The organism is Nitrospira sp. (genome assembly GCA_029194675.1).
Taxonomy (GTDB): domain Bacteria; phylum Nitrospirota; class Nitrospiria; order Nitrospirales; family Nitrospiraceae; genus Nitrospira_D.
In genome coordinates, this window is the sequence record JARFXP010000002.1 from 634047 (window position 1) to 691717 (window position 57671).

The 57671-nt window shown below is 56.6% G+C and carries 53 protein-coding genes and 2 pseudogenes (1 of these 55 only partly in view); 46 read left to right on the forward strand and 9 right to left on the reverse strand.

What is annotated here, in order from left to right:
• Positions 1-334 precede the first annotated feature (334 nt).
• Positions 335-1095: pseudogene (locus tag P0120_11945) on the forward strand (IS5 family transposase).
• Between the two features lie 68 nt (positions 1096-1163).
• Here P0120_11945 and P0120_11950 read toward each other — a convergent pair.
• Positions 1164-1631 carry a CreA family protein gene (locus P0120_11950; GenBank protein MDF0675030.1) on the reverse strand — a complete coding sequence of 156 codons (468 nt, stop codon included), beginning with the start codon at positions 1629-1631 and terminating at the stop codon, positions 1164-1166.
• 326 nt (positions 1632-1957) lie between these two features.
• Entirely contained in the window at positions 1958-2566 is a 609-nt protein-coding gene (locus P0120_11955) for a hypothetical protein (GenBank protein MDF0675031.1), read from the reverse strand.
• A 145-nt stretch (positions 2567-2711) separates the two neighbouring features.
• Here P0120_11955 and P0120_11960 point away from each other — a divergent pair, with 145 nt between their 5' ends.
• The 19 genes from P0120_11960 to P0120_12050 all read left to right on the forward strand — a co-directional run bounded on the left by P0120_11960 (position 2712) and on the right by P0120_12050 (position 22265).
• Entirely contained in the window at positions 2712-3077 is a 366-nt protein-coding gene (locus P0120_11960; GenBank protein MDF0675032.1) for a hypothetical protein, read from the forward strand.
• 187 nt (positions 3078-3264) lie between these two features.
• The gene (locus P0120_11965; GenBank protein ID MDF0675033.1) at positions 3265-5901 is read left to right on the forward strand and encodes an SUMF1/EgtB/PvdO family nonheme iron enzyme; all 2637 of its coding nucleotides are present in this window, start codon (positions 3265-3267) and stop codon (positions 5899-5901) included.
• Positions 5902-6128: 227 nt separating this feature from the next.
• Entirely contained in the window at positions 6129-6524 is a 396-nt protein-coding gene (locus tag P0120_11970; GenBank protein ID MDF0675034.1) for a hypothetical protein, read from the forward strand.
• An 832-nt stretch (positions 6525-7356) separates the two neighbouring features.
• On the forward strand, positions 7357-8424 hold the full coding sequence (locus P0120_11975; GenBank protein MDF0675035.1) for a flagellar hook-length control protein FliK: 1068 nt from the start codon (positions 7357-7359) through the stop codon (positions 8422-8424).
• Between the two features lie 21 nt (positions 8425-8445).
• Entirely contained in the window at positions 8446-9099 is a 654-nt protein-coding gene (locus P0120_11980; protein ID MDF0675036.1) for a flagellar hook assembly protein FlgD, read from the forward strand.
• Positions 9100-9119: 20 nt separating this feature from the next.
• Positions 9120-10478, forward strand: a complete 1359-nt coding sequence (locus P0120_11985; protein ID MDF0675037.1) for a flagellar hook protein FlgE — start codon at positions 9120-9122, stop codon at positions 10476-10478.
• A 301-nt stretch (positions 10479-10779) separates the two neighbouring features.
• Positions 10780-11331: a flagellar basal body-associated FliL family protein gene (locus tag P0120_11990; GenBank protein MDF0675038.1), complete on the forward strand. Its 552-nt coding sequence runs from the start codon at positions 10780-10782 to the stop codon at positions 11329-11331.
• A gap of 10 nt (positions 11332-11341) precedes the next feature.
• On the forward strand, positions 11342-12316 hold the full coding sequence (gene fliM, locus P0120_11995; protein MDF0675039.1) for a flagellar motor switch protein FliM: 975 nt from the start codon (positions 11342-11344) through the stop codon (positions 12314-12316).
• 14 nt (positions 12317-12330) lie between these two features.
• On the forward strand, positions 12331-12699 hold the full coding sequence (gene fliN, locus P0120_12000) for a flagellar motor switch protein FliN (GenBank protein ID MDF0675040.1): 369 nt from the start codon (positions 12331-12333) through the stop codon (positions 12697-12699).
• A 19-nt stretch (positions 12700-12718) separates the two neighbouring features.
• The gene (locus P0120_12005) at positions 12719-13126 is read left to right on the forward strand and encodes a flagellar biosynthetic protein FliO (protein MDF0675041.1); all 408 of its coding nucleotides are present in this window, start codon (positions 12719-12721) and stop codon (positions 13124-13126) included.
• Positions 13116-13883 carry a flagellar type III secretion system pore protein FliP gene (gene fliP, locus P0120_12010; protein ID MDF0675042.1) on the forward strand — a complete coding sequence of 256 codons (768 nt, stop codon included), beginning with the start codon at positions 13116-13118 and terminating at the stop codon, positions 13881-13883. The genes P0120_12005 and fliP overlap by 11 nt, the downstream gene beginning before the upstream one ends.
• Positions 13884-13938: 55 nt before the next feature.
• Positions 13939-14208, forward strand: a complete 270-nt coding sequence (gene fliQ / locus P0120_12015; GenBank protein ID MDF0675043.1) for a flagellar biosynthesis protein FliQ — start codon at positions 13939-13941, stop codon at positions 14206-14208.
• Between the two features lie 9 nt (positions 14209-14217).
• Positions 14218-15006, forward strand: coding sequence for a flagellar biosynthetic protein FliR (fliR, locus tag P0120_12020; protein MDF0675044.1), 789 nt, complete (start codon positions 14218-14220; stop codon positions 15004-15006).
• A complete protein-coding gene (gene flhB / locus P0120_12025; protein ID MDF0675045.1) occupies positions 14999-16081 on the forward strand; it encodes a flagellar biosynthesis protein FlhB in 1083 nt (360 codons plus the stop codon). The genes fliR and flhB overlap by 8 nt, the downstream gene beginning before the upstream one ends.
• 6 nt (positions 16082-16087) lie before the next feature.
• A complete protein-coding gene (flhA, locus tag P0120_12030; protein ID MDF0675046.1) occupies positions 16088-18184 on the forward strand; it encodes a flagellar biosynthesis protein FlhA in 2097 nt (698 codons plus the stop codon).
• Between the two features lie 8 nt (positions 18185-18192).
• Positions 18193-19539 carry a hypothetical protein gene (locus P0120_12035; protein ID MDF0675047.1) on the forward strand — a complete coding sequence of 449 codons (1347 nt, stop codon included), beginning with the start codon at positions 18193-18195 and terminating at the stop codon, positions 19537-19539.
• A 49-nt stretch (positions 19540-19588) separates the two neighbouring features.
• Positions 19589-20428, forward strand: a complete 840-nt coding sequence (locus P0120_12040) for a MinD/ParA family protein (protein MDF0675048.1) — start codon at positions 19589-19591, stop codon at positions 20426-20428.
• A 24-nt stretch (positions 20429-20452) separates the two neighbouring features.
• Positions 20453-21202, forward strand: coding sequence for a FliA/WhiG family RNA polymerase sigma factor (locus P0120_12045; protein MDF0675049.1), 750 nt, complete (start codon positions 20453-20455; stop codon positions 21200-21202).
• Between the two features lie 331 nt (positions 21203-21533).
• On the forward strand, positions 21534-22265 hold the full coding sequence (locus tag P0120_12050; GenBank protein MDF0675050.1) for a GGDEF domain-containing protein: 732 nt from the start codon (positions 21534-21536) through the stop codon (positions 22263-22265).
• Positions 22266-22326: 61 nt separating this feature from the next.
• Here P0120_12050 and P0120_12055 read toward each other — a convergent pair whose 3' ends face one another.
• The 5 genes from P0120_12055 to P0120_12075 form a co-directional block, all read right to left on the reverse strand.
• A complete protein-coding gene (locus tag P0120_12055) occupies positions 22327-22551 on the reverse strand; it encodes a type II toxin-antitoxin system HicA family toxin (GenBank protein ID MDF0675051.1) in 225 nt (74 codons plus the stop codon).
• Positions 22551-22781 carry a DUF1902 domain-containing protein gene (locus tag P0120_12060; protein MDF0675052.1) on the reverse strand — a complete coding sequence of 77 codons (231 nt, stop codon included), beginning with the start codon at positions 22779-22781 and terminating at the stop codon, positions 22551-22553. Before P0120_12060 ends, P0120_12055 begins: the two co-directional genes overlap by 1 nt.
• A gap of 384 nt (positions 22782-23165) precedes the next feature.
• Complete coding sequence (locus P0120_12065; protein MDF0675053.1) at positions 23166-24617, reverse strand: SBBP repeat-containing protein; 1452 nt, start codon at positions 24615-24617, stop codon at positions 23166-23168.
• Between the two features lie 407 nt (positions 24618-25024).
• A complete protein-coding gene (locus P0120_12070; protein ID MDF0675054.1) occupies positions 25025-25408 on the reverse strand; it encodes an XRE family transcriptional regulator in 384 nt (127 codons plus the stop codon).
• Positions 25405-25851, reverse strand: a complete 447-nt coding sequence (locus tag P0120_12075) for a type II toxin-antitoxin system RelE/ParE family toxin (GenBank protein MDF0675055.1) — start codon at positions 25849-25851, stop codon at positions 25405-25407. Before P0120_12075 ends, P0120_12070 begins: the two co-directional genes overlap by 4 nt.
• A gap of 308 nt (positions 25852-26159) precedes the next feature.
• On the opposite strand from P0120_12075, the gene P0120_12080 reads away from it, so the two are divergent.
• The 17 genes and pseudogenes from P0120_12080 to P0120_12160 all read left to right on the forward strand — a co-directional run bounded on the left by P0120_12080 (position 26160) and on the right by P0120_12160 (position 41100).
• Positions 26160-26930 carry a flagellar hook-basal body protein gene (locus P0120_12080; GenBank protein ID MDF0675056.1) on the forward strand — a complete coding sequence of 257 codons (771 nt, stop codon included), beginning with the start codon at positions 26160-26162 and terminating at the stop codon, positions 26928-26930.
• Positions 26931-27045: 115 nt separating this feature from the next.
• Complete coding sequence (flgG, locus tag P0120_12085; GenBank protein MDF0675057.1) at positions 27046-27837, forward strand: flagellar basal-body rod protein FlgG; 792 nt, start codon at positions 27046-27048, stop codon at positions 27835-27837.
• 10 nt (positions 27838-27847) lie between these two features.
• Positions 27848-28648: a flagellar basal body P-ring formation chaperone FlgA gene (gene flgA / locus P0120_12090; GenBank protein MDF0675058.1), complete on the forward strand. Its 801-nt coding sequence runs from the start codon at positions 27848-27850 to the stop codon at positions 28646-28648.
• Positions 28649-28655: 7 nt separating this feature from the next.
• On the forward strand, positions 28656-29372 hold the full coding sequence (locus P0120_12095; GenBank protein MDF0675059.1) for a flagellar basal body L-ring protein FlgH: 717 nt from the start codon (positions 28656-28658) through the stop codon (positions 29370-29372).
• Between the two features lie 14 nt (positions 29373-29386).
• Entirely contained in the window at positions 29387-29653 is a 267-nt protein-coding gene (locus tag P0120_12100; GenBank protein ID MDF0675060.1) for a hypothetical protein, read from the forward strand.
• A gap of 19 nt (positions 29654-29672) precedes the next feature.
• On the forward strand, positions 29673-30812 hold the full coding sequence (locus tag P0120_12105; protein ID MDF0675061.1) for a flagellar basal body P-ring protein FlgI: 1140 nt from the start codon (positions 29673-29675) through the stop codon (positions 30810-30812).
• An 83-nt stretch (positions 30813-30895) separates the two neighbouring features.
• Positions 30896-31219 (forward strand): rod-binding protein, encoded by a 324-nt coding sequence (locus P0120_12110; GenBank protein ID MDF0675062.1) that lies wholly within the window; start codon positions 30896-30898, stop codon positions 31217-31219.
• 86 nt (positions 31220-31305) lie between these two features.
• On the forward strand, positions 31306-31626 hold the full coding sequence (flgM, locus tag P0120_12115; protein MDF0675063.1) for a flagellar biosynthesis anti-sigma factor FlgM: 321 nt from the start codon (positions 31306-31308) through the stop codon (positions 31624-31626).
• A 61-nt stretch (positions 31627-31687) separates the two neighbouring features.
• Positions 31688-32194 (forward strand): flagellar export chaperone FlgN, encoded by a 507-nt coding sequence (gene flgN / locus P0120_12120; GenBank protein MDF0675064.1) that lies wholly within the window; start codon positions 31688-31690, stop codon positions 32192-32194.
• A gap of 6 nt (positions 32195-32200) precedes the next feature.
• Complete coding sequence (flgK, locus tag P0120_12125) at positions 32201-34225, forward strand: flagellar hook-associated protein FlgK (GenBank protein MDF0675065.1); 2025 nt, start codon at positions 32201-32203, stop codon at positions 34223-34225.
• Positions 34226-34241: 16 nt separating this feature from the next.
• Positions 34242-36011, forward strand: a complete 1770-nt coding sequence (locus tag P0120_12130) for a flagellin (protein ID MDF0675066.1) — start codon at positions 34242-34244, stop codon at positions 36009-36011.
• Positions 36012-36083: 72 nt separating this feature from the next.
• Positions 36084-36245: pseudogene (gene csrA, locus P0120_12135) on the forward strand (carbon storage regulator CsrA).
• A gap of 94 nt (positions 36246-36339) precedes the next feature.
• Positions 36340-36822 carry a flagellar assembly protein FliW gene (locus P0120_12140; protein MDF0675067.1) on the forward strand — a complete coding sequence of 161 codons (483 nt, stop codon included), beginning with the start codon at positions 36340-36342 and terminating at the stop codon, positions 36820-36822.
• 195 nt (positions 36823-37017) lie between these two features.
• A complete protein-coding gene (locus tag P0120_12145; protein MDF0675068.1) occupies positions 37018-38310 on the forward strand; it encodes a DUF2130 domain-containing protein in 1293 nt (430 codons plus the stop codon).
• On the forward strand, positions 38307-40316 hold the full coding sequence (locus P0120_12150) for an ATP-dependent endonuclease (protein MDF0675069.1): 2010 nt from the start codon (positions 38307-38309) through the stop codon (positions 40314-40316). Before P0120_12145 ends, P0120_12150 begins: the two co-directional genes overlap by 4 nt.
• A gap of 248 nt (positions 40317-40564) precedes the next feature.
• A complete protein-coding gene (locus P0120_12155; GenBank protein MDF0675070.1) occupies positions 40565-40798 on the forward strand; it encodes an addiction module protein in 234 nt (77 codons plus the stop codon).
• Positions 40795-41100 carry a type II toxin-antitoxin system RelE/ParE family toxin gene (locus P0120_12160; protein MDF0675071.1) on the forward strand — a complete coding sequence of 102 codons (306 nt, stop codon included), beginning with the start codon at positions 40795-40797 and terminating at the stop codon, positions 41098-41100. Before P0120_12155 ends, P0120_12160 begins: the two co-directional genes overlap by 4 nt.
• Positions 41101-41313: 213 nt before the next feature.
• Here the strand turns inward: P0120_12160 and P0120_12165 are convergent, their stop codons facing one another.
• Both P0120_12165 and P0120_12170 read right to left on the reverse strand, forming a co-directional pair.
• A complete protein-coding gene (locus P0120_12165; protein ID MDF0675072.1) occupies positions 41314-44205 on the reverse strand; it encodes a response regulator in 2892 nt (963 codons plus the stop codon).
• Positions 44202-45461, reverse strand: coding sequence for a DUF3391 domain-containing protein (locus P0120_12170; protein ID MDF0675073.1), 1260 nt, complete (start codon positions 45459-45461; stop codon positions 44202-44204). Before P0120_12170 ends, P0120_12165 begins: the two co-directional genes overlap by 4 nt.
• A 244-nt stretch (positions 45462-45705) precedes the next feature.
• Between P0120_12170 and P0120_12175 the strand changes: the two genes are divergently transcribed.
• The 9 genes from P0120_12175 to fliD form a co-directional block, all read left to right on the forward strand.
• Positions 45706-46431, forward strand: coding sequence for a flagellar brake protein (locus P0120_12175; protein ID MDF0675074.1), 726 nt, complete (start codon positions 45706-45708; stop codon positions 46429-46431).
• 268 nt (positions 46432-46699) lie between these two features.
• Positions 46700-49822, forward strand: a complete 3123-nt coding sequence (locus P0120_12180; protein MDF0675075.1) for a glycosyltransferase — start codon at positions 46700-46702, stop codon at positions 49820-49822.
• A 90-nt stretch (positions 49823-49912) separates the two neighbouring features.
• Positions 49913-51064: a glycosyltransferase family 9 protein gene (locus P0120_12185; protein ID MDF0675076.1), complete on the forward strand. Its 1152-nt coding sequence runs from the start codon at positions 49913-49915 to the stop codon at positions 51062-51064.
• Entirely contained in the window at positions 51061-52878 is a 1818-nt protein-coding gene (locus P0120_12190; protein MDF0675077.1) for a glycosyltransferase, read from the forward strand. Before P0120_12185 ends, P0120_12190 begins: the two co-directional genes overlap by 4 nt.
• The gene (locus tag P0120_12195) at positions 52875-54542 is read left to right on the forward strand and encodes a glycosyltransferase family 9 protein (GenBank protein MDF0675078.1); all 1668 of its coding nucleotides are present in this window, start codon (positions 52875-52877) and stop codon (positions 54540-54542) included. The genes P0120_12190 and P0120_12195 overlap by 4 nt, the downstream gene beginning before the upstream one ends.
• Before the next feature lie 14 nt (positions 54543-54556).
• Positions 54557-55090, forward strand: coding sequence for a hypothetical protein (locus P0120_12200; protein ID MDF0675079.1), 534 nt, complete (start codon positions 54557-54559; stop codon positions 55088-55090).
• A 186-nt stretch (positions 55091-55276) separates the two neighbouring features.
• The gene (locus P0120_12205; protein MDF0675080.1) at positions 55277-56104 is read left to right on the forward strand and encodes a flagellin; all 828 of its coding nucleotides are present in this window, start codon (positions 55277-55279) and stop codon (positions 56102-56104) included.
• A 69-nt stretch (positions 56105-56173) separates the two neighbouring features.
• The gene (locus tag P0120_12210; GenBank protein MDF0675081.1) at positions 56174-56530 is read left to right on the forward strand and encodes a flagellar protein FlaG; all 357 of its coding nucleotides are present in this window, start codon (positions 56174-56176) and stop codon (positions 56528-56530) included.
• A 20-nt stretch (positions 56531-56550) separates the two neighbouring features.
• Positions 56551-57671: the 5' portion of a flagellar filament capping protein FliD gene (fliD, locus tag P0120_12215; protein MDF0675082.1), read on the forward strand. The gene runs 283 nt beyond the window's last position; only the first 1121 of its 1404 coding nucleotides appear in the window; the start codon lies at positions 56551-56553; its stop codon lies beyond the right edge, outside the window.

Genomic DNA, 57671 nt, shown 5'->3' on the forward strand with positions numbered 1-57671 from the left:
AGGTGGCTACGTTCACAGCTGATGGCAAAGTTAAGCAAGAGTTGCACCGAATAGTCCGATTTTGGCATGTCAATAATTTATGATTACGTAATTAACCTTGAGTACATTATGGTCAAATAGTTGACGGCGCAGAGTGGTTTGATTCGTCAATGTTTGGTCAACTTGTGCGAGAGAAAAGGGCGGAGTCTTTGTTCAAGGTTGTTTCTGGAACGAGAGATCGGCGTCAAGAAAAGACTCTTGAGCCTTTTAGGGCGTGTCATCAATTAATTTTCTAGGTTCACAAAGCCATCGTGGTGTGATTCACTCCGTCCCAGGCCGAAGGAGGGGCCTGCGGATGGTGAGACGGTACGGGTTGCGGGATGACCAGTGGGAGAAGATTGAAACCCTGTTGCCTGGGCGTGAAGGCACGGTGGGGGTGACCGCGCAGGACAACCGGCTATTTGTGGAAGCGGTGTTGTTCCGGTATCGCGCGGGAATCCCGTGGCGGGATCTGCCGGAGCGGTTCGGAGATTTCCGAGTGATCCACACGCGCCATACGCGCTGGAGTCGACGCGGCGTCTGGCAACGGGTGTTTGCGCGTCTGGCCGAGGATCTCGACAATGAATACGCGATGATCGATTCCACCATCGTCCGTGCCCACCAGCACAGCGCTGGGGCAAAAGGGGGCACCAAGTGCAGGAAGCCATCGGACGCAGCAAGGGGGGCCTGACCACGAAAATCCACGCCACCTGTGACGCGCTGGGTAATCCGACCGGGTTTCATCTCACCCCAGGACAGGCGCATGATCTGGAGGGCGCCGATGTCTTGCTACCCGGCATTGAGGCGGATACCGTCATCGCCGATAAAGCCTTCGATGCCGATGAACGGGTGATTGAACCGCTGCGAAAAGCAGGGAAGACCATCGTCATCCCACCCAAATCCAACAGAACAACCCCACGTGAATACGATCAAGACCTCTCCCGAGCCCGCCATCTGATCGAGAACTTTTTCGCGAGACTCAAGCAATTCCGTGCCATCGCCACCCGCTATGATAAACGCGCCGCCAATTTCCTCGGTGCCATCTATCTCGCTGCTTCGATGACATGGCTTAATTGATGACACGCCCTAATATCTCATGCCTGCCCTCCATCCAACCTTCGTTTGGTTAAATTGTCTTCTGGCCCTTATCGACTTGACCAGGATTGGATCGGCACGGTGGAGATGGCATTTTGTGGCGAGCCCTCGATCACTCGATCGCTATAGGCGAGATAAATGTAGGTCTGGCGTTTCTTGTCGAAAAATCGGACAACTTGTAGGGTCTTAAAAATCAGGGATCGACTCTCACTGAATACCTTTTCCCCTTCTTTCGGCGCACCCACAACGCGAATGGGACCGACTTGACGACAGGCCAGTGAGGCATCGGAGGTTTCCTCTGCCAATCCGACCATACCTTTAAAGCCACCTTTTTTTGATCGACTCAGATAACACGTGATGCCTTCAATCTTTGGGTCGTCAAACGCTTCAACCACAATTTTGTGATCCGGACCCAACCATTTGAATTCTGTATCGACACTCCCAACTTCCTCAGCATGACTTGCCGAAACGATCGTGGCGCAGCAGAGTAACGTGGTTACGAATATGGTTTTCTTCATCTGCTTATTCTCCTCTCATGGTTTAGCTTTATCTCCAGGTAACATATAGCTTGGGGTATGCTTGAACACAAGGGCTTCTGACGCGGGCCGCCCTGGCGACGTGAAAGAAATAGCAGTCGAGCGAAGCTAAAGCATTCCCGTCATTGTTCTACCGAACATAGCCTTGCAGAGCAGTTCGAGTGCGGGGAACTACGGCGGGAGCTATGGCATCTGCTGGGGGTGCCGGAGGGCAAGACCGGCCCTCGATTTCTCGACTAACAAGTCAATCCGCTTGTCTACCCCTATTACTGTGACACATAGTTCTCTCCTCACTCGCGGGTGTGGACCTAGCGATTCGGTGCGGGGGTGCTCTGGCCAGCTGTGCATGCCAGGTGTGAGGGAATCTCAAGCTGCCCGGATGAGCGGAAGCCCCACGCGGTGGCAAGGGCTTGGCAAGTCAGGTTCTGAACAGTCTGGTCGTTACGTTCGACGCAGTGCGGGTAATGGGCGTTGCCCCGCAGGACGCTCCCTCCGCGTTCCACCGAAAGGCCTCGCACATCGACAGTGATATTGAAGAGTGCGCCGCAGTTCGCCTGGATCAATGCCTCTTCCTTCAGTTCTTCCCGCTCCAGCATGAGCACGAACTCTGCCTTCGCCTCTGTCGCGACCGCAAGCGCCGCCTGGCGATCCGATGAGCGGTGGGGAATCTGAGGGAACATCAGAATGTGTGAATAGTGATGAGACCGGAGCCATTCGTCAGCCACGCGGGCGAGGAGAGGATCTCCCCAGATAAGGATGCGCTGTCGCTCACTGGGCAAAAGCGTATGGGAGCCGTTGGTGATTGGAAAGTGGACGCCGGAGGGAGGTGGTGTAGAGGAGCATCCTTCCAGAAGGAGCAGGATGGAGAGGAGGCACGCGACGGTGATGGCCGAGCCGATGCGATACTGTCGTCCCACAGCCTGAAATTATAACAAACGAGAAGGGCGGTGAAGGTGATCGAGAGGGTAAGGGAGACTCGGCTATGTGGATTCACGGAACCGGGCCAGCTCCGGCGACCCCTTTTCGTACTCGTGTTTCGCAGGGGAAACAGGACCAGAGGCCATGGCATCTTCGGGTGGCGCGGACGGCAAGATCCAAGCTGCATCCGGCTGCACGATTCAAGATCTGACCCCATTACTTTTGACCCCATTACTTTCTTACGAACTTCTTGAACGACTTCAGGAACAGAACGCTCGACAAAACGAGGGCAAGGAGTGGGTGCGGATGGAGTCGTTGATCTTCGTGGCTGAGCGACTCGAACAACTCGTAACGGCGATTAACCTCCAACTGTCCAACTACAACGCACTACCAGCATTTCCAGGCAAGCCGACCAGAACAACGGATCTGGCCTACACGGACACGCAGGCTCCGCCACCGAAGCACGCGGTGGTGGATCGGCCACCGGCTGGCGTGTCGAGTTTTCAGTAAGTGGGCGCTGTGCAGTCCCCAGGGAGCGGTGAACAAGGTGATGTGTCATAGATGTGTGGAGCTACTATTTCGTGCGCAGTTCCCGACATACGAATCCCACTCTTTGTCCTGCGAGTAGATCCTCTTAGCTCAAATCTGTAAAATCCCACCCTGACCGTACGGCGCCACCTCTGAGGCCTGGTGTTGCATGAGCAGCATCTTCATCAGCCATAGCAGCCGAGACAATTCTATTGCTGAGCAGGTTGCTGCTTGCCTGAAACAGCGGGGCCACCGATCCATCTTCCTCGATTTTGATCCCGAGGTAGGGATCCCGCCGGGACGGGAGTGGGAGAAGGAGCTGTATGCGAGGTTGCGCGAATGCCTTGCGGTGATTGTTCTCTGTAGCCATGCCTCCATGGCGTCCCGGTGGTGCTTTGCTGAGATCACACACGCCAAGGCACTGGGCAAGGAGGTCTTTCCGATCAAAATCGACGACTGCAAAGTCGATCCCATTCTTACAGCTAAACAGATTATTGATGCAACCGCTGAATGGGATACGGCCTACCGATGCTTGGAGAAGGGACTCCTCGCCGCAGGACTTGATCCCAATAACTTTTCTGACTGGGACGGCACCAGAGCGCCGTATCCGGGCCTAATGGCGTTTCAGGAGCAGGACGCCGCCATCTTTTTCGGGCGCGACAAGGAGATTCGAGAAGGACAGGCTCTACTCAATCGTCTCCAAGAGTTCGGTGGACCTCGGCTCGCCCTCGTGCTGGGTGCGTCGGGCAGTGGAAAGTCCTCCTTGATGCGTGCGAGTCTGCTTCCACGACTCAAGGGGGCCCAGCGGTGGGTGGTCATCGAGCCATTTCGACCGCTCAAAACACCGTTTGACGAGTTGGCTCTTGTCATCAGCAAAAGGTTCGACGAGTTCAAGGAGGCAAAGCAGGCAACGCGAACGGACCTGGCATCTGTGCGGGATCGAATACGATGGAATGAGCAGGAGTCAAAACAGTCCGTCGATGCGTTCCTAGAGCTGGTCAAGGAGGTGCGTGAGACCGCCGGGTCACGGGAGGCCACGGTGCTCCTGATGATCGATCAGTACGAGAAGCTCCTGACCCTCGGTGCGAATGACGAGGGCAATCGCTTTCTGGCATTTCTGCGTGCAGTGCTGGACCGTGAGGACAGCGGTCTTCTGGTGTCGGCCACGTTGCGCTCCGATTTTCTTGGCTCGTTTCAGGATCATCCGGCCATGCGGGGTCTGCGATTCGAACCGTTAGCGGTGCCGCAGATGCAGGTCGACGACTTCGCGTCGGTCATTGAAGGTCCGGCAAGGGTCGCGGGCCTTAAACTGGGACCGGGCCTTGTCCAGGCCCTGATCAGCGATACGAAGACAGCAGATGCCTTGCCCCTACTTGCCTTTACGCTCCGTGAACTCTATGAAGGCTATGGGCAGGATAGGCTTCTGACGCTTGAGGAGTATCGCGATAAACTGGGAAGGCTCGACGGCTGTATCGCACGAGCAGCGGGAGCAGTCCTGAGCGCCAAGCCGTTGGCAGAGAAAGAAGTTTTAGATCTGCGAACCGCGTTTCTGTCGATGGTACGGGTGGCCGACGACGAACGATACGCGAAGCAGCCGGTTCAGTGGAATGATCTGCCTGCTTCTATCCATCACGTGCTGGAACGGTTCGTCAGAGCTCGCCTGCTAATTTCAGATGGAGACGAGAATGTCCGGACGCTTGAGATGGCCCATGAAGCCCTCTTCCGCGCCTGGCCGAAGTTGGCTGGGTGGATCGAGGGAGATCGCGAGGATTCGCTCCTCCTTCGGCGGGCTGAGGTTGAGGCAGGCGAATGGATGCGACAGGGATATGATCCCAAGCATCTCTGGCATACAGACCAGATCCTGAAGCTAAAGGGGGTCGTCGCAAGGCGGGGTGAGAAGTCAGTCAAGGAAATTGTCCGGCTGTTTATGGCACCGCAAGACAAGCTCGTTGCACGTCTTCAGAACACTTCCCTCTCGCATCGCGATCGGCTCACGATTGGGCAGAATCTGGCAGCGCTCGGCGATCGGCGGCCCGGCGTTGGGCTTAAGGAGGATGGGTTGCCCGACATCGAGTGGATTGAGATCTCTGAAGGACATGTGAATTATGATGATTGGAAGAAAGGCCTGCGTGCGATTCTACGGGGGCTCCATGGGGCCTATCACGGCATGGTCCACTCCTTCCGTCTTGCCAAATATCCAGTCACCAACGAGCAGTTCACGGCCTTTCTCAATTCAGAGGACGGCTTTGGAAACGGGAAATGGTGGAAGGACATTGGACCAATCGATGAACGAACCGGTGAAGCTGTGGCGCCGGCTAAAGTTGTTGAGACGGCGTGGCAAGACGCCAATCTCCCGCGCGTGGAGGTCTCCTGGTATGAGGCCGTCGCCTTTTGTCGGTGGCTGAGCTCTCGGACGAATCAGAAGATTGGCCTCCCTACCGAATGGGAGTGGCAACTCGCCGCTACAGACGGCGATCCGGAGCGCGAGTATCCGTGGAAAGGCGGATGGGATGACTCCCGGTGTAATAGTGACCGGAGCCGATTGATTCGGACAACAGCAGTCGGCATGTATCCCCAAGGAGCGACAGAGCAGGGCGTGATGGATATGGCAGGCAATGTCTTGGAATGGTGTCTCAACACCGATCGACTAGGCACGAGAATAGAGAGAGGCGACGTGCGCATGCTCCGGGGCGGGTCCTGGTTCGACAATCCGGTGCTCCTTCGTGCGTCGGAACGGCACAGGAGCGACGCCGACCACCGGGACTTCTATATCGGTTTCCGTCTTGCCCAGGACATTGAGCCCTAACTTTTGCGCTTTGTTCTTTGACCTCTGCTCTTTATTCTTTGCTCTGGGGTCGGAGCTATCAATAGGGGCGGGAGTCCGTGTGCTACGAACGCAACCATCTTTGTAAGGATGGGAGCGATGCTTCACCTCACATAAAATTGGGGTCGGATCTTGAACTGTGCATGGCGGAGGCGGGGAGGTATTATGGGAGGCTTGACCATGTCATGCCCAAGGATTAGAGTGCTCCTATGGTACGAGCTTGGGTAACCGCGTTCTTTGTGATCTGCCTGGCTGCTCCGGTCTGGGCGGCTGAGGTGGAATCGTTCGACCCCGATGAACCCTTCAAGCAGGCGTTGACCACCACGATGCTCCGTTCGCTGCTGAATCAAGCGCTCGATGGTCTTGAGGACCACTTAGAAATTTCCGGGAGCCGTAACCCTGATGAAACGAAGGGTGATCGGGAGAAGCATCTGCGGTTCAAGTTCTATCCAGAGGGCAAGTCAAAGTCCGATCAGCATTTCACGGCCGAAGGGTGGTTCGGCTCATCTCCCGAATCCGGCCAATATGATTGGCATTTCCAATTCAGGCAGCCGGAAGATCGCTCCAAGAAACACCCCTCCCCACAGATTGAAGCGCCGCTGTAACAGGGCTGCCTGCTGTTCAAGGGCTACTTTTGCCTACCACAGTGTAAAGTTTTCCTCTTTCCTGACAAAGCTGTAAGGGTTCCCACCTCAAAGTCTAATTCTCTGCGGTGTTATAAGCCGTTCAATTGGCATGGGGTTTGTATTCGCCTGCCTTGGATCATAAGCAGGATCGACAACCATGGATTTCATTGCGACCGACACCTTCTCTCCTCCATCCAGACCCTCTATTGACGGGAGTTCTCGGTTGGTCCGGACAGCTTCTCCTTCCAGCTCCAGTGGTGTGCGGAAACATTTTTCGGCGGTTCTCCAGAGAGTTCGTGGCGAGGAGGGGAGAGCCGACCGTTGTGAGGCGGACGACATCCGATCATCGAGCAAATCTTATAACAAGCCTCAGGCGAACGAGGCGAGAGATCGGTATGGCTCCTCGGTCCGAACGGATCGTGCTGACGCGCCATCGTCAAAGATGTTGGAGAAGGATCGTTCTGGTCAGGACGCGAACAGGTCTGTTGAGGCTTCAAAGGAGGATGGTGAATCTTCCGCTGTAAAGGACGATGCCCGTTCCGATTCTCATGGCTCAGAGTCTCAGCCCGTATCTGCTCCGACTCCCCTTCCGATCGCGACACACACGATCAACCAAGAACAGATGGCCATGGAAGAGGGCCCTCGATCGTCCGAAGGTGAGCACCAGGCAACAACAGTGTCCTCCATGTCTACCCTGATACCACCCGAAACCCCCATGCCTTCGATGTTGGCTCCTGAGGCTCACAAAGGCGGATCGTCTTCAGATGGAGCCGCTACGCACTCGAAGGATCAACCAGAACAGGCGTCGGCCATGTCGCCGCTGCCTACGGAAGCCGATGCTCAAGCAGGTCCGATCGTGAAAGATGATCTGCAAGCCGTTGTCAGTGGCGCTGATACAAAGACCGTGGTTGCTAATGTGGAAACTCATGCTGCTTCCTCGGGACCGGAGATAGGACGATCTCGTCCACAGTCCGACGGTCTTTCTCGAGGAGCGTCCAATCTAAACTCAAGTCCGGTGCCGAACGATGGAGGGATTGACCGTCCGATGAATGATGCTGCTCGGATTGCGGAGGGAGTCGCGCTTGTACGTCCCGCTTCTTCACATTCCGAGGGCCATGCACCACCGCGCGGTGACAAGGAAAACTTAGAACCGAAGGCGGAGGCCATGTTGTTGGTTGAAGATCCTCCGCAATCCGTCAGCGGTGATGGAAACGGTGAATCGAAGGTCAGTGCGGCCTTACTGCGTGGCCATCAATCGAGCTTTGATGTGACGAAATACTTCGTCGAATTGAGGACCGGGCAAAACGGCTCTCCGCATGATCAAGCTCAGACTGAGTTATCGCAGCCAGCGGTTGGTGAGCACCAAGTGACGGGCGGACAATCTACAGCGGCGACCATGGTTGGAGCTCACGGAGGCGTCGGTTCCAATCCGCCACCGCCTCCCACTGCCTCGTTCGTGAGTCATGCGCAACCTGCCATGCCCAGCAACGATCCCGGAGATAAATCTGCACACGTAATGGCGCGGTCAGTCGTGTTTAATGTGGCACAGCCAGACCTGGGTCATCTGAGCATTCGTGTGGCAATGACGAACGATGTGGTGCATACACATTTATCAGCCGACAGGCCTGAAGTTGGGCAATTCCTCATCAACGGACAGGACCGTCTTCAGGCGGCGTTTCAAGCGAACGGATTGGACATGGGACAATTCCGCGTGGATATCGATCGTCAGAGTGCCGGTCGTTCCTTCCACCATGGCCCTTCTCAGGAACAAGGACAGACCTGGGATCAGGGCTCGCAAGGGATGAAATGGGGGCAGAGTCCGGACCGACAGGACGAACCGCGCGTACCGCTCCATGGCCTATTGAATTTGGTGGCGTAGACGGTAAAGGAGATATGGCAAATGGTTGATGTATCTCAACTCACCTCGACTGGAACTCCTCCGACGCCGGAAAAAACAGGACCCCGACAGTTGGGGCAGGACGATTTTCTCAAATTGCTCGTCACGCAATTAAAGAACCAGGATCCCTTGAAGCCCACCGACAATACCGAATTTATCTCGCAGCTCGCACAATTCAGCCAGTTGGAACAGACCGCGAAACAGGCGCAGCTGCTTCAGAAGAGCCTCGATGCGCAGACCGCCTCGTTGCAGTTCACGTTGCTGCCCATGATCGGCCGCACGATCACCATCGGGCAAACGATGGTGCAACTCGCCGATGGTCCCGCTCAATTCGGGTACACATTGGACAAGAATGCCGCAAAAGTTCTGGTCAGTATTCAGGATCAACAGGGGCAAATCGTGCGGAGTCTGGAATACCGCGATCGACCGGCAGGACCGCATACGGCCGAGTGGGATGGAATGAACCAGAATGGAAGTCTTATGCCCAAGGGGATGTACCGCTATGTTATCTCCGCCATGGATTCGGAAGGAAAGCCTGTGGGTGTGGAAGGGCGTGCAACGCTCACTGTTTCCGGCATACGTATGGAAGAGGGGCAAGCCAAACTCCTTGTCGGTGATTTGGCCATCGATCCGTCCGATATCGTCGAGATGCGATAACAAAGAGGAGGGTTGTACTCATGGGAATACTGTCGTCGCTTTTTACGGGCGTCAGCGGGCTCAACGCGAACGGGAACGCGCTATCGGTCATTGGGAACAACATTGCCAACCTGAGTACGGTCGGGTTCAAGTCCAGCCGTTCCGTATTTGCGGACCTGATCAGTTCCTCGCTGGGAGGAGCGGGTGGCGCGATCCAGACTGGTTTGGGGGTGGCGCTCAACGGAGTGCAAGGGAACTTCAGCCAAGGTTCGCTCAGCACCACCAGTAACGGACTGGATCTGGCGATTGATGGTAACGGCTTTTTCCTTCTCCGGGATGCAAACGGCGGGAGCTTTTACTCTCGGGCGGGGCAGTTTCACCTGGATTCCCAAAGCCGCATCGTCGACCCAAGCGGCTTCTTCCTCCAGGGGTACCAAGTCAACACCAGCGGGCTGATTACAGCCAGCATCGGAGGCATGACATTACCCTCGACAACCGCTCCGCCGAATCCGACGACGACCGTCGATATCGGTGCCAATCTCAATTCACAGTCATCGACGAGTGCCTTCTCCCTCACGGATCCGAACGGGACATCTCAGTTTTCAACATCGCTCACCGTCTACGATTCGCTTGGGAACCCTCATCTGCTCACCACGTATTTTTCCAAGACTGCGGCGAACACATGGGACTACAACATCGTCGGCAGTACTAACGAGGTCGTCACGGCGAATTATCATGCATCCAACATCAATGCGTCACTTGGTATCGTGCGCTTGGCTTCCGGTACTCTGACCTTTACGACCTCTGGTGCTCTTGACACCGAGAGCGTGGTCACAAGCTATGACAGCGGCACCGCCGCCGGAGTCGCCGGAGCCCTAGTGGGACAGGGGCAAATCGATTTTGTCGGTGCGACGGCCGATCAGTCGGTTGCATTTAATTTCGGCAGCAGTGTGACGACGGACGGAGGTGCGGGAGTCGATCTCAGCACGCAATTCGGAGCGGCATCCGGCCTGGTTCAGCAGACTCAGGATGGGTTCGGCGCCGGCGCGCTGCAATCCTTCTCTGTGGAAACCAATGGACTCATCAACGGACGATTCTCCAACGGGCAGGTTCGTCCGTTGGCTCAGCTGGCTCTTGCTCGATTCCCGGATCCTCTCGGACTCGTCCGGACCGGTAAGAATACCTTTGCCGAATCGGGTACCTCCGGACAACCGCTGGTCGGTCCTGCAACGTCTGCAGGCCTCGGACGAATTCTTTCCAGCACGCTTGAACTGTCGAACGTGGATCTCGGGGAAAGCTTTATCGACATGATTGCTGCGCAGAGAGGATTTCAGGCGAATTCGAGAGTGATCACGACATCCGATGAGGTCCTCCAGGAATTGGTGAATCTGAAACGGTAGTTCCTTGATGTGAAATCGGGCTGGGACTGTTGTCCTAGACCCAGCCCGACCTCCCTCTCTATCCCCAGGCCTACGTCCTTCCACTGTCAGAGTTTACCCAGCTCTCACGTCAGATTCTTGACTACAGTGTCAAGGCGCCGCCTGACAGCGAGCTATTCTTCCTGCATGTCAGGCACATTCCAAATAGGATACGCGCCAAGTGCATTGATTCACGATCTCTTTTGCCCATGGGTTTCAGCGACATAGTGGCATATGCATTGCAGTCTCCGCACCGGGCCACTGAGTCAATCGAGGAGGAGTTATGGCAGATGCAGCCGCGGCCGATGAAAAAACCTCAGTAGCGGCCCCCGCTCCGGTATTCCCCGTCAAACTGCTCATTATCGTATCGGTTGTGGCCTTGGTGTTCGGTGTCGGCGGAGCGTTTGTGGCGGTCAAGTTCCTGGGAGGATCAAGCAAAGGTGCTGAAAACTCAGAAGAGCATAAAGCCGACGCTGAGGCAAAGGCAGACTCCAAGAGCGAGGCCGGTGGAAAACATGGTCAGGCCTCTGCGCTGGGCGTCATGTTCGACTTGGACCCCTTCATCGTCAACCTCGCTGACACGTCCGACGTTCGGTATTTGAAGCTGAGCCTCAAACTTGAGGTGGACAGTGAAGCCGTCGCTGCCGAACTGTCCGCCCGCATCCCTCAGATGCGAGATGCCATCCTCGTTCTGCTCAGCAGCAAGGACGTCAATGCGATCAGAACGACCCAGGGGAAATTCCAGCTGCGCGATGAAATTACACAGCGCACCAACGGTCTCCTGAAGAAACCAGGCGTTCGATCCGTCTATTTCACGGAATTCGTCGTTCAGTAACAGCGGCACTATGGACAAGATTCTCTCACAGGACGAAATCGATGCGCTCTTGAAGGGCGTCGTCTCAGGCGAAGTGGAGACGGCCCCGAAGGAAGCTGTCCCGGACGCAAAAGGTGTCAAGGGATACGATCTGTTCAACCAGGAACGGATCATCCGCGGACGGATGCCGACCATGGAGATGATCAACGACCGATTCATTCGCCGCCAATCAGTCGTCTGGACCAGTATGTTTCGGGAGGCCATTGAGTTCGCCGTCGTTGGGACGCAGGTGATCAAGTTCGGCGAGTTTCTGAAGAAAGTTCCCATGCCCTCATCGTTGAACGTGTTCCATATGGCTCCGTTACGAGGCAGCGCCCTCTTCGTGATGGAGGCGTTCCTGGTGTACCTGGTCGTGGACTATTTTTTTGGGGGAAGAGGTCAGACCCAGGTGAAGCCCGAGGGGCGAGACTTTACGCCGGTCCAACTCAGGATCATCAAGAAGCTGTTGCTACACTCGCTTGTCGACCTGGAAAAAGCGTGGCAGGCCGTCGTGCCGGTTAAGGTGGAGTATGTGCGTTCTGAGAGCAATCCTCAGTTCGCGATGGTGGTGACCTCATCGGAAATTGTAGTCGTTGTCACGTTGCAGGTCGTCTTGGGAGAAAGGGACAGCGAACTGTACATCGTCTATCCCTACAGCATGCTCGAGCCGATCAAAGAGAAACTCTATTCCGGCCTCGTATCCGATCAGGTCGATCAAAACGGCGAGTGGAGTCATCGATTTCGAGAGCGATTACAAGACTGTCCGCTTCCGATTGCGGTACGGCTGGGAACCGCGACCGTCACGGTGAAGGATGTCATGAATTTTGCCCCAGGCGACGTGATTGTGCTCGACCAGCACCCAGGAGATCCTCTCGATTGCTATATCGAGGGGTATCACAAGTTTCAAGGTAGCCCAGGGATTTACAAGGGCAATCACGCGTGCCGCGTGACCAGAGTATTGACCTAGTCGAGAGAGTGATCATGGCCGAATCAGATTCCGCAACTCGTACCGAGCCTCAGACAGCCGGGAGCCAAACCCCGCAACCTGCCTCATTTCCGCCCGTCCAACAGGCGGAGCCGGGGGGAGCTCCGAAGAACATCGACTTTATCCTGGATATTCCAATGAGCGTCACCGTGTATGTCGGCTCCACGAAGATGGCCATTCGGGATCTGTTGCAACTGGCTCAAGGTTCCGTCATTGAGCTGGATAAACTGGCGGGTGAGCCGATGGAAGTGATGGTGAACAACAAACTGGTTGCGCGCGGTGAAGTGGTGGTCGTCAATGAGAAATTCGGGATTCGCTTGACCGATGTGGTCAGTGCGGCGGAACGCGTGCAGCAACTTCGCTGAATGATCCGAAGGAGAGGCCGTGATCGATCTGTGGGAAAGCCTATTTCGCACCGTCTCGGCCCTGGCCATCGTGCTGGTCTTGATGGGGATCGTCGCGGTGACGGTCCGTCGATTGATGGGGCAGCGGTTGGGGATCGCCGGCGGGCGCCCTCTTGTGCGGGTCTTGGCCAGCAGCTACATCGCCTCGCGCAAGACGATTGCCCTCGTGTCGGTTGCGGGTGAATATCTTATCGTGGGGACGACCGCGACCGATCTTGTCCCGTTAGGACGCATCAGCGATTCCCCCGAATTGCGCGAATTACTCGCTTTCACCAGTGAGAAGCCACCCACCGAGACGGGGCCGGTCCTGCGGGGCAGCTTTGCCGCCTGGTTTCGACGCCTACCGCTCGGCATTTTTCATCACGACAAGGGACTTCATGACCGATAAACACGAGTCTCGCTCTCGCCTACTATCGGTGATCATCGTCGGAGCGATGGTGCTGCTCGTCATGCCGTCTTCGGAAGCGACGGCTGTCGGCCCATCCATCAGCATCGACTTCGGCGCGGGTGGTCCGAAACAAACCGCCGTGGTGATCCAGATTTTGATCCTCCTCACGGTGCTCTCCTTGGCGCCGGCCTTGTTCATCATGGTGACGTCTTTTACTAGGATTGTGATCGTGTTGGCCTTTCTTCGGCAAGCGCTGGGAACGCAGGCGGTGCCTCCGAATCAAGTATTACTGTCTTTGGCGCTGTTCTTGACGATGTTCATCATGGCTCCGGTGGGCCAGGCGGTCTACAACAACGCGCTGCAACCGTTAATGGCCGAGCAGATCTCTTTTGAAGACGCATGGAAAAAGGGCATCGAGCCGGTGCGGAATTTTATGCTGCGCCAGGTGAGGGAGAAGGACCTCGAACTTTTTATCACGTTGAGCCGCGTGCCGAAACCTGACCGGGTCGAGGACGTACCGACCCAGGCGATCATTCCGGCCTTCATTCTGAGCGAACTGCGGATTGCCTTCCAAATCGGGTTCTTAATCTACATTCCGTTTTTGATCGTCGATATGGTCGTCGCCAGCATTCTCATGTCGATGGGCATGATGCTCCTTCCGCCTGTCGTGATCTCTCTGCCGTTCAAATTGATCTTATTCGTATTGGCCGATGGCTGGTACCTGGTCGTGGGGTCCATGGTGCGGAGTTTTCAGTAGCGGTGAACCGTCTGCAGACAGCCGATAGTTGTGCGTCGATAGTGAGGATGAGCGAGTGACGCCGGAAATCGTGACAGAACTGGGCAGGCAAGCGCTGGAAACGACGCTGTTGGTGTCGTCGCCGATTCTGGGACTGAGTTTGTTCATCGGTCTGGCGGTCAGTGCGCTCCAAGCGATGACCCAACTGAACGAAGCGACGCTCACATTTGTCCCGAAGGTGGTGGCCCTTTTTGTGGCTCTGTTGCTTTTTCTTCCCTGGATGCTGAACGTCATGACCACCTACATGGCAAATCTCTTGATGAACATTCCCAACTATATCCACTAGTACGAGACGATGGCGTTGACGCAGACCGTCCAGATTGCTCTTCCGGAATTCCAAGGGTTCTTGGTCCTCATTTCCCGTATCGGGGGGTTGCTGGCCGCATTGCCGGTCTTGAGCGGCCGAGCTGTTCCTTTGAAAGTCAAAGTGGCTCTTGTTCTGGCGTTGGGAGTCCTGTTGGCTCCCTTGGTCCCGCTTCCCGTCGTCCCCTATGATCCTGTCGCCTTGGCAGCCGGACTCGTCAATGAAATGGCCATCGGTTTGACGATCGGACTGGCCGTCCGATTATTTTTCAGCGCGCTGGAAGTTGCGGGAGAGATGATCGGTGTGCAGATGGGATTCGGCGTGGTTCAACTACTCGATCCGGCGACGTCCGATCACACACCCATCATCGGCCAATACTTCACTCTCCTGGCGACCCTCATTTTTCTTTCGCTGAACGGACATCTGCTTCTGGTGGCCACGATTCTCTCCAGCTATGAGTCCATTCCGGCGTTCGGCGCGTCCCTCCCCGGCAGCATGGGAGACGATATCCTTCGTCTCTTTCAGCACATGTTCATGGTGGGGTTGAAATTGGCGGCTCCCGTGCTGGTCGTCATTCTCCTGATCAATATTCTTCTCGCGCTTCTTGGACGGGCGGTCAGTCAGATCAACGTCTTTGTGTTGAGTTTTCCCGTCACCATCGCCGGAGGCTTGGCAGTGCTGGGATTGTCCATACCGTTTGTGGTGGAGCTTCTGGTTCAGGAAATCGAACGGCTGCAATTCACGATCCATGGGCTTATGAAAGCGCTGGGACATGGCTGAGGATCGGAGTAATAGGACAGAGCCAGCGACGCCGAAACGCAAGGAGGAGGCGCGCAAGAAAGGGCAGATCGCCGTCAGTCGAGATCTGTCTACCGCCGTCATCCTCTTGAGCGGCATTGGGCTGCTGGCGGCCATGCTGCCGGTCGGCCTTCAGAAAATGACCGAGATGACCCGCCAAGGGCTCACGCTCTCGTTCCCTCTAGCCTTCCGCGAAGGAATGTCGATCGAGCAGGTGTACTCGGTCGTGATTCACGCCGGCATCACAGTGGTGACGCTGAGTCTCCCGGTCGTGGTGGGCATTCTGGTGATGGGGAGCACTGCGTCGTTGCTGCAAACTGGCTTGTTGTGGCGTGCCAATGCCGTTCAACCGGACGTCGAGCGCATCAGCCCGATCAAGGGGATTTCCCGTTTGTTCTCGCTGCGTTCTGTGATGGAGCTTGTGAAGGGGCTGCTCAAGATCGCGATCGTGACGGGTATCGGCCTGTGGGTGGCACGGTATGACCTGCTCCAGATTCCAGGGTTGATCGAGTTCGATCTCGGTACCGTCCTCCAAGTTACTGGAGGTCTCTCCTTGAAAGTGAGTTTGACCGTCGCAGGGGCGATCGCGGTGCTGGCTGGGCTCGACTACTTCTACCAACGCTATGAGTGGGAACGAAGCCTGCGGATGTCGAAGGAGGAGGTCAAGGAGGAACACAAGGCCACGGAAGGCGATCCGCTGATCAAGAGTCGTGTGCGGACCATTCAGCGGGAGATGACGAAAAAACGCATGATGGCCGCCGTGAAGATGGCGGACGTGGTGATTACCAACCCGACACACTTGGCCGTCGCTCTGAAATATGACACCGCCACCATGGGAGCTCCTGTTGTGGTCGCCAAAGGAGCCGGCTTGGTCGCTGAACGTATTCGTGAGTTGGCTCGACATCACGGAGTACCGGTCGTCGAACATAAGTTCGTGGCCAGAACACTGTTCAAACTCGTCGATATCGGTAAAGAGATACCAAACGAGCTGTACCGCGCAGTTGCGGAGATTCTGGCGTTTGTGTATCGCGCGAGAGGCTTGGCTCCACAAGTATAAGGAATTATGGCAACGGCAATAGAGCCCGTGGAACGAAACCAATTGATCAAGCATCCGGACGTCGTCATATCCGTCGGGGTGGTGGCCATTCTCATGGTGATGCTGTTGCCGTTGCCTCGATTCCTGCTCGATTTGTTGCTGAGCTTCGATATCACCTTGTCGGTCGTGATCCTGCTCGTTGGACTCCAAGTACGGCGGCCGATCGAGTTTTCGGTGTTCCCGTCGGTCCTCCTCATGATCACCTTGTTCAGGCTGTCCCTCAACATTGCGTCCACGCGTCTCATTTTGCTGCATGGGAACGAAGGGGCAGGGGCGGCGGGAGAAGTCATTCGGGCCTTCGGGAACTTTATCGTCGGGGGCAATTACACGGTCGGCTTGGTGGTGTTCTCCATCCTCGTCATCATCAACTTTGTCGTGGTGACGAAGGGCGCCGGACGCGTGGCGGAGGTTGCTGCTCGCTTCACATTGGATGCCATGCCCGGAAAGCAGATGAGCATTGATGCGGATCTGAATGCCGGCCTGATCAATGAGGCGGACGCGCGGCGCCGACGACGGGAGATTGCGGAAGAGGCTGACTTTTACGGGGCGATGGACGGCGCCAGCAAGTTTGTTCGAGGGGATGCCATTGCAGCCGTCATCATCATACTCGTCAACATCGTCGGTGGTTTGGCGATCGGTATCCTGCAACAGGGCATGAGTCCGGCGCTCGCGGCTCAAACCTATACGATTCTGACGGTCGGTGAGGGGTTGGTGGCGCAGATTCCCGCCCTGATCGTTTCGACTGCCGCCGGTATCGTGGTGACTCGCGCCGCCTCGGAAACGGATTTGGGGAGCGAGATGACTCGCCAGCTGTTGATGTCCTCCAAACCGGTGGGCATTGCTGCGGGTATTCTTCTCGCGCTTGGATTGGTGCCAGGGCTTCCGCATGTGGCGTTCTTAGCGTTAGGGAGCGCCATCGCATGGATCGCCTACCAACTCCATCAGCAGGAACAGGTCCAAGCAGCTCCGATTCCCACTCCCGTCACTCCGAAGGCCGAGGAAGGCCCGACCCGAGTGATTCCGCTCGACCTCATGGAAGTCCAGGTGGGGTACGGCTTGATAGGACTCGTCGAGGGAACACAAGGCACCGCACTGCTCGATCGGATTAAAGCGCTCCGGCGACAATTTGCGGAATCGATGGGCTTTGTCGTGCCCCCTATCCATATACGTGACAATCTTCAGCTGCGCCCGAACGAATACGCCATCATGTTGAAGGGGGTGGAAGTGGCCAAGGCTGACGTCTTGCCTGGGAATCTGTTGGCGATTGATCCAGGTACCGGTCAACGGGGTTTGGTGCAGGGTATCCCGACGAAGGAGCCTGCCTTCGGGTTACCGGCGCTTTGGGTACCGGAAGCTGCCAGAGAGCAGGCTCAAATGGCCGGGTATACCGTGGTCGATGCGAGTTCAGCGATCGCGACACATCTTTCTGAATTGATCAAGCGCCATGGCCATGAATTGTTGGGACGGCAGGAAGTTCAAGCGCTGTTGGACGAAATTGGAAGGGCGCATCCGAAGCTGGTGGAAGAGCTTATTCCTACGCTGTTGCCGCTCGGAACGGTCGTCAGGGTTCTCGGGAACCTGCTCAAGGAGGGCATTCCCATTCGTGACCTACGGTCGATCCTCGAGGCCGTTTCTGATCAGGCCACCAACACCAAGGATGCGGAAGTCCTCACGGAGTATGCGAGGCAGGCGTTGGCCAGGACCATCACCAAACAGTATCAAGCGCCTGACGGCAGTCTGCAGGTCATTACTTTGGACCCCCGACTGGATCGGTCGTTGGCGGAACAAGCGGCGGCATTGCCGCCTGGGGCCACGTTGAACCTTGATCCCACCCTCTCGCACAAGCTGTTAACTGGGCTCAAACAAGCCGCTGAACGGGTTGCAGCTCGAGGGCAGCAGCCGATCGTGCTTTGCTCTCAGGTTGTGCGCCGCCATCTCCGGCGACACAGCGATCGTATGCTGCATGCCGTTCCTGTGATGGGACTCAATGAAGTGGATTCCTTCGTCCGTCTGCAGTCTCTGGATACGGTGCGGATCGACTTGGAGTTGGTGCAGCCGTCTTAGGGTAAGCCATGAAGGTCAAGACATTTCACGCGCTCACCATGCAGGATGCCATGCGCGACATCAAGGAAGAATTGGGACCGGACGCCATCATCTTGTCGGCGAAAGAAGTGCGTGAGGGAGGGCAAATCTTACGGGCATTCAATCGACCGGTTCTGGAAGTCATGGCCGCCTCCGATCATGTCGTACAACGGCTCACTCAGGGTGGGAAAAAAGGGCAGCAATGTCTTCCGCCTGTACCACCGTCTGATACGAGGTCGGATTCCGCGCTGTCCGCGCAGACCTTTCAACAGACACTGCAGGGGGTGCTGAAGCCGAATTGTGAGACGACGACACCGACTGTCGGTCAACAGTCTGCTTCGTTCAAGCCGTCTACAGTACATATGAAGCCGAATCGCCGGCGGCATCTGCATACTGTGATGGATGAACTGGGCCGCTTGTTGGAAGACCTGTCTCGGGCGAACAGCGGGACGATCGGAAGTCAGCCGTCGCCCATGCCGCGGTGGCTGCGCCGCTCGCTCATCGAACAGGGGATAAATCCCTCCACCGCGGACTTACTCTTGCACGAGGCGGGCATGACCGAACAATCCGTCGGTCCATGGGACGATGAGTCGATGCGGCGCGCATTACAGCGTGAAATCGCAAAGCGCGTGCGAACGAGCGGGCCGCTCCTGAAAGGGGAGGGCTATCCCTCTATCAGTCTTCTGATCGGGCCCAGTGGAGCCGGGAAGACCGCCGCCGTAGCCAAGCTGGCGTCACATTATCGTCTCGAGCAGCGGAGATCCGTCGCCCTCATCACATTTGATACCTGTCGGGAAACCGCGGTCGAACAGTTGCGTCGGTATGCCAAGGTCGTGGGCGTGCCGTTCGCTTGTGCCCTGTCGGCTCGACAAGTCCATGAAGGGCTCCGTCGCCATACACAGGTAGACCTCGCGCTGATCGACATGCCTGGGATCGGACCGCGTGACTTGGCATTGGCTCAAGAACTGCGGAAGATTCTACCGAAGGAGGCCGTCACGACGCATTTGGTTCTTCAGGCTTCCACGAGGGAGCAGGAGCTCTGTCGTATTACGAGGCGCCTGGGTGATCTGCCGCAGCTGCGTCTTCTGTTCACCAAGCTCGACGAGACAGAATCGTTCGGCACCATCTTTGAGGTGACGCATCAAACCGGAGTGCCTCTCTCCTATTGGAGTATCGGACGGCGAGTCCCGGGAGATATTGAGGTGGCCTCATCGGATCGGTTGGCGGCGCTTCTCACTGCGGAATGTTCCGCCCACTCTGAGGTGCTTGTCAATCGGTCGGTTCAATCTTCGGAAGCAACTCCCGCGGTAATGGAAGCAAGAATTCACCATGGATAACCTGGCTGGAGGTCGTCATATGCCGTTCGGAACAAGAAGGTCTGTCCTGATGTCGAAGGATTTGAGTTGGGAAGGTGGCTCGTCCACTCACGTCATCGCGGTCTCCAGCGGCAAGGGAGGCGTGGGGAAGTCCAATGTGGTCGCGAATCTTGCCGTTGCACTCACGAAGCTTGGAAAGCGCGTGCTGATTTTGGATGCCGACCTCGGCTTGGGGAATCTCGATGTCCTCCTGGGGCTGGTTCCACGGCATACCATCGAAGATGTATTGGTGGGCACCCATACGCTCGACGAGATCGTGCTCAAAGGTCCGGGGGGCATTCATGTCCTTCCGGCCAGTTCCGGTGTGCCGCGCCTCACGTCGCTGACGGAAGCCCAACAGTTGATGATCCAGGAGCAACTGGCGCAGCTTACCTCAGAGATGGACGTGCTGTTGATCGATACCGGTGCGGGCATCTCGCCGAACGTCACCTTCTTTGCCTCTGCGGCGGATGAGACGATGATCGTCGTCACGCCGGAGCCGACATCGCTCACGGATGCCTATGCACTGATCAAAGTCTTGGCTCGCCAGTATCGGGAACGCCGCTTCAAAGTGTTGGTGAATCAGGCCAAGAGTCCCCGCGAAGCGGCCGAGGTGTTCGGTAAGTTGGATGTGGCGGTGGATCATTTTCTTCATGTGACCGTCGAATTGGTCGGAGCGATCCCCTATGACGATTATGTGCATTTGGCGGTCATGCAACAGAAGGCGCTCTCTGAGTTATTCCCTGATGCACCGGCAGCCCAAGCCTTCAAGCGGTTAGCACAACAGATCATCCAGTGGCAGAGGGCGGGTCTCCCCAAGAGTTCCGTACAGCTCGTCTGGCAACGAGCGGCAACGCCCGCGGGCGACTGAAACAGGTTTGTGCATGGGAAGATCATGAGCAAGACAGCCTCGCCACAGGAGCGGCAATCCCTTTCGGCCCAGGGAGTCAGGCGCGAACAACTCATCAAGGAGTTCGCCCATGTCATTCGCGCGATGGCCCACCGGCTGGCCTTCCGACTTCCTGCATACTTGGACGCGGAGGATCTGATCTCGGTCGGCACCATCGGACTCATGGATGCCATGGACAGGTATGATCCGACAAGAGAAGCCAAGTTCAAGACGTATGCGGAGTTCAGAATCCGTGGAGCCATGCTGGATGAGATTCGTTCGATGGATTGGATTCCACGATCGGTTCATGAACGGATCGGCCTGCTCCAAAAGACTCACACAGCGCTCATCAGCCGACTGGGTCGACCGCCACAGGATGAGGAGGTGGCGGCAGAACTGAAGATGTCCCTGGAAGAGCTGGATGATTTCATTACGCGCGCGAGGGGAGCGGTGATGATCAGCGTGGACGATTTAAATCTTCATGAACCGGACGGGCACAAAGTGGTTAAGATGTTGGTCGATACCCACACGCCCGATCCTCTTTCCTCATTGGTCAACGAGCGGGAGCGTGCATCGCTCGCCGGGGCCATTCAATCGTTGCCGGAAAAAGAACGGCTCGTTCTGACGTTGTATTACTACGAGGAGCTCACGATGAAGGAAATCGGGGAGCTGCTGAAAGTCACTGAGTCACGGGTCTGTCAAATCCATACCAAAGCCATCATCAGGCTCAAGGCGCACTTACAAAAACCGAATTGATCGAATCGGCCGACCGACTGAGTCAGCTGCTCATCGGCATTCGTTGTGATGCCGATCGCGATGTCCTGCGATCGCTACCTTCAGTTCTGAGTCAAAGAAACCGATACCTTACTGGACGAGATTTCGACAAGGTCCTGGTCTATCGAGGGGGAATTCATCACAGCGGGCTGGAATGTTGATCGGGTCTCAGGTTTAATCCCAATTCAAGCCAGGTTCTCCATCAGTAATCACGACGATGCACTGGAAGGTATCACACCCTAGGTCCTCACGATCACGCTCTCTAGCATGGTGGTGTGTCTCAGCAACAGTTTGCGGAGTCAGCATCGCGTGGATGGAGGCGACACCGGTCGGTCTTGCGAACATGGCCGACGTTCCCTTCGTGCGGCTTGTCATCGGATGGTTGGGTCTTTTCATCGCTGCCGGAGTTGGGGTGGCCGGACTCTTGTGTTGGCCTTATAGTCAGGACCTTGCACGGCGCAAGCAGGATGGTGCGCCATCGGCGTACGATGGTCTGACCGGTCTTCCAACCAGACGGCTTTTTCTTGTACTTCTCAAACAGGCGCTGAGCAGGGCTGAGACGACTAAGCGGCACGTTGCTGTCTTGCTGTGTGCCTTGGAACAGTTCCGCCCGCTGTCCACCTCCTCAGCCGCCCCAAGTATGACGCTGGTCGTGCGAGTGCAAGCCGCCCGCATCAAAAGCGCTTTGCGACCTCACGACGTGGTGGCACGCTTGGACGAATACACCTTCGCCGTCATCGCCGACAATCTCGAATCGCCGGACGAGGCTCGATTGATCGCCGAGAAAATCCAGAAGGCCATAGCGCTTCCACTGTTGGTCGAGGGCCAGGAGTTGCTGATTTCCTGCCGAATAGGAGGAATCGTGGGACCGCAAAAGGGGACTGATGCCGAGTCATTCCTTGGTGCCGCGTCACGAGCCCTCTCGGAGAGTCAAGCAGCCGACGCCTCTATTGCATTTGCGTCGGATCTATCATCGCCTTTCCTCTCGCCGTCAAGCCATGTCCCCACAGGCCGAGTGCGTCACTACGCGGACGCGCGGCATTAGCTTCATTGCGAATAATAAACCGCTAGGCTGTACTCCTCATGCGACGAGCGGAGGTCTTCCGTCAGTCGTCTAGGAATTCGGCAGGGGACACACCGGCTTGCTTGAGGATAGCACGCAGAGTGCCCTCGGGCATGTTGCCTGGATGGTTAGGAATGGTCGTGTACCGAAGAGTGGACGGATTGAACCAAATCTCGTGACTGCCTGCAGCCTGACGATTGAACTGAAATCCAAGGGCTTTGAGCCGTTGAACGATTTCTCGATACGTAAAGCCAGCCAGTCGCCCCATTAGGCATTGACGATGAGGGGATAATCGAATTCATCACGGGCGGGTGGCAGAGGAGGCTCTCCTTCGTGCTCCTGTTTGGCTTCCAAGAGCTTTTTGGCGACATCGCGGGCAATCTCGATGGTTTCTTGAATGGTACGTCCTTGCACCACAAGTCCCTGTATGACGTCGGACGTTGCGAGATAGACGCCCTCAGGGAGTTTTTCAATATGGAGGTTGACGATGCGCTCCATGTGAACCTCTTCCGCCGGAATCCAGCCTCTGTCCCGCTGAGGAGCTATCGTACCTGATGGTCCGGTCCCAAGTCGAGAGAACGTCATGATTATCGCTGACATTGTTCCGTCAGCGGGACGAGCCATGATCTCGATGAAGTAATCCCTGCCGCAACCCTGTTCTGCTTTCCTTGCCTACTCCTGACAATCCCGCAGAATCCAAGCGAGCGCCCTACAAGCTCCATCCTTCCGTCGCCCGAAGAGTTGCCGCCTTTGTATGAGGCCTGTCCCTCGCAGCCCTCTACATCGTCGAGGGAACTGGACGAATTGTTGAAGCCGCAAAAGAAGACGGCGGAGGAGGGCTGCCACAAGAGGCAGCCCTCCTCTTCATGAGATCGGGGCGGATTATGGACTCGTCGAGGTATAGAGCTGGCCGTCGTCGATCGCGGTCAGCCCTTTCTTCTGGCTATGGGGCACGCCAACTGTGACTGCGCCACCACAGGAACTGCCCTGGCCGTCGTCGGCCTTGAACGAGATTTGATAGACGTGGCCGTTGCCGCTCCCGGATCGTTCGGCGCGCACCGAGGCTGCGCCGACCTGAATCACCGCATCGGGACTGGTGTTGCCGTCGCCCTTGCCCTTGACCGGCTCGTCCTGGGTCACGCCGGTCACGGTGATCGTCACCGAATCCCCATCCGGATCGGTCACCCCCATGATGGCGATCGGGACCAACTGATGATTGGGCGCCCAGAGAGCGGCGGGATTGGCCTGGGCCGCGCCACAGACGGGAGGCTGGTTCGTCACCGAGGCACTGAGTTTGGTCACGAAGGCATCCACGATCCCTCCGGGAGCGGGCTGGCTCGCATTGAGCGTGGGAAAGTCCACGGACAAAGTGATGCCTGTCACATAAGCCTGGCCGCTCCCGTCCACCGCGATGCCCAACCCTTGATCGCCATTATCACTGCCGCCGAGGTAGGTGGAGTAGAGCAAGACCGGATCGATGACGAGGGGTTTGGTGCGATCATAGGCCGCGAGCTGGATGCCGATTTTGGGAAGGGTTGAGTCCTGAGGGTTGGACGCGGACCGCGCGGAGCGCACATTGGCGACCTGCCGCTCGACGAGGTAGTGCCCGGCGACGAGCGTCTTGTGCCCATCCGGTTCGAGTTGGTAGATGACCGGCTTCTGGACCAGCAGGTCGCCCAGGTCGGTCGCGAGGAGAAGAGCACCGCTGTCGGCCACATGGATGTCGGATGCCCCTTCGAAGGCCAGCCTGATCTGATCCGGGTCGGCCCCCGGCGCCACGATGAAGTCGTACTCCAATGTGCCCTGGTTCCCATAATAGGCGAGATCGACGCCCGGGTAGACCTCTTGGTACTGGACCTTGGCGTAGATGGGAATGTTGGTCCGCCACTTGGCCGGGTCATTGCCGATGAAATAATTCACGATCCCCGGAAGTGGTTCCTTGCCTTCCACGGCCGGCGTGGGATTCGCTCCCTCCAATTTCATCCGCACGACCGCCTGCTTGATCGCCGGCGGCTCCGGCCTGGCGATAGGCTCACCGCGCCCTTGTTGAGCCGGCTCCCTGGTCGGTTCCCGCTGTTGCAACACCAGGACCGATTCGGATGGGGTGAGAAAGAGGCGGTAGCCGGTGCCGCGAGCCAGGAACGTGACTTGTTCATCCACCTGGCCCTGATTGGCTTCAAACTGGAGCGGCAGCCGCATCAGGGTCGCGGCCATGTGAGATGTCGAGAGAGCCGGTGCCGGGTTTGGTGGAGACACGGCTGCCTCGCTCCTGCCCACGGGGCCGAGGACGACGAGCGTGATGGTCAGTAGCCGCAGAAAGATGGGGTGACGCATGATGCGCCTCCTTCGTGAGGGATGGTGGGTCTTCGAGTCGGATGCCTGGTCGTGAGAGGCTCCTCACGATCGGATCGGCTCGCTTCGGGAGGGAGGTCCTGATGATGACGTGCATGAGTGGTGCGGTCTTCTGGGTGATCCGCGGTCTCGGCGAAGCGCTGAGATGGAACAAGGCGAGTGAAGGGAGAGCGCGGAGGCCGAGGTGTGAGCGGAGACGACCGATGCGGATGTGGAGGGCCATGTGGCGCCTCGAATGAACCGAATGGTCCAGGGGGCAACTACTTATACATCCCGCCAACGGATGTCAAGACGGTGGTTGTGCCAAAACAATGAGGGACAGGCTGGTTTTCTACCAAGGGCTTTGGCGGGATGGCTTTCAGCCATGACAGAACTGATGCAGGCGACCGTTACGATTGAACGGCGTGGGTACGTGTACGCCTCAGGCGGCTGGGACGTCGGGTACGGTGAGGGGCCGTTTCCATGGTGGATAGTCCTGAGAGCGCGACGGGCTCGCGGTCGGGGAACTCTGCGATCAGTAACAGCTGACCACCCATGGCTTCAATGTAGCTTCGCAGAGTGGACAACAGCAAATCACTGCGTTGTTCGAGACGCGACACACCATCCTGGCCAATGCCGAGAGTTTTGGCCATACGCTGCTGCGTGAGGGTTAAGGCCTGTCGGAGATCCCGGAGAGACATTTCTTCGCCAATCAGCTCGGTGGCGCGCGCTTCGATCTTCTTGCGCCGCGTGGGACTCAAGCCCTTCATGATGTCGTGTACATGGGTTGTCACAGTTGTTTCCTTCCCTGTTTCAATCGTCCGAGATGGGCATCCAACCGCTTATCCGCCTTCCGGATGAGTTCTTCGTAGAAACGTCTTTCGCTTCCGCCTGATTTATCCCCGGCGACAAGCAGAATGGCGTGTCGGCGGGGATCAAAGGCAAAGGCGACACGCCAGACCCCATCAGCGGCGTGGAAGCGCAGTTCTTTCATGTTCGCATGACGCGACCCTTTGAGCGTGTCCGCACGGGGACGGCCGAGCTCAGGGCCGAATTCTTCGATCAGGCGCGCGTGGGCCAAAATTTCGTCCTGGACGTCTTCAGGGAATTCATCGAACTCCGGCTGGAATTCCCGAGCTATCTCGACATCCCATCTCTTCACCTGTGGAGTATGGCACACAATACATATGCTGTCAAACACATGTATCGTCAAGACATCTTTGCAAGCGCGCTTCACCGAAATCCTCGTGGAAGAGGAAGCCCATCTGCAGCAAAGCCCATGTCCAACGCTGTACCGATGCAGGGCAACGACCCTCGTTCACTAGGAATATTTTTCACTGAGCCTGGTAGGAATGGCCTAGCGCGATCCTGTCAGGTGATGACGACTTCCCTCATTCCTTCTTCTATCGGCATTCAGTTCCCGTAATCTCATAAGAAATTGGCTCATTTCCAATCGTCCCTTGGTACTTATCCGACCAATATCTCGTCGGCGAACCTGGCATGAGGGTTGCTGTCCCTCTCTCGAAAGCAAAAGGAGCGGGCAGCATGAATCGAGGTATCTATCCGATCTTGTCCGGAGCACTGGCCCATGAACGGCGGATGCAAGTCTTCGCGAACAATATGGCCAACGTGAATACCGCCGGCTTCAAGCAGGATGAGCAGGCCTTCAAATCCATCTTTCCTCGATACCATGCAGTGATTCCGGTCGGCAGTCCAACTGGAGGATTGGCCCAACAGATCATGGCCAGACCGTTTGGGGTTACGGAACGTGCGTTTGTGGCTCCACACATGGTGAAGACAACGTTCGAAGCGGGTCGGATCAGACTCACAGGCAACCCCTTGGACATTGCGATTCAAGGGCCCGGGTTTTTCGAGGTGAATACTCCACAAGGAATTCGATACAGCCGCAACGGGATGTTGTCGCTCGATCGTGAGCGTCGGTTGGTGAACGGACTCGGCTATCCCGTGATGGGTACCAAGGGCGAGATTAAGGTCCCTGCGGGCAAGTTGGAGATTACGGCGCAAGGCGATATCAAGGTAGACGACAAGACTGTTGCGACGATCAAAGTCATGGAATTCGACAAAGACGAGATGCCGCAAAAATCATCGGATGGCCTATTTTCCTCCGGCAAAGGCAAACTCGCCAAAACTCCACAGCTTCAGGTCGGACATATCGAAGAGTCCAACGTCAATTCCATCGGCGAGATGGTGAAGATGATTCAGGGCATGCGCAACTATGAATCGACGCAAAAGTTGATTCAGACGCTTGATCGGATGGCTGAGGTCGCGATTCAAGACGTAGGGCGGGTGTTATGAGACGGAATGTGTATCGCCGACGGCCACCAGTTGATGGCAAGGCCTGGATATCAGCTGATGTGAAATCTCTTGCGATCAGCTATCTGCGATCAGTTCTGCAGCTCTGGAGGATTCTATGATTCGTGCCATGTGGACAGCGGCGACCGGCATGACGGCGCAGCAGATCAACGTCGACACCATCGCGCACAACCTCGCCAACGTCAACACCAACTCATTTAAACGCAGCCGGGCGGAATTTGCCGACTTGCTCTATCAAATTCAACGCCTTCCCGGCACGAATGCATCCAACGTGGGCGTATTTCCCGTCGGCATCCAAGTCGGGGCCGGGGTGCGTCCAACGACGGTGGCGAAAGAATGGCTGCAAGGCAATATGCGTCAAACGAATAACGAACTGGACTTGGCGATCGACGGCAACGGCTTTTTCCAAGTGTCTCGTCCCGACGGAACGATCATGTACACCAGAAATGGTTCCTTCAAACGCGACAACGTGGGCAACCTTGTGACCGGTGATGGCGATCTACTAAACCCCGTCATCACGATTCCGTCCGGCGCACTGAAGGTGGATATCGGTCAGGACGGCACGGTCTCGGTCTTACTTCCCGGCGTGACGCAAGCGTCACAGGTCGGCCAGATTCAACTCACACGATTCGACAATCCTTCCGGGTTGGTCGCCATGGGAAACAATCTCTTTATCGACAGTTTTGCATCGGGACCTCCAACACAGGGGACAGGCGGCTTCACCACCGGATTCGGCACGATTCAGCAGGGATTCCTGGAGAGCTCGAATGTCAACCTCGCCGAGGAAATGGTCAACATGATCATCGCCCAGCGAAGTTACGAGATTAACTCCAAGACGATTCAGGCATCCGACGAAATGATGGCCATTGCCAACAATCTCAGACGATAAGGAGCGCCTCATGTCCGGATTCTTACCGATCCTGATCATGCTCCTTTTGCCAGGAATCTTCGATGTGACGGCGGTAGTTGCGGGACCGAGTGGCGAATCTCGCGCGACTTCGCCGATGTCTCGAACTGCGATTCATCGCGCGGCCGACAGCGTTGTGGAACGAACGGCTCCCAGCGAGGTCAGTCCCGATCTGATTAGGAAGGCCATTCAGAAGCATCTGGAGAGCGAGTGGGGGCGCAAGGTCAAGACCGTGCATGTAACGGTCCTGGAACCAGCTGACCCTGTGATGATTCCCGGTGGGACGGTGGAATTACATGTTATTCCCGGCCCCACGGAAGAAGGCTTAGGCCGGCGCCTGTTTCATGTAGAGGCGGTGGCGAACGGAAAACCTCTGAGGACGATCCAAGTGATGGCTGATATTGCGGCGATGATCGATGCGGTCGTGGCGACCCGCTTGCTGAAGACCGACGAACTGATCGAGATGGGAGATCTCAAGACTGTCGGAATGAAGGTTCATCAGGTCAACCATCCTTTCATTACGGATCAAGGTGAGGTCATAGGAAAAAGCGCCTCACGACCTCTTCCGCCGGATACTCCGTTGCGCGCCGCATTCGTGAAGCTTCCGTTGGTGATCAAAAAGGGCGATCGAGTCCTCATCGAAGCGCGACGTGGGGGGCTCTCGATTCGGGCCTATGGCGTGACGAAATCGAGCGGACAAATCGGGCAGACCATCATGGTCGCCAATCTGGATTCCGGCAGAGAGCTGAGGGCTAAAGTCATTGCTCCCAATCTCGTTCAGGTGGAGTTCTAGAAAAATCGTGGTGACTCTCGCTCTGTCCCTTAACCTAAGCCTGCCTTGCCGATCCACGGGTCTTGGTGTCATTGCGGTGCTGCTCCTTCAGGGATGTTCGAGTCCGCCGAATGTCGCGAGCAAAGTCGTCGTGGCTCCATTGCCGCCGCCGAAGACGGTGGGTTCGCTCTGGCAAGAAGAGAACGGGCGGGCCTATCTCTATGAGGACCTCCGCGCGATGCGCATCGGCGATATCCTTACCGTAAAGATCGTCGAAAAACACAAAGGATCGAAGTCGGCGGATACGGAGGCCCAACGCGAGTCGACGATTAAGAATAGTCTCGTCGGCAGTGCGATGGGATATATCGGAATACCGGGCATACGATTGAGCGATGAGACTCGACGGGGGATGGGAATCGACGCCAGCGCCAGTAATAAATTCGGTGGAAAAGGCGCGACGAGTCGTGAAGGGACTCTAACCGGGACCATTTCCGCGATCGTGACCGAAGTGCTTCCCAACGGCGATCTCCGTGTCGAGGGGCGTCGTGAAGTGACTGTCAACAGCGAAAAGCAGTTGATGAGCATCGGCGGCATCGTGCGGCGAGTCGATGTTGATACAAAGAATACGGTTCTATCATCCGCCATCGCCGACGCCAGAATCGAATATTCCGGTCTCGGTGTGCTTGACGACGTGCAGCGACCAGGGTGGTTCATTCGCATTCTCGATTGGGTCTATCCGTTCTGAGGAGGGAGTCTGCCATGGCGGCTTCGTTGAGACGCACGACAACGAGGAGGGGGATTCCCAAGCGGCGTCCCTTCAATCCTCACACTCTGCAGATGATGGTGCAGAGTGGAGTCGTACGACGGGCTGACTTTGATCCCCCCTCCTCCGAGAGCAGGACGCAATTCCATATGCTGGAAGATGTTGATCGTGACTCGGTGAAAGAAGTGGTCCCTGAACAGGGATGGCTGGCGCGCTTTCTACTTGCTCGTCGGTCGCAGTTCTCCATTTCTAAACGTCCGTAGCGAGACTGAGTACTCACGCATGTTCACACGACTTGCCCCGACCTTGAGCGTGCTGATACTGACTGGTTGTCTCCTAATTCCCTCCAGCGCCGATGCAGTGAGGATCAAGGATATCGGCGTGATCGAAGGGGTGCGCGAAAACCAGCTGATCGGATACGGTTTGGTGGTCGGTCTGGACAGTACCGGCGACCGAGTGATCGGTGGACAGTTCACGATTCAGGCGATGATGTCCATGTTGAACAAAATGGGCGTGAACCTGGTGATCGATCCCATCCAGTTACTGACCAGAAATATCGCCTCAGTCATGGTCACCGCCAAGCTTCCTCCATTTTCGAAGCCGGGGATGACGCTGGATGCAGTCGTGTCGTCGATGGCGAACGCCAAGAGTCTGCAAGGGGGGACACTCTTGCTCACACCCTTGAAGGCGGCAAACCAACAAGTGTTTGCCGTCGCGCAGGGGCCGGTCTCCATCGGCGGTTTTCTCGGCGGGACGGGCGGCCCGGGAGGGGCTACAGTCGCCAAGAATCATCAGGCGGCCGGTTTAGTTCCGGGGGGAGCCATCATCGAGAAAGAGCTGCTGGTCAACATCGACTCTTGGGAAACGGTTTCCGTACTCCTACGGCAACCTGATTTCACGACTGCCATCAGGACTGCCGAAGCCATCGAGAGTACCTTCGGGAAAGGCAGTGCATCGGCCGTGAATGCCGGATCCATCAAAGCGACGATTCCTCAATCGTTTCAAGGCCGCGTCGTCGAGTATATAGCCTCCATCGAGGGGCTTGATGTGACCGTCGATGCTGTGGCCAAAGTCGTCGTCAATGAGCGGACCGGGACAGTGGTGTTGGGAGAGCATGTGCGGATTTCCACATGCGCGATCTCTCACGGTAATCTCACCATCTCGGTGAAAAACACGTTGAACGTGTCGCAGCCCCTGGCGCCGCTTATCGGCTCCTCGGCGGGACAGACCACCGTCACACCGGATGTGCAGACGGAGGTAAAGGAGCAGGAATCGCGGCTTATGGTGGTGGATGAGACCGTGACATTGGGAGAGGTCGTGCGGGCTCTCAATGCAGTGGGAGTGACGCCGCGCGACCTTGTCGCAATACTCTCAGCCCTCAAGTCATCCGGAGCACTTCAGGCTAATCTTGAAGTAATTTAAGCAAGCTATTTATTTATATGATAAATGTAGCGCAATACAAGAGCCACACCGCACTAGCTACATCATTATATGCGGATCCTGGATTGGCCACACGCTTTGGTCATCCTGGCCTCCACGTGAATCTCTCAAAATCGCAGGACGCTGCCGAGGCACGTCAACAGATGGTCCAGGCCGGAAGGCAGTTCGAAGCCTATTTTATCTCGTATTTACTGAAGGTGATGAGAGAAACGGTTCCTGAAAGCGCCCTCACCAATAAGCAAGGGGCGTATTTTTACTCATTTTATGACGAGGAGATCGGGAAGCGGGCAGCCGAATCTGGGGGAATAGGCATTGCGAGGATGGTCCAGGAGTATGTGCAACAACATCTTGTGTCATCTCCCCTGGAACACTCAAGTTCTTCAGGGTAGAAACCGATAAGAAGCTCGACCGGGATAAATACATATTTCGCTCAGCACAGTCGTTGGGAGAAGCGGGCCGAGGAAGGAGCGGCAACATGCAGATTTCAGGTCATGGGAAGGTAGATCATCTTGCAAAGCTGTTGCTTGGGGTTCAGGACACCGAGAGTTCAGGGGTGCGACCAGCGGCTGCCAGCACCCAGGTGCGTAAAGATGAGGTTCAGATTTCCGCCCAGGCGAAGGAGCTTCAACGGATTCGGGAGCTGGCCAATCAGCCTGATCCTGAGAGGGCTGAACATGTGGAGCGCATCAAGCACGCGCTTAACAGCGGTACGTACGATGTCAGTGGCCGTGCGGTTGGAGATGCCCTCATTACGCAGGCTCTGACCGAGGCCATACTCCGAGGCTCTTCGACCTGAGGAGGTTCGACAGCAACAAACGGGTCTGCGTTTTGGCCCATGGATGGGCAGGTTGCCGATTGTGAATGAGTCAATCTCTCTCGATGAGTTGAGCAATATCCTCACCCGCGAATCCGTTCAGTGTGACTTTCTCGCGCAAAACATCGTTCAAGAGCGAGAAGCCATCAAAGGTTTGGAGCTTCAGAAGCTCGTCTCGATCAATCACTCAAGGATTGCGATCCTTGAGTGCCTTCGCATTCTCAAGGAAGAACTGGATGTGGTCCTGGATCGCCTGGCAGGCGCCTATCACGGACCGGAAACCGGGCGAACGCTGACAGAACTTCTACGCCGAGCTCACAGTCCGCAGGCGGAGGGAATCCTGCAGCAGTATGAGCGGCTTGCGGATAAAGTCCGGGCGGTGAAGCAGGACATCGCGGTCAATCAGTTACTGATTAAGAATGTTCAATCGTTTCTCATTCGGGCAATGGAGGCTCACCGCCAACCACCTCCAGGGGAAGACCTCTATACAATGTCGGGCTCTCGAAGCAATAGCGGAATGCCGGCTGCGTTGATCAGGCGGGAGGGGTGACGATCGATGGGACTGAACGGCTTACTCGATGTCGCGAAGTCAGCTCTTTTCACCGCTCAACAGGCGTTGACCGTTACCGGCCACAACATCAGCAACGTCAACACGCCGGGTTTTTCCAGACAAGAGGTCGTTCTGACAGAAGAACGGCCTGCTGACGGCAATCCTGGGCAAGTCGGTACCGGCGTAAAAATTGAGCAAATACGACGGGCAGTGGACGTATTTTTGAATCGGGAACTGACGAACTCTCAGGAAGGTTTGGGCCAATTCACCGTTACGAGGGATGAGCTACAGAGGTTGGAGAGTCTTTTTGGTGATACTCGCGGGCAGGGGTTGGCAGGACAACTGGATGAGTTTTTTGAGGCTCTGCAGGATGCAACTACCACGCCTTCTCAGGTCACCCCGCGTTCGGTTGTGTTGGCAAAGGCCTCGACGCTGGCAGGTACCTTCCATCAAATCAATGCAGATTTAACCGATAGTCGCCGTGCCGTCGATATGCAAATCGGTGTCAACATTCGTGAGGTCAACGGCCTGACGAGAAAGATCGCCGAGTTTAATACTCAGATTAAGTCCGCTGAGGTCAGCGGTCAGAATGCCAATGATCTTCGAGATCAGCGTGACTTGGCCATCAATGAATTAGCGATGAGGATCGACGTGTCGACTCTCGAACAGCCTGACGGCACGGTTTCGGTGTTCATGGCCCGAGGACTGGTCTTGGTCGATCATGAAACGACGCGAAATCTGGTCGGGGTGGAATCCTCGGACAACCAGGGTCTTTTAGATATCGGGTACGACATCGGAGGAACTCAGCCGAGCATCGTTAACCACTTGATCGCCGGCGGGCGGCTTCGTGGACTCTTGGACGTACGAGACGGCACGATTCCTTCAGTTCGGCAGGGAATCGATGCGTTGGCCGGATCTCTCTTGAATGAGGTCAACCAAATTCACCGCGTGGGGTATGGCCTCGACGGTTCTACCGGGCAGGACTTCTTCTCCGGGTTATCAGTCACGACCAAAGCGCCCACGACGAATGTTGGAACCGGTTCGGTCGGCAACGGAGTAGTGACCGCGCCGAGTCTCTTGACCTTTCATGACTATGATCTCAGGTTCACTGGGGCCAACAGTTATGCGATCGTCGATGCAACAACCGGGACCGGCATCAAGGGCAATTACACAGGAACCGCCATCGTTTCTCCGACAGTCGATGCGCCGTTGAACATCGTCACAGGAGCGAATGATACCTTGGTGATGACGGTAGATGGAACGACGTCGGGAAGCATCACACTGAACGGTGCTGCATCACCAGGACGGCCCTATACCTCCGGCGCAGCGCTGGCGGCTGAACTCGAGAGCAAAATCAACGCTGATTCGACGCTTGCTGCAGCCGGCCGACGGGTGGCAGTGCTGTTCGACAGCACGACGAACCGATTGGTGTTGCAGTCGAATTCCGTCGGGGGCACGAGTTCCGTGGATGTTATCGGTGGAACGGCCCGGGCGAGCCTGGGCCTATCTGCCGGGACCAGCACGGCCGCATCTGGAACCTACAGCGGACCTCAAACATTTCATGTCGACGGAATTGCGGTGGCTGTTAATGGGGCACCCGCCGCCAACGACGTTCTGAGCTTTAACTCGCGCGAGAATGCCGCCCGTGATGTGACCGTTGCGCTATCAGACCCGTCCAAAATCGCGCTCTCCTCGACGCGCGCGGGTGTTCCTGGGAACAATCAGAACGGATTGACGCTGATTGCGCTCCAGTCAAAAACTCTCACTGGCCTCGACAATGCCACGCTCCTCGACGCCTACCGTAAAACCGCGACCGACCTTGGAGTGGCCTCACAGGTGGCGAGTCAGCGTCTTGATGCGGAGGAAATTCGTCATGAGCAATTACAGAACTTCCGGGCGCAAGTATCGGGCGTCTCGCTCGATGAGGAACTGGTCAATCTTCTCAAGTATCAACGGGCATTTGAGGCCGCGTCACGCATGATCGTTGCTGCCGATGAAATGATGTCGACCTTGATCTCACTCAAACGATAGGGAGAGTCACAGGGCTATGCGAGTAACCGAGCAACAGGTTTTCGGGTTTCTGGTCAACAGCTATCAACAAGCTCGATCCAGAGCGTTGCGACTACAGGAACATCTCGCGACCGGCAAGCAGGTATTGCAACCCTCCGATGATCCTGGCCGTTTCCATCAAATCGTCGGAGAAAAAGCGACATTGGTAAAACTTGAACAGCGGCTTCGCAATGTCTCGACCGCCACCACGCGAGTCGAACTGGCTGATGCTTCTCTCCAAGGGACGACCGCGGCGCTCGCTCGTATCAGACAGCTGGCGGTTCAGTATGCGTCCGATACCAACGGTGCGACAGAGCGAGCCACCGGCGCACATGAAATCAAAGAGTTGCTCCAACATCTGCTCCAGCTTGGAAACGCCGAGTTTGACGAAAACCAACCGGTCTTCGGAGGGACGAGCCGGCACGGGTTCGCCGCGGGGTTGACACTGTCGACACCTGTTACGCTGACGAACAGCGTTGCAGATACCTTGACGGTGAAGATTGATGGCGTGACATCGGGTACGATCGATTTGACCGGCGGTACCGAGACGCTCAATGGAACCGAATTGGCAGCCCGGGTGCAAAGCCGAATCAATGCCGATTCTACTTTGATCGCGGCGGGAAAAAGCGCTTCAGTTACGTACACCGACGGAAGACTGGTCCTCACCTCAAATTCTGACGGTCCAACGTCGAACGTGGAAGTATTGGGCGGGTCCGTTCGCGCGCTGCTCGGATTCAACGGAGGGAGTGCCGGTTCCGGCGGATCGACGTTCGCTGCGACAGTGACGACGAATGCGGCCGCGGGAAACAGCGGTGGAGCATTCGTCTCGCAAGGGCAGATCGTCAATACGAGTACGACGTCCTTCGATAACTATGTTGTGCGGTTTAGTGGGTCTGGGACTTTTGACGTCGTCAATGTTTCGGCACCGGTCACGGTCGCTCCAAATTCCGCCAATGCAGGTCGCGTTGGGGCAACTGATGCCGGAATCGTCGACCCTCAGCGAGTGACTCTCGACACGTACGAAATACAGTTTACTTCAGCATCCCAGTATTCCGTCTTGAACACGACCACGGGATCCACGATTTCGACCGGGAACTCCTATGTGTCGGGTGGCGCCATCGAATTCGATGGCCTCCGCGTGGTGCTTTCAAATGGGCAACAGGGAGGGCCCGCCACCGGAGATCGATTCGCTGTCGCGATTGCTCCGAAAACGGTACTCGCCAATCAAACGTACACGTCCGGAGCTCCTATGGAGTTTGACGGAATCCGCTTTCACATAACCAATGGCACATCGGCGCCGGCTGCGGGGGACTTGTTTCATGTTGTGACTCATACTCAGTACGCTGGAGATTCCGGTAGCCATCAGATTGAAGTGGCGGACGGAGAGGTCGTTCCCACCAACGTGCCGGGTAATGAGGTGTTCAGTGGATCCGATGTCAATCTGTTCGATACAGTGCAACAACTCCTCGCCGCACTCCGCGGAAATTACAAAGCTGGAATCACGGAGAGTTTGGGCGGCCTCGACCGAGCCCTCAGCCAGGTGTCTGCAGCGCAGGGTACCATTGGTGCTTTGGCAAACCGATTGGACTCTACGTCTTCAGCATTGGCGGAATCAAAAGACTTAGCCACTAACCAGTTGTCGTCATTCGAAGATATCGACATGGCACGAACCATCTCAGATCTCACTCTGCAAGAGTATGCCATTCAAGCAGCGGGCGAGACGCTCGGTCGACTGTTCGATAACTCCCTCCTGAAATATCTGCGTTGAAGTCGCACCTCAAGTTTGTTCGGGTGATGGCCGATAGTTCTGTGCGATCTCGTTTGGCCAAGGAAGGCTGGAATGTTGGTACTCACCCGTCGCTGCGGCGAAAGCGTCACGATCGGCCCCGATATTCGTGTGGTCGTGCTCGGTGTGAAAAGCGGGCAAGTCCGTCTGGGCATCGAAGCCCCGCCGGCGATCGCGGTTCATCGGGAAGAAGTCTACGTGAGGATTCAAGAGGAGAACCGGTTGGCCGCAAAGACTCTTGTGGTACCCATCGATGCATTGCGTCGCTTGATCCCTGCGAAATCACGGATTGCTTCGTGAGGACACAATCATGAAGTGCGCATCGACTCGCTTTGGATCATTCGAAGTCCGTGACGAAAGCATCTTGACATTTCCTTCGGGACTGCTCGGTTTCCCTGATCAGCAACGGTATGTCATGCTGGATCATGATACCGAGGCTCCTTTCAAGTGGCTTCAATCCATTGAAGAACCGGCGCTGGCATTTGTGATCATGGACCCATCCCTGTTTCATCCAGGCTATCAGATCGACATTCCCACCGATGCCTTGGGTGAAATCGGGGCTAAGGAGAGAGAAGACCTGGCGTTGGTTGTGATCTTGACCATTCCCTCGGATGATCCTGGTCGCATTACCGCTAACTTACGAGGACCGCTGGTCATCAGCCACAAGACCAAACTCGGAAAGCAGTTAGTGCTCTCAGAAAATGTTCCCACCCGGCACCCCTTGTTCCCCGTCTCCGGACCTTCATCATCCGAGATGGCACAAGCCTCTCACCCTATAGAATGTCGAGTCTAGCCAATACGTACCCTGACCGTTCTGACACATCCTTTGGTTCACAGACTCCTTCGTGACACCGAATTCTTACCTGATTTGGCTGCCCTGACTTCGGAATGATTGCTTTCTCCGATGAAAAGCGGTAAGCACTTTCGCTAGGCACGTCGCTGCCGTTAGTGCTGGCCCATTTATACGTACGACAAGGGTGAAATCGGAATGAGTGAACCAACCATCATTTGTCCAAGCTGCAAGACGGAGATCAAGCTGACCGAGTCGCTTGCTGCCCCGCTGCTCGAATCCACACGCCGCGAGTACGAGAAGCGTCTCGCTCAGAAAGATGCCGATGTGGCGAAACGCGATGCCGCATTACGCGAGTGGGAGGAAGCTCTTTCCAAATCCCAGCAGGCACTCGATGAGCAGGTGGCCGAGAAGCTTCGGCAGGAGCGGGCCAAGATCGTGATCGAGGAAGGGAAGAAAGCCAAGCTTGCGTTACAAAACGATCTCGACCAAAAGGCCAAAGAAGTTGCTGATCTGAATGACATTCTGAGGCAACGCGATGCGAAGCTGGCAGAGGCGCAGAAGGCACAGGCCGAGCTCCTCCGAAAACAGCGGGAATTGGATGATGCCAAGCGCGAGTTGGATCTGACCGTCGAACAGCGAGTCCAAGAAGGGCTCGCTGTGACAAGGGAAAAGGCTAAGAAAGAAGCCGAGGAAGGGCTGAAGCTAAAGGTATTGGAGAAAGAACAAACCATTGCCTCGATGCAGAAGCAGATCGAGGAGTTGAAGCGAAAGGCTGAACAGGGTTCGCAGCAGCTTCAAGGCGAGGTTCAGGAATTAGAGTTGGAGGCCCTGCTCCAAGCAAAGTTTCCACGAGACACAATCGAGCCCGTTCCCAAAGGGGAACATGGTGGCGATGCGCTTCAGCGTGTTGTTGGGCCGAGTGGGCAGCTCTGTGGGACAATTATCTGGGAATCGAAACGGACCAAAAACTGGAGTGATGGCTGGCTCGCTAAGTTGCGGGAAGACCAGCGGGCTGCCAAAGCGGAGATTGCCGTCATCGTTAGCCAATCCCTTCCCAAAGACATAGAAACCTTTGGTGTTGTCGAGGGCGTCTGGGTGACTCATCCCAGGACGGTACTCCCACTGGCCGTCACCCTCCGCCACACGCTGATCGAGGTCGCCTCAGCCCGGCAGGCATCCGAGGGGCAGCAAACCAAGACAGAAATGATTTATCAATATCTGACTGGACCACGGTTCCGTCATCGAGTCGAGGCGATCGTCGAAGCTTTCTCCACCATGCAGGAGGACCTCGATAAAGAGAAGAAGGCGATCATTAAACAATGGGCAAAGAGAGAAGAACAGATTGATCGGGTGATGCAAGCAACAGCCGGAATGTATGGGGATCTGCAAGGGATAGCTGGGAAAACCATTCAAGAGATTGAGGGGCTAGAGCTGAAGGTCTTGGAAGCACCAATCTCTCAAACGAAAGAAAATATGGACATGCAATGAAATTGACCTACCTCCATATTCAAAACTTCCGGTCGTGTCGGAATGTTTCCTTACAGGTTGGGAATATGCATGCATTGGTGGGGGCGAATAACGCGGGTAAGTCATCGGTTCTCCGCGCTCTGGATTTCCTCTTCAATCCGAGCACAAAGTTGTTGGACGAGGAATCATTCTGGAACAAGGACACCAGTTTGGAAATCCGTGTGGAAGCCATCTTCTCAGAGCTTACGGACAAGGAAAGGGAAGCATTGGGCGCGTATCTTACGCCAGATGGGGCATTCCACATGGCACGCTCGGCAAGAATGAGAGCGAGCGGTGAATCTGATTCGGATCAAGGGGAAGATAAGATCATCATAACTCAACAATACAAGAAGCCCGAACCAGAACCGGAATGGCTTCAGGAATCCAAAATCAACGGCAATAACATCAAAGAGTGGTTTAAAAAGAAGGATCAGTTGGCTGTGATCGGCGCGAGTTTTGCCGACTTTCTCGGTGATACCAAAGTACCTGGGGTCAACGATTGGAAAGAGAAGGCGAAGGAATTTATATTAGCCCACGCCGACAAGATTCCATGGAAGGACGCTTGGACTGACAACCCTAAAGGCTATGCCAATGTCCTCAAGGGCACGCTACCTTTCTTCGTCCTCGTCCCAGCCGTCCGTGATGTGTCTGAAGAATCCAAGGGAACCAAGAGTAGTCCCTTCGGCAAGCTCCTCTATGCGATTCTAGACACGGTTACACAGAAGCAAAAATCTGAGATTGAAGACATTCTCACAGAAGTATCCAAACAGATGAACCGCAGCGGTGGAGCGAAGAGGGTTGATTTGATCGCTGATACGGAAAAGCAACTCAATAAGCTATTGAACGACTTATTTGCCGGTTGCGACCTGGAGATTCAATTTCAAACACCGACGCTCGAAATCCTCCTGACTGCTCCAAGGCTATATGTGGATGACGGCTTTAGAAATGCCGTCGAGAACAAAGGGCACGGTCTGCAAAGGGCTGTCATCTTCACAATCCTTCGACGCTATGCGGAACACATGACCTCTTCAGTCGAAGGGAAAAAGCGGAATCTCATCCTTGCTGTGGAGGAACCGGAACTCTACATGCACCCACAAGCACAGCGAACTATACGGCGTGTGTTTCGGAGAATTGCCGAAGGGGGGGACCAGGTTTTCTTCTCGACCCATTCCTCCCTCCTTGTAGACGTGGCCTATTTCGATGAAATCATCCGGATGGAGGGGGTCTTTGCAATCATAGATGGTAAGAAAACAATGGCCAGCAACGCATGGCAACTTCCCATGCCGAAGATGATTCAAGATCTTGAGGCTAGGTTTCCCAAGCTCAACGGCAGCGTCACACCGGAGTCTATGCGAGACCTTTATTCTCACGTGTACAATCCCCGCCGCAACGAAGGCTTTTTCGCATCCAAGATTATCCTTGTCGAAGGCTCAACCGAGGAATACAGTCTCCCAATTTATGCCGACGCTCTTTCAGATTGCGCTTTCGACCCGCAAGGGATCAGCGTCGTAGAGTGCGGTGGAAAGGGGGCGATGGATCGCCTTTTAAGGATATTCAACGAACTCCACATTCCTTGTTTCATGCTTTTTGATTATGACAAAGACAACTCTGATAAAGACATCATCAAGAAATCAATGGAGCTTCTTGCTCTGGCAGGCGAAAGGCAGGATGCGCCCTCATCGCTCTTAGTTACAGACTGCGTAGCTTGCTTCCCCAGCAAGTGGGAAACGGATTTGAAATCAGAAATAACGGACATTGATGGCCTTGTGGGTGAGGCAAGGGAGAAGCTCGGGCTGAGCAATGATACAGGGAAGCCATTGATTGCTCGCTATATCGCGCGTAAGCTCGTTTCTAATAGCCCTCCAGCAGTCCCTTCAAGTCTGAAGAAGATCATCGAAAAGGCAGTTAAAGTCACATGGAGAAAGAGCTGTTTGCAAGTCCCAGCCTTACCCGTGGCTGCTCCTGCTAATGTGGTAGGGAGTGAATAGGCACAGTGGCTAAACAAAAGACTACGCTCGAACTCACCCGGATCGAGAAGGAAAACCGGCCGAAGCTGGAGCCGCGCAATTCTGCCGGAGGACCCGGAGAAATCTTCCCACATCCCGCACAGAGTCACTGACCGTGACATATTTCGACAACCGACTCATCGTGTGGGAGAACGAGTTCGGCCCTAGGGGCCAAGCGACATCATTTTTCTCACCATGGAGTGAGTTCAGAACCGAATGGAGGAAGAGGAATGAGTAAAGCATTGCTCAAAATCGAACGCGAAGCGGTTCGTTTGTCGGCAAAGGACCGGGAAGTTCTGGCTGAACGTTTGATGCGAAGTGTGACACGAGAGCCGTTGACCCAGGTGGAGGAGGCTTGGGTAGCAGAGGCCGAGCGCCGGTTTTCAGCTTGGCGACGTGGGACACGAAAGGGGGTGCCGGTTGAACGGGCGTTCAAACAGATTCGCAAGGATCTGGGTTGGTGAAACTCCTCGTTGACCCTGAAGCGCTGGTGGAAGTGCGAAACGCCGCCGCGTTCTACGAGGACAGTCAGCCCGGCTTAGGGAAGGCATTCCTAGCCGACGTCGAGGCGGCAACAGAGGAGATTGTCCGGCATCCGCTTATGTGGCGCAGGATCAAGGGACGGTTCCGCAGGTATCTGATCCCACGGTTTCCCTACGGCCTGATTTATGCCGTAGAAGGCAAGACGGTATATGTCGCGGCGGTCATGCATCTCAAGCGCAAGCCCGGGTACTGGACCGCGAGAACCAGAAGGTCCCCTTCGTGAGCGATCGCAACGCCAAGCAGAAACTCGAACTCATCTGGATTGGAATGAGTTCCGGCCGAAGCTGGAACCGCCCAACCCACACCTCAGCAATGCTGGCAGGGATGAAAGTACGGGCTCATTCCCCACGACGTATTATGGAATCAGGACACTGGCTGGATTGGTTAGTCAGTTCGCAATAAATCGATGATGGTCTTAATACATAGCCTGGGTGAATCAGGCGGCTGCTTGGGTGATGGGCTGATAGCCCTGCCGATAGGATTCAAGCACACGGACGAGCCGAGCGACCTCGAGTTCAAGCTGCGCGTAGACGGGCGGGGCGTCGTGGAGCGCGTTGAGGTGGCCGACGGCTTCGAGACGACCTGCGGTGAGTGCGACCTCGGAGGCGCAAAGATTGCCGGCAGTGCCTTTGAAAGTGTGTGCCATGCGCTCCACGGCGATCGAGTCGGCCTCGGCCAGCGCCGTTCTGATGTCAGCCAGCATAGTCTGGTGACGATCGAGAAACAGGCGGACGAGTTGAGCGAACAATTCACTGTCACTCCCGATGTTCTGGTACATTTTTGCAGGATCAAAAATTCCTCTGGTTGGGTCGGCCGTAGTGGGAATTGGCTGCTGTTTCCCGGTAACCACCACATTGGGTGGTGCGAGTACCCAACGTGCCAGGGCGCTCCTTAGTTCCTCCAGTTTAATCGGTTTGGCGAGATAATCGTCCATCCCGATTGCCAAGCAGCGCTCGCGATCGCCCTGCATGGCATTGGCGGTGACTGCAATAATCGGCATGTGCCGAGTCGATTGTGGAGCGCTGTCTGAACGGTTCGCGCTTCCATCGGTCGAGTCACGCGAGGCCACCGACGTTTCACGTTCCCGAATGCACCGGGTTGTCTCAAATCCATCCATGACGGGCATCTGACAATCCATCAGGATGGCGGCATAGTCCCCCTTGGTGAGCGCAGCCAGCGCCTCTTTGCCGTTTTCGACGACGTCCGGTTTGTAGCCAAGTTTTTCGACCATCCGCACGGCGAGCTTCTGGTTGACGATGTTGTCTTCCACGACCAAAATGCGCCGATGTTGCACATGCTCCGCGACCATATGCCTGGTGACGAGTTGAGGCACGACGGGGCATGTCTGGGCGTCTTTCGGCGCTTCGCCCTCGGGCAAGCCGAGCACGGTTCGTAGGCAATCGCGTAATTCATCGTGGCGGACTGGTTTTGGCAGGTAGCCCATCGCGCCGGCTTGACGGGCTTGTTCCGCATGGCCACGTTGCAGCATCGAGGTCATCACGACGAGGCGAATCCCTGATCCCACCGGGTGGCTTTGCAGCTCTCGTGCAAGCTGCAACCCGTCCTTTCCCGGCATGATGACATCCAAGATCGCGAGATCGTACGGTCTTCCCCGCTGCTTTGCCTCCGCGATGCGGTGTAAAGCTGACTCGGCATCCTCCGCGAGCTCGTCAATCATCCCCCAGCCTGAAACCAGATGGTGGAGGATCAAACGATTCGATTCGTTGTCATCGACGATCAAAACACGCTTTCCGGTAAGATCCCCGGTCGGAAGAATCGCGCGGGGAGAATTTGCCTGCTTCTGGAGGCGCGCGGTACACCAAAAGGTGCTGCCCTGTCCCTCGGTGCTGCGTACTCCGATCCGTCCACCCATTAACTCCACCAGTTGCTTGGAAATGGAAAGACCAAGACCAGTCCCTCCGTATTTTCTCGTCGTGGAGCTGTCGGCCTGCACAAACGGACGGAACAGTTTGGCTTGAGTATTCGGATTGATTCCAATACCGCTGTCCGTGACTTCGAAACGGATGACGGCGGTATCGGGTAGGTCTTCTTCGAGATAGGCTTGCAGGATCACCTCACCCTTGTCGGTAAACTTCACTGCATTGCCGACCAGATTGGTGAGGATCTGACGGAGGCGGCCGGGGTCGCCTTTGAGTCCCGTTGGAACCGACGCATGGACAAGTCCGGTCAGTTCCAGCCCTTTCGTCTCCGCCCGTTCGGCGAATTGTGCCAACACTTGTTCCACTGTGGTTCTGAGGTTGAAGTCGAGGCACTCCAGTTCCAGCTTGCCTGCCTCGATCTTGCTGCATTCGAGCACGTCGTTGATGAGCTGCAGCAGCGCTTCGCCGCATTGCCGAATGGTCTCCGCGTAGGACTGTTGTTCCGACGTCAAGGGCGTCTCCATCAACAGGCTCGTCATACCGATGACCCCATTCATGGGTGTACGTAGTTCATGGCTGACGGTTGCCAGAAATGCTGTCTTGACGCGTGCCGATTCCTTCGCCTTGTCCAAAGCTTGATCCAGGCGGAGATTGCTCTCGCGAAGTTGGTCGGCGGAGAGTTGGAGCGCCCGCTGCGTCTTATGGACACTCGTCATGTCGGTGGCATAACCTCGCACGAGCCCATGAGTGAGAACCGGGCAGAAGGTCCATGAAAAACTGGCTTCTTGGAGCACAACTGTCTCATCATGAAGCACATGGCCTGTTGCTAGACAGCGCCGCACGATGTCCGGAAGGCTACGCGGGGCGACATTTGGAAATCCTTCGAGGTTGTATCCGAAGCGAGTAAGCAGAGCGATCATCGCAGGATTGGCATACAGCAGACTCATCTGCCGGTCCAGTTCGATCATCGGTAAGGGACTTTCCTCCGCGATCGCTACCAGCCGATCGCGATCTTGCTTCAATTCCAGTTCATGGGACAAGTCTCGAACACCGACAATCAGCACAGTTTTTCCATTGAACATACCAGGCGCGCAAGTCCATTCCACTGGAACGGGGCGGGTTGCCTTCCGCAAGATAAGATGTTGCGTCACGGCAGTCGGACGGCGGCTTTTCAACACTCCGTTCAGTTGCGCTGCCATGGTGGTTGCGTCGGATTGGGTGAGCATCGACCACAGGGATGGAAAGGAACGGATAGTGGAGGAAGACAATCGTGGTCCAAGCAACCGATGGCCCTCACGATTAACGGCCAATACGGTGAGATCACTGTCGAGGATGACGGCTGCCAGCGGAAACCCTTCGAAAAGCTCAAGACCTGTGGAAGCCGTATGAAGCGACGCTGCAAGTCGGAGTCGGTCGCGTTTGCGTTTCCGTCCAGATGGCTTCATCATGCGGCCCGTGAGAGGGTTTGATCCAGGTGTATCCCTATGTTGACACGTTCTTGGGCCGGGTCTAAGACACGCAGCACGGTTCGGACTGCGTGGTCATGGGATGGTACAGCCAGGTCCATCTCGATGGGCGTGGCATAAGAGCCTCCATGTGAGTCGGTCGTGATTTTTATCAGAGGTTTGAGTCGTTGTTGAGGGTTGACTCCGATGACGACCGCCTGTTCGCCGGTATTGAGCTGGATGAGGCTCCCGACCGGGTAGACGCCGATGCTCCGAATCATGAGCTCCACGAGAGATTTTGCGAACTGTCCTCGTTCCGCGGTTAAGAAGAGTTGCCGAACGGCGTCGTGCGGAATCATAGCCGGACGCGTCCCGCGCCGACTGACCATGCTGTCATAAACATCGACGATGCCGACGATCTGGGCGAGGCGTGAAATCTGGTCGTTGCTTAGACCGGTTGGAAACCCGCTTCCATCGGCCCGCTCATGATGCTCCCTGACGATGCGTAAGACATCCTCCTGCATGCCGGGATGCTCGGAGAGGAGTGCGACACCAAGCTTGCAATGCTGTTCGAGAAGGGTCTTATCTTGACCGCTGCACTCATCCCGCTTACGAACGAGATTGCGCGGGAGCCGGACATATCCTGCGTCATGGAGCAACGCGCCCATGCCGACCTGTTCTTGCGTCGATTGATCCAACCCACTCTCAATGGCCACTACAAGTGACAAGATGCAGGTGTCTAGCGCATGAGCCGTCAGGGAGCGGTCGAAGTGCTTAATCTTCTGAATGGCGACCTGTGTGGCCATGGCGGCGCGGTCGCTGAGAACTTGCCTCAACACGTTCGACACGATGGCTTTGGTCGCTTCGGGAGACGGAGGAATCCCCCGCTCAAGCTCCTCGAAGATGTGCTCAACCGCTTCTTGAGCCTGTGCGTAGATCACGGTAACGGAATGATCTTCGGATTTCGCTTCCTGCCTACCTTCGGTTTTTTGGTTTGGAGGAGCGGGGACATCAGGGCTGATAGAGTGGTGGCTTGCAGTATGCTGTGTATTCGTCGAGGATTCCGACGGGAGGTCGGACCCTTTGCTGGTATCGATGGTCACCATCTTGATCCCGTGCTGCTTCATGAGCTGGATGGTCTGCAGGTCCTTGATCAGCCGTTTATGGGAGAGGAATGGGGTTCGGTACCACGGGACATCCATTTCGATGATGAACATGCCGGGAATGAGCTGCTCGATCGGGATGCGTTTGGTCGCCATAAGTCTTTGGACTCCAGGTCAGAAGGGTCTCCAGTCGGACGTGCCGACAGAAGGAAGGCTCCTGGGGCGTTATCGGCGGAGCATGCGCCGAACTTGATCATTATCCGTGAATCGTGATGCGTTTGAATCAGTTCTGAGCCGATACTCTCCATCGTGTCTGTTCCCCATCAAGATCTGTCTGTGACATTCCGATAGGGCTCATCAGGGCTGGTCCATATCAGCTGAATATCCTGGAGCGAAAGGCATGAACGAGATTGTCGTGTCGGTTCCGCCCGCGGCATCATTTTTATCGGTCGGACTTCCTCTAAAAATATCCCTTACGCTTGATCAGCAGAAGGTCATGCACGGCTCGACGCTTCTCGGCTGGAAGGATCACGCATGGCTCGTCTGCGAATGGCCGATTCAGCTTGGCCATGATCAGCTGGTCGCAGCTGGTACTCCGTGCACTATTAGTTATCTTCTTGACGGTAAGCTGGTCGGTTATCGCAGCGAAATACGCGATCTGATTACCTCGCCGGTGCCCCTGCTGTTCGTTGCGTTTCCAAAGGCGGTGGAAGAAATGCATTTGCGAAAACATCTCCGCGTATCGACCAATGAGCCGGTCTTGCTGATACGAGCGGATTTCGACAACGCGTCCGAGTCCGCATTGCCCACCAGCAACTATTTCGGCGGCTTGCTGAAAGATCTCAGCCAGGGGGGATGCAGTGTGGTGCTGGTGCGAAGACCAGCCTGGCTGTGCCCAGGAGCAACAGTCCGACTTGAATTCGAACTCCCCGGTCTCGGACATATTACAAACCTCACGGGTGTCGTGAAGAATACCGACATGCGGGAGGGCAGTGAGATGATCGGCATCGAGTTTCGATTCAACGAACTCGAGTACATCGAATATCGTGGGTGGGGCGGATCCGTCCGGCAGGCAGTCGAGCATTGCGTCTTCCAGAAGGCCAGCGCCTCTTTTGTTGTCCCGTAGCCCTGTACTCCGTAGCCTCGCCAAGTGATCCCTCTTTCCTCTGCACCAGGCAAATATTGCCTCGTATGAAAGTTGCGGTGAATGTCCCACCCTCGAATCGGGCGATTTTCATCGCGTCACAGCAATAACGGCTGGCACAGGACTTGGAGTGCACTCAGAGCGCATCGGCTGGACTGCGGGTGTACGAGCCGGGGCTGAGTCAATCGGCTGCGGAGCGGGGTGTGCGATGTCATGAGCCGGCAACACTGCGCCGATCTGTGAGGAATCGATGGACAGCGATAATTTCTACATCAACCTGTTCGTGAAGGCACCGCACTGGTCCACGCCTGAGCCGAACTCTGATGAAGCCGCGCGCTGGAGCAAGATCGCGGCTTTCTTGGAGTATATCTTGCGCCGTGTGCGGCAGCAGGAGCCGAACAAGCAGCTCAGAATGTTGGATATCGGGTGTGGCCGCGGGTGGCTCACCAATCTCGCTGCGGCATATGGCTTCTGTGAGGGTATTGAGCCGGTCGCAGGCGTCGTCGAGCATGCGCGCAAGCTGTTTCCCCATCTTCGGTTCGAAGGAGGGACGGCGGAGAACGTCTTGAGGCGGACCGACTTCGAGCCGTACGACGTTGTGCTCACGTCGGAGGTCATTGAGCATGTTCCGCATGGGCAAAAAGAAGGGTTTCTCGCGCAACTGGCCAAACTGCTTAAGCCGGAGGGCTATCTCGTCCTTACGACACCGAGGGGTGAAATGTGGGAACAGTGGAAGACGGTTTCACCGCCCAATCAACCAGTGGAAGACTGGGTGACCGAAGAGCAGCTGCGGGCACTGTTTGCATCGCAGGGATTCATAGCATTGGGGTTTGACCGCGTCCATGTCGAAGTGCCGAATCTTCGGTTTGTCCCGGCCCCGACACCAGCCGACTTGCGCTCCATGAACCTGCTCCCCATCTATCAAGTGTGGTGCTGCCGCCGACCCGCCGGTCAATGTCCCATTCCCTTTACCCTGCCACCGAAGGTGTCCATCATTGTCCCGACATACAATCGCCCCGATCGTCTCCGGATGGCGCTCGCGAGCCTGGCTGCGCAGACGTATCAGGACTTCGAAGTCATCGTCGTCAACGATGCGGGCTGTGACGTGGGGTTCGTCATCGCAGCCTGCACCGATCGACATCGAATCACAGCCATCACCCATGATCGAAACCGCGGTTTGGCTGCAGCCCGCAACAGCGGACTCCGTGCGGCGAAGGGCGCCTACATCGCCTATCTTGATGACGATGATCGCTATCTTCCCCATCATCTTGAGACTCTTGTCGACTATCTGGATTGTCGTGAATGCCGTGTCGCGTACACCGACGCCTGGCGAGTGCAGGAGCGGCAGACCGACGGCGAGTATGTCGAGACCGGACGCGATGTCCCGTACTCCTATGAATTCAGGCCGGCGGATTTGCTGGTCTCCAACTACTTTCCGGTTCTCTGCGTGATGCACGATCGAGCCTGTCTCGATGAGGTGGGCCTGTTCGATGAATCTCTCTTCGCTCATGAAGATTGGGATCTCTGGATCCGCATGGCGACTCGATTCCCGTTTAAACACCTGCCGGTCAGGACGGCCGAGTTTACCTGGCGGAGTGATGGCACATCCATGTCGAGCGGGACCAGGGCGACCTATCGTCGCACCACTGAAATCATTTATCGAAAATACGCGCCCTACGCAGAACAGATTGTCGGCGTCCGGGAAGCCCAGCAGCGGCATCTCGAAAATCTCCAATCGTCGATGCCGGTGAAGCCATACGTCTGCTCCATCATCATCCCGGTATGGAACAAGGTGGAACTGACCAGGCAATGTCTGACAGCGCTAGCCTCCAATGCGACCGATATCCCGTTCGAAGTGATCGTCGTCGACAATGGGTCCACGGATGGGACAGGGGAGTTTTTAGGGGAGATCAAGGGAGATGTGCAAATCCTCAGAAACGATCAGAACCTCGGGTTTGCCAAGGCGTGCAATCAAGGGGCTCGGGCGGCTCGCGGTAAATACCTGGTGTTCCTGAACAACGATACGATCCCTCAACCGCACTGGCTCAAGCCGTTGGTCAGCGAAGTGGATGAGCATCCTGAAGTTGGGGTAGTGGGCAGCAAACTGCTCTTCGCGGACGGATCCGTCCAGCATGCGGGGGTGGTCTTCATGCGGTCACATCGGAGTGCCTATCACATCCATCGGACCTTCGCGAGTAACGCTTCTGCGGTGAATCAGCGGCGCGAGTTCCAGGCGGTTACTGCGGCTTGCATGCTCGTGCGTCGTGAGATCTTTGATGAGGTACAGGGATTCGACGAAGGTTTCATCAATGGTTTCGAAGATGTGGATCTCTGTCTGAAGGTTCGGGGAAAGGGGTACCAGGTGATCTACCAACCCCGCAGCGTGTTGTATCACTTGGAAAGCCAAACTCCTGGTCGAAAAGAGCACGAGGTGCATAACAGCCGTCGGCTCCAAGAACGGTGGGGCGATCATTGGTGGCTGGGGGACGAGGATCTCCACTATCACAGGGACGGGTTTAAATTGGTCGGCGGTTCTCAAGACGCAGAATTTGCAACACAATTGAAACCGATGGGAGATATACGCGATCGGGCGGCTTGGGCTCATGTCGCGGCCGCGCAAGCGGCTGCGCTGAAGCAAGATTGGCCGGCTGTCAAACGTGAACTCCGATTGGTGGACCACTGGCCGGATGACCGATTCGTGCTGTCCTGGGGCGCCATGGTGGCCGAGCGGATGAAAGAGCCGGTCCTACGGGTCCGGTTCCTCTCGCGCTATTTGGCGTTGGTTGATGCGCCTAGCGAGCGACTCGCGCTGATCCGTACGTTGGTCGAACAGAAGAACTTGGTGGATGCACAGGAACACCTCCGGATCCTGCTTGAGTCTTCCCCGGATCATGCGGAAGGACTGTTGATGAAAGGCATTCTGTGCATGCAGCGAGAACAATATGAGCAAGCGGAGCGCTCGTTCGCTTCGGCAATGCGGGAGGGAGCGGATCGCAGGAAATGTCTGATGGGGGTGGGAATGGCGGCAATGGGAAGGGCTTACACGCAAGGAGCCTGGGAGCGGTTTCTTGAGGTGCTGGACGAAAACCCCGACGATGCCGAGGCGATCCACTGGCTGCTCCGTGCCGGCACGGCACAAAACCGTTGGCCGGAGTTGGGTGAGCAACTGCATCGATATGTGACGAGAAATCCCGGTGACGTAGCCGTGCGATTTGCCTTCGCCAGCGTGTTGCTGAGGGGTGAACGGGTCGAAGCGGCTCGGCGGGAATATGATGCGCTTCAGGCGCTTGCACCAGGTTACGATGGGTTGGACCAACTCGGCCAGGCGATTGCAGGAAAACAAGCCGAGATCCTGACGGAAGCCGCCCATTGATTCGCCATCTCGTTCAGGCTGAGGGGTGTGAAAGCCAGGACCTGAAAGAACCCCTCAATCGGTTCAGATCGCGCAAGTGACATGGGAAGGATGCCACGCGCGCTAGTCATACAATTAGCGAGACTGGGAGATCTCCTGCAATCGCTGCCGGCGATCACCGGGCTCCGCATCCGTCATCCCGAGACGCAAGTAGATCTGCTCTGTCCGTCTCATCTTATCGAAGTGGGACGTCTGCTGCCGGGTATCGAGAAAGTCCTCGCGTGGGATGGAGCGGCCTGGCAGCGACGTACGATGGCCGCCCAGCAGAATTTGCGAGCGGAGCATCTTGTGGAGGTCGATACAACGTTGATGGGATTGGCGCCGGACCGGTACGACTATGGCTATGTTCTCAATCAACATCATCGGGCCCTTGTGGCGGCTTCTTTGCTTGCTCGGGAAGTGAAGGGACCATTTCTGTACGGACCGCTCAGCGAGGTGTTGACACCGTGGGCAACCTACATTCGCGATGTGGCGCAGCGGCGCTTGGGACAACGCGTTCACCTGGCTGATGCCTTCTGCGGGCTCTGCGGAGTCTCTCCGCCAGGGTCCGTCGTCCTGCTCGATCCTCCGACCGTCCGATTGCCTGAGGATTTGGAACCCATCGGCAAACACGCTGCTCCGTGGATTGCGCTCATCGTAGGAGCCGGGGAGACCGAGCGGTTTGTACCCACGGAAGTGTGGCGTCGGTTGATGACCTCATTTCTTTCATGCATGCCGCAAGGCCGTGTCGTACTTGTCGGGACAGAGTGCGAACGGGCCGCAGAGATTCAAGCGCCGCTGCCTCCGTCGGCTCTAGGTCGAATTTGGGACACGACGGGTCGCACCTCGCTGTCGCAGCTTGCTGCCATTCTTGCTCGCTGCCATCGAGTCGTCGGTTCGGACACAGGTCCCCTGCATCTCGCTGCGGCGCTCGGCAGGCCGGTGATCGGTTGGTATTTTGCGCGGGCACGGGTCCATGAGACGGGACCGTACGGTTTCCATCATGTCGTATGGCAGGCCGAAAAAATGAGGGGTGAGATCTGGCCGGTCGACGAAACCATCGCCGCGATGTGTCAGCAGGGGCACCATGCGCCGGTCGGCTGGAGTGTATGGACGAGCCACTGCGATGCATGGGGCGCCTATTATACGCCGGCCGGCCAATCGGCCGTTCCACCGCGCGAACGTGAAGCGCTCTGGCAGGAACTGGAGCCTGCCCTCTCATGAACTATCTGATGCAGAATCTCGAAGGCCTTCGTAAGCGGTATCCAGCGCTTGCCCAGAATACGCAGGAGAACGCTGGTGGTCTGCTGACTGTCGTGCCTTCACGAGAAGGGAGTCCATCGGCTACGCATGAAGGACGGTGGATTCACAGCGGATACGATCCGCGTCAAGAAGCCCAAGCGTGGGCCAAAGCTCAATTGCTCGAATGGAAGGCCGGCGAGCTCGGGGTCGTGCTCGGTGTCGGCTTGCTCTATCACGTCGAAGCGTTGGTCGCTCTCAAGCCGCAAGGGGCGATGCTGACGGTTGTCGTGCCCAATGTGGCAGAGCTCAAAGACGCCGTCTCGACGAGGCCTATGACGGCCTGGGTCCACAGGGTCGAATGGCTGTGGGGAACGCCTGCGGCGATGGCAGAGGAGTTGGCCGCAAAGTCGGAGCCGCTCCGGTTCATGACGTATGGACCGGCTGCCCGTCTACACGCCGACGCTCATCGCGATTTGGAAGCGGGGCTCCGACGGATGGTTTCGGCCAAGCAGACCGGCCGACTTCATGTTGCAGTCGTGGGGCCGATCTACGGCGGCTCGCTCCCGGTCGCTCACCACACGGTCGCAGCACTGGAATCGCTGGGCCATCGGGTCAGCTGGCTGGATCAAAGTCCCCATCGGATAAGCTACGAAACATTCGGGGGTTATCACGAGCCTCGCCATCGCCTCACAATGCAAGGCCGGTTTGCCGACGTGCTGAGTTTAGGCGTTGTCACGCACCTTGCCGAAGATCCGCCGGATCTTGTGTTGGCGCTTGCCCAGGCACCGATGAATCTCGCGGTGCTCGAGCATCTGCGCAAGAAGAAATTTCTCACCGCGATGTGGTTCGTTGAAAACTACCGGCATCTGACCTACTGGCAGCAATTGGCCGGCGGGTATGACTATTGGTTCGTCATCCAGCAAGCCTCGTGCTTTGAATCGCTGAAGCGGGCGGGAGCGCGCCACGTCAGCTATCTGCCGATGGCGGCTGATCCAGCCGTTCATCGTCCACTGATACTCACGACAGCCGAACAGGACGAGTACGGTGCGGATGTGTCGTTTGTCGGAGCCGGTTACGCGAATCGGCGCACGTTGTTTCCCAGATGGTTATCGAATGATTGGTCTTTCAAGCTTTGGGGGAATGAATGGGAAGGCGCGGAGGGTCTCACCTCGCTGCTCCAACGCGGCGGTGCCCGCATCGATACTGAGACCTGCATCAAAGTCTTCAACGCCACGTCCGTCAACCTGAATCTTCATTCCTGTGCCGGTGACGGACTCGATCCGGAAGCGGACTTCGTCAATCCTCGGACGTTTGAATTGGCTGCTTGCGGTGCGTTTCAGCTGGTCGACGAGCGGTCACTCATGCCCGATCTTTTCGCCGCCAATGAGATGGTCCGGTTCACTGCGGTAGCTGAAGTCCCGTCGCTCATCCGTACTTGGCTCGAGAATGTGCCAGGACAACGCGCGATTGCTGAGGCCGCGCGTCGTCGCATGCTCGCGCAACACACGTACCAACATCGCATGAAGGAACTCTTGACTACGATCGGTGTGCATCAACCTGATCGAATAGGAGCCATTGTGCGTGGGGATCGCAACGCCGGCGCGTTGACGCAGCGTGAGAATGCACCACCTGAGCTTACGGCACTGCTTCGACTGTTTCCCCCTGGCCAACGCGTGGAGCTCAAGGATGTAGCAGCCCAGATCAAGGCGAAAGGTGCCGGTCGGGAACTGGCGCGAGAGGAGCTGCTGGTTCTGATGCTGGATAGTTATCGAGCAGAAACGAGAGATCTCGTATGACGCGGCAAGTCCTGATCATCAACATCACCCGGATGGGCGATCTCGTCCAGATGGGCACTCTGTTGTCACGTCTCCGTGACGAATGGCCCGGCGTGGCGGTAGATCTTGTGGTCGATCGACAATTCGCACCGGTGGTGTCCATGCTGAGTGGCTTGCGTGACATCATCGCCTATGACTTTCATGCTTTGATTGATGAGAGCCGGGTCTGCGCCAAAGATACCGTTGCACTCTATCGAGATGTGGCATCATGGGCCGACGATTTGCACAAGCGCCGCTACGATCGCATCATCAACCTCACGTTCAACCGATCCAGCGCGCTCCTGGCTGAATATGTCGGCGCGCACGATATCCGCGGTGCGCGGAGCGCTTGGGACGGCGGTACGGTCATCGACAATCCCTGGATGGTGTACTTTACAGATATTCATCAGATCCGCCGGATCAATCGATTCAACCTCGTCGACGTCTATGCAATGGCTGGGAGCAGGCCGGGCTCGTTTGCACCATTGTCTGTGACGACGCCGGCTGAAAATACAGAGTGGGCGAGGCGTTTTCTGTCGAGTCCGGGTGGGCAGGATGCCAAATGGATCGCGGTGCAAGCAGGGGCGAGCGATGTAATGAAGGCCTGGCGGCCACAGCATTTCGGCGTGGCGCTGGCCCGCTTCAGCAAGCATTGGGATGGCGGCATCCTGTTCATTGGATCGCCATCGGAACAGGACACGATCGCTCATGTCATCCGGACGTATCGAGAGGCGGGTGGGTGCAGCATAATCAAGAATGCTGCCGGGCAAACGACGTTGCCGCAGCTTGTCGCTCTCCTGGCGGACTGTAGGTTATTGCTCACAAACGACACAGGACCGATGCATTTGGCCGTTGGGGTGCAGACTCCGGTCATTGATCTGTCCGTCGGCCATGTGGATTTCCAGGAGACCGGTCCACACGGGCCAGGACATTGGGTTCTGCAGCCGGATCTGGCGTGCGCACCATGCGGTTTTGACCAGGTTTGTTCGCACCACGCTTGTAAGGATCGGCTGCCGATCGAAGTGGTCGACGGTGTCATGCAGCATGTGGTCGGGCAGGGACCGTTGCCCACGACTGGACCGGGCTATCGGTTGTACCGATCAGGCGTCGATGCGGATCAATTGGGTACTTTTGAACTCGTCTCCGGCCGTGAAGATGCAATAGAGTCCTGGTATGCGGCCTTCTGGCGCCGTCGCTGGTATGAGTCGTTCACCGGTCGGCCGAGCCGGCTGCCGGCACTCAACAGTCTTGCTCCGGACATCGACGAGGGATTGGCCTGTATGCGGACGATGATGCCGTTGCTTGACAGCCTCTGTCGACGGGCCGACCACATCGTCCGTCTCACCGGGCAAACGTCGCTTCCTGTCCAAGCCATTCAAGCGCTACAACGGGCACAAGCGGAGGAACGTCGGAAGGTGGCTCAGGCCGGTAGGGCGACGTGGGCCACAAAACCGCTGATCACGGCAGCGCTCCGTCTATTGCATCAGGACAATGTGCAAGGGCTGGGGCGAATGGCGAGGCATCACGCGGCGGTGTATCATCGCTGGCGCCGCGAGACGAAGGTCGTGGCCTCCTACGTCCTATCCGCGCGGGAAGCGGCCTCTCCGAGTTCAAGCACACCTGTGTCATACGCCGGAATCAAATGAGAGGAGACTGATCCATGCAGATCACGCTCGATCAAGACCATTGGGAAGTCGACGCGCCGCTGACGATGGAACATGTGCTGACGGAGCTCAGCGAACGCGCCCATGCTCGGGCTCGTATCGTCACCAAGCTGCAGCTCGACCATCGTACGATTACGGACCGTGACTTGGACCCTGTATTTCTCGCCGAATCGGTCGTGCGCTTTCGGCAGCTGACGGCGGTGTCACAGCCGATGCCGGATCTCATACGGGCCGCCGAAGGGTCCATCAGGAAATACGCAGAAACTCTCCGCACCGAGGGGACGGCCTTGCTCTCGCCGTTGAGATTCGGACCATTGCCGCTGTCCCCGCTCGACGCCTGGCTGGGACAGCTGGCAGACTATCTCGAGTTCGTAGATGGGGCTTCGGTCACTATGCAGGTAGAGACCGGAGTCTCCGCCGTGGCGCCTTGGGTTCAACAGCTGTTGGAGGCGCGGGCGGCTCGAGACGTGGTTCGTTTGGCGGATCTCTTGGAGTATGAAATCTTACCTCGGTTGGATATCCGATGGTGACAGCAGATTGCTGTCCATTGTCATCGGCTCAGTCACTTCGTGCTTGATTGATGAGCCACTCAAGTCCCTCTTGATTCAGCCGATAAGATACCAGACCCGCTCACAGAGATGAGCAGGCGCGCGCTTCTGCACGGATGCCGGAGGCGAAGGGGCTGATCAAGTTTTTGACTCAAGGAGGAAAGGGCTATGTCAATTATCGTCAACAACAATCCCGCATCCATTTCGGCCCAGCGCAATCTGGGTGTGAGTTCGGGGAGCTTGGCCCGATCGGTTGAGCGCCTGTCGTCCGGGCTCCGCATCACCCGCGCCGCCGACGACGCGGCCGGTCTCGGGCTATCCGAAACGTTGCGGGCGCACATTCGTAGCATCAATCAGGCCGTTAGGAACTCTTCGGACGGGATTAGCCTCACGCAGATCGCCGACGGAGCTGCTGCCACCATCGGCAATCTCATGGCTCGTCTGCGCGAGTTGGCCTCGCAATCATCCAGCGGCACGGTGGGCGCCACCGAACGATCGTACATCGATCAGGAGTTCGTGGCGCTGCGTTCGGAAATCGACCGCATTGCCCAGGTGACGGAGTTCAATGGACAAGCCTTGACCAGCGGCAGCACGATCAGTTTCACGATGCAGGTGGGTTTCAAGAGCGGCACCGGCAACACGTTAACGATGGACTTGAACCAACTGACGATCTCCGCGTTGGGTATCAGCAGCGTGAACGTGTCCACAGCGGCCAATGCACAGAGCGCGCTGAGCAACATCGACAGCGCCATCAGCGCCGTGGCGACCGCCCGTGCCGAGTATGGGTCGCTCCAGAATCGGTTCGAAGCCACGATCGCGAATCTGGAGGTTTCGAGTGAAAATCTCACGGCAGCCGAATCGCGGATCCGCGATGCAGATATCGCCTATGAAACCTCACAATTCACCAAGAACCAGGTTCTGGTGCAGACAGGTATCGCCGTGCTCGCGCAGGCGAATACGCTGCCGCAGCAGGCGCTGGCGTTACTCCGAGGGTAATTGATTATTGGGGCCGCGCCCGCGTTTCCTGAGCGGGCGCGACCTCGATAGATCAGTAGGGAGGCTGCCATGATACACAGCGTTGCGCCAAAGGCAGATCCTCGGGTGGACCGCGTTCATGAAGCGGAACTATCGGGTTCGGCCGGCCAGAAGTTGCGGGCGAAGAAAGGCGATTTGGACGGTCAGTCGACTTTCCAGGATGACCGTGCCAGGATCGATCGGGCGGCAACGAAGGTCAACGAGGTCCTGAGTCTGGCGGACCTGGGGCTCAAGATTGAAGTGGACGATGAAACGAAACGGGTAGTTGTGAAGGTGATTGAGCAGAAATCCGGTGAGGTGATTCGTCAGATTCCAGCTAAAGAGTTGCTGGAGTTGGAAAAGTACCTGTCCAGCCAGAAGGGGATCCTGCTGAGAGAACAGGCGTAGGATAATCGCGAGGAGCCTGCATGGCCACGATAAGTTTTGGCGGCCTGGGAAATGGACTGGACTTCGGCCAGGTTGTCGATCAATTGGTCAAGGCGTCGCGCATCCCCGTCGATCGGCTCAATGCCAAGAAGGGCGACCTGAATTCGAAATCGACCGACTATGCCACGCTGAACACGAAGTTGATCGCCCTTCAAAGCGCGGCCGACAAGGTGCGTCTACCTTCCAAGTTCGACCGCACCAGTGTGTCGGTCAGCGACACGACTGTGCTCACGGCAACGGGGTCGTCGTCGGCAGTTCAGGGAAGCTACACGGTCAAGGTCACGCAACTGGCGCAATCACACCAGATTACGAGCAAGGCGGCGAAGGCGGTTTCGTCCACGGCGACCGACATTGTGAGCGGCGGCTCGGGGACGTTCACCTTCCGCGTGGGCAGCGGCACGAATCAAACCGTCAGTCTGAGTGCGACTGAGACAATCGAAGATCTCAAAGCAGCCATCAATGATCTCGGTGCCGGCGTCACCGCGTCAATCGTGAACGCGGGGAGTGAGAGTTCTCCCGCCTACCGGCTGGCGCTGACCGCCACTAGTACCGGTGCCGCCAACGAGGTCACAATTGTCGCGGACAACACCGACCTCGATTTTCTGAACGGCAGCGGAACCGGAGGAACCGATACTCTGCAAGCGGCTCAGGACGCCGTGATCGTTGTGGGCGATCCCACTCTGAATCCGCTGACATTCCAACGAAGCAGCAACACTATTGCCGATGCCATTACCGATGTGACGTTGGCGCTGACTAAGACGACCGGCTCAAGTACGATCTTGGTGAATGTCTCACGGGATATGTCGGCCGTCCAAACCAACATTAAAGATCTGGCAACGGCGTACAATGAGGTGGTCAAGTTCATCAACGAGAGGACTACCTACGACATCACGACCAAAAAGGGTGGAATCTTTTTCAACGAACCCACTGTGCGGGCGGTGCTTAGCCAGGTGAGGACGGCACTCGCTTCTGTCGTGCCGGGATCGACCGCCTATGTTTCGGTGGGTGACATCGGGTTCAAAACGGAGCGCGACGGATCGGTGACTGTCGATGATGCCAAGCTGAATGCGGCGCTCAGTTCTAATTATACGGCCGTCAAGAA

Bases quoted from the DNA above. Each gene is read 5' to 3' on its own strand.
- P0120_11950 (MDF0675030.1), bottom strand. From the start codon at position 1,631: ATGAAGAAAACCATATTCGTAACCACGTTACTCTGCTGCGCCACGATC.
- P0120_11960 (MDF0675032.1), top strand. From the start codon at position 2,712: ATGGCATCTTCGGGTGGCGCGGACGGCAAGATCCAAGCTGCATCCGGC.
- P0120_11965 (MDF0675033.1), top strand. From the start codon at position 3,265: ATGAGCAGCATCTTCATCAGCCATAGCAGCCGAGACAATTCTATTGCT.
- P0120_11970 (MDF0675034.1), top strand. From the start codon at position 6,129: ATGGTACGAGCTTGGGTAACCGCGTTCTTTGTGATCTGCCTGGCTGCT.
- P0120_11975 (MDF0675035.1), top strand. From the start codon at position 7,357: ATGTCGCCGCTGCCTACGGAAGCCGATGCTCAAGCAGGTCCGATCGTG.
- P0120_11980 (MDF0675036.1), top strand. From the start codon at position 8,446: ATGGTTGATGTATCTCAACTCACCTCGACTGGAACTCCTCCGACGCCG.
- P0120_11985 (MDF0675037.1), top strand. From the start codon at position 9,120: ATGGGAATACTGTCGTCGCTTTTTACGGGCGTCAGCGGGCTCAACGCG.
- P0120_11990 (MDF0675038.1), top strand. From the start codon at position 10,780: ATGGCAGATGCAGCCGCGGCCGATGAAAAAACCTCAGTAGCGGCCCCC.
- fliM (MDF0675039.1), top strand. From the start codon at position 11,342: ATGGACAAGATTCTCTCACAGGACGAAATCGATGCGCTCTTGAAGGGC.
- fliN (MDF0675040.1), top strand. From the start codon at position 12,331: ATGGCCGAATCAGATTCCGCAACTCGTACCGAGCCTCAGACAGCCGGG.
- fliP (MDF0675042.1), top strand. From the start codon at position 13,116: ATGACCGATAAACACGAGTCTCGCTCTCGCCTACTATCGGTGATCATC.
- fliR (MDF0675044.1), top strand. From the start codon at position 14,218: ATGGCGTTGACGCAGACCGTCCAGATTGCTCTTCCGGAATTCCAAGGG.
- flhB (MDF0675045.1), top strand. From the start codon at position 14,999: ATGGCTGAGGATCGGAGTAATAGGACAGAGCCAGCGACGCCGAAACGC.
- flhA (MDF0675046.1), top strand. From the start codon at position 16,088: ATGGCAACGGCAATAGAGCCCGTGGAACGAAACCAATTGATCAAGCAT.
- P0120_12035 (MDF0675047.1), top strand. From the start codon at position 18,193: ATGAAGGTCAAGACATTTCACGCGCTCACCATGCAGGATGCCATGCGC.
- P0120_12040 (MDF0675048.1), top strand. From the start codon at position 19,589: ATGTCGAAGGATTTGAGTTGGGAAGGTGGCTCGTCCACTCACGTCATC.
- P0120_12045 (MDF0675049.1), top strand. From the start codon at position 20,453: ATGAGCAAGACAGCCTCGCCACAGGAGCGGCAATCCCTTTCGGCCCAG.
- P0120_12050 (MDF0675050.1), top strand. From the start codon at position 21,534: ATGGAGGCGACACCGGTCGGTCTTGCGAACATGGCCGACGTTCCCTTC.
- P0120_12055 (MDF0675051.1), bottom strand. From the start codon at position 22,551: ATGGGGCGACTGGCTGGCTTTACGTATCGAGAAATCGTTCAACGGCTC.
- P0120_12060 (MDF0675052.1), bottom strand. From the start codon at position 22,781: ATGGAGCGCATCGTCAACCTCCATATTGAAAAACTCCCTGAGGGCGTC.
- P0120_12065 (MDF0675053.1), bottom strand. From the start codon at position 24,617: ATGCGTCACCCCATCTTTCTGCGGCTACTGACCATCACGCTCGTCGTC.
- P0120_12080 (MDF0675056.1), top strand. From the start codon at position 26,160: ATGAATCGAGGTATCTATCCGATCTTGTCCGGAGCACTGGCCCATGAA.
- flgG (MDF0675057.1), top strand. From the start codon at position 27,046: ATGATTCGTGCCATGTGGACAGCGGCGACCGGCATGACGGCGCAGCAG.
- flgA (MDF0675058.1), top strand. From the start codon at position 27,848: ATGTCCGGATTCTTACCGATCCTGATCATGCTCCTTTTGCCAGGAATC.
- P0120_12100 (MDF0675060.1), top strand. From the start codon at position 29,387: ATGGCGGCTTCGTTGAGACGCACGACAACGAGGAGGGGGATTCCCAAG.
- P0120_12105 (MDF0675061.1), top strand. From the start codon at position 29,673: ATGTTCACACGACTTGCCCCGACCTTGAGCGTGCTGATACTGACTGGT.
- flgM (MDF0675063.1), top strand. From the start codon at position 31,306: ATGCAGATTTCAGGTCATGGGAAGGTAGATCATCTTGCAAAGCTGTTG.
- flgK (MDF0675065.1), top strand. From the start codon at position 32,201: ATGGGACTGAACGGCTTACTCGATGTCGCGAAGTCAGCTCTTTTCACC.
- P0120_12130 (MDF0675066.1), top strand. From the start codon at position 34,242: ATGCGAGTAACCGAGCAACAGGTTTTCGGGTTTCTGGTCAACAGCTAT.
- P0120_12140 (MDF0675067.1), top strand. From the start codon at position 36,340: ATGAAGTGCGCATCGACTCGCTTTGGATCATTCGAAGTCCGTGACGAA.
- P0120_12145 (MDF0675068.1), top strand. From the start codon at position 37,018: ATGAGTGAACCAACCATCATTTGTCCAAGCTGCAAGACGGAGATCAAG.
- P0120_12150 (MDF0675069.1), top strand. From the start codon at position 38,307: ATGAAATTGACCTACCTCCATATTCAAAACTTCCGGTCGTGTCGGAAT.
- P0120_12155 (MDF0675070.1), top strand. From the start codon at position 40,565: ATGAGTAAAGCATTGCTCAAAATCGAACGCGAAGCGGTTCGTTTGTCG.
- P0120_12165 (MDF0675072.1), bottom strand. From the start codon at position 44,205: ATGATGAAGCCATCTGGACGGAAACGCAAACGCGACCGACTCCGACTT.
- P0120_12170 (MDF0675073.1), bottom strand. From the start codon at position 45,461: ATGGCGACCAAACGCATCCCGATCGAGCAGCTCATTCCCGGCATGTTC.
- P0120_12175 (MDF0675074.1), top strand. From the start codon at position 45,706: ATGAACGAGATTGTCGTGTCGGTTCCGCCCGCGGCATCATTTTTATCG.
- P0120_12180 (MDF0675075.1), top strand. From the start codon at position 46,700: ATGGACAGCGATAATTTCTACATCAACCTGTTCGTGAAGGCACCGCAC.
- P0120_12185 (MDF0675076.1), top strand. From the start codon at position 49,913: ATGCCACGCGCGCTAGTCATACAATTAGCGAGACTGGGAGATCTCCTG.
- P0120_12190 (MDF0675077.1), top strand. From the start codon at position 51,061: ATGAACTATCTGATGCAGAATCTCGAAGGCCTTCGTAAGCGGTATCCA.
- P0120_12195 (MDF0675078.1), top strand. From the start codon at position 52,875: ATGACGCGGCAAGTCCTGATCATCAACATCACCCGGATGGGCGATCTC.
- P0120_12200 (MDF0675079.1), top strand. From the start codon at position 54,557: ATGCAGATCACGCTCGATCAAGACCATTGGGAAGTCGACGCGCCGCTG.
- P0120_12205 (MDF0675080.1), top strand. From the start codon at position 55,277: ATGTCAATTATCGTCAACAACAATCCCGCATCCATTTCGGCCCAGCGC.
- P0120_12210 (MDF0675081.1), top strand. From the start codon at position 56,174: ATGATACACAGCGTTGCGCCAAAGGCAGATCCTCGGGTGGACCGCGTT.